The sequence below is a fragment of the Rhodococcus sp. NPDC079359 genome, assembly GCF_040702585.1.
In the GTDB taxonomy this organism is placed as follows: Bacteria; Actinomycetota; Actinomycetes; order Mycobacteriales; family Mycobacteriaceae; genus Rhodococcoides.
The window spans coordinates 865,071-922,741 of sequence record NZ_JBFBLH010000001.1 but is presented as its reverse complement, the minus strand read 5'-3'; the positions used below and the strand labels follow the sequence as shown (position 1 = coordinate 922,741).

Sequence of the window (57,671 nt, the reverse complement as noted above, 5' to 3'; positions counted from 1 at the left end):
CCCGGTGATGTAGCGCGATTCATCCGAGGCCAGAAAGAGCATGAGGTTGGAGATGTCCACCGGCTCGACGTACGGGATCGGCATCGCTTGGAAGGTGGTGAAGGCAGGCTCCACGTCTTCCCGAGTCGGGTTCTCGAGATCGGGACGGAACATGCTGTACAGGCCGTCGTTGTGCAGAAGATGGGTGTTGACGTTGGTGGGATGGACACAGTTGACGCGAATGTACCTGGGTGCCAAATGCAATGCCATCTGCTCTACGTAGCTCATCAACGTTTTCTTCGCCCAGCCGTACCCTGCACTGCCCGGGCCCATTGCGGGGTTGTCCGTGGTGCCGGGGAGCATTGCCGCGGTGGAACCGGTGACCACGATGGAGCTGTGGTCCGGCAGGTGCGGAAGTGCAACCGCCACAGCGTTCATGACGCCGAGGAGATCGACATCGGTTGCGTCGACGAAGTCCATCGGATCGGGATCGCCCATAGCCATCGGGAGAATGCCGGCGTTCGCGAGCACGATGTCGAGACGGCCGAGCTCTGCGACTCCGGCACCGAGCGCGTCGCGCAGCTGACTGCGTTCGCGGACATCGGCCTTCGCCGTCACGATGCGTCGATCGAGGCTCTCGACGAGACGTTTGGTCTCGTCCAGATCTTCCCGTGTCGCAAGCGGATACGGGTTGGACTCGATCTGTTCGCAGATGTCGACGGCGATGATGTCTGCGCCCTCCTGCGCGAGACGTACCGCGTGGCTTCGACCCTGTCCACGGGCGGCACCGGTGATGAATGCTACTTTTCCTTCGAGACGTCCTGCCATGAGAACTCCTGTTCGCGCCGGGGGATGTGGGCCGACGGTGGTGGTGCGCCACATCGCATCGTGCCCGCATCCGACGCTAGACCATGTGCGGGGCGAATATTCAGGAATCCCGATACTGCTGCACTACCGCAAATACGATGGCGGAGTTGATCATCGGCCCAGAAGTCGGATGGCACTCATCGGGCAGGCGGACGCGCCGGATTCGGCGTCCGAGATCAGGTTGTCGGGAACGTCCAGGTCGGCCTTCGCCGCGAATCCGTCGTCGTCGAGGTCGTACAGATCCGGTGCTGTAGCCGCGCACAGGCCGTGTCCCTCGCACTGGTCCAGTTCGATGTGTACTCGCATTGAGATAGCCCTCCGTTGTCATTCGATGAGTCTCGCGCGCAATCGGGCGAGGTCGAGTTCGCGGGTGCCGTGATCGAGGAGCCATCCCCCGGCACCACCGCGCCAATCGGTCAGCCGGTCCACCACCGATGCAATGGCGGATTCCGGAGCCGTCAACCACTGTGGCGGCAAGGTGCGCCCGCCGGATGCTCTGTTGGCCTTGGCTTTCCACCGAAGACCCAGTGCTGGCATGTGCGCCTGAGTCTGCAGATAGTCTCCGACCACCTCGTCCGGTGTCACATCCGCAGCAAGGAGTAGCGCCGCGACTGCGACGCCGGTTCGATCCTTCCCCGCTGCGCAGTGCAGCAGCGTCGGCCCGGAAGCGTCGGCGACAATGGACACCAACTCGGCGACACGGTCGGCGGCGGAATCGAGTATCTGCTCGTACAGCCCCGCCAGTTCCGGAGGAAGTGCCTCGGTGGGGGCCGCCCCGTCGTGCAGTGGACGGTGATGGCGGATCGTGTCCCCGCCCCAGTCGAACGGATTGCGCTCTGCTTCGGCGAGGGACCGTAGGTCGACGACCACCGCGGGCGGCCAGACCGGGATAGCCACGGGGCGGGAATCGCCCTGATACGGAGCATCACTGCGGTACAGAACGCCGTATCGAGTCACCCGTCCGTCGACGGTGTGCAACCCGCCGACGTCGCGCAGGTTGGCCAGCGTGTCTGTGTCCGGCGCACCCGTTTCTCGGGCCAGGGAGTCGTTCATCGCGGCGGAGGAGGATTCTCGGAAGCGAGCGCGCGCAACCGATTTCGATCGACCTTGTTCATTGCGGTCACTGGCAACGCGTCGACGATCACGAGGTGGTCGGGGGACTTGTAGTCGGCGAGTCGGTCGGCGGTCCACCGTCGAAGTTCGGTAGACGTCGGCGGCGACGAAGCATCGGACGGTACGACGAACGCGACCCCGATCTCGCCGATGACGGGCATCGGATACCCCACTACTGCTGCCTCTTTCACCCCGGGATGCTCGGCGAGGACGTGATCGACCTCTACCGGATGCACGTTGAAGCCGCCGCGGATGTACATGTCTCCGACGCGTCCCGCCAGTACGAGGTCGCCCTCGTCGGTCATTCTGCCGAGGTCTCCGCTGACGAACCAGCCGTCGTCGTCGAATGCGTCGGCGGTTCGCTCGTTGTCGTTCCAGTATCCGCGCATCACGCAGGCGCCGCGAACGCGCACTCGTCCCACTCTGCCGGTCGGCACCTCGGTGCCGTCCTCGTCGGTGATGCGAACGTCCATGCCGGTCTGCGGCTTTCCGACGGTGCGGAACGCCACGTCCGGTCGGTCGTCTATCGCCGTGCCGCACACGCTCGGTGACTCGGTCATCGCATAGCGAACCACCAACGGCACGCCGATCAGCTCGGCGGTGCGCTTGACGAGCTCCGGCGACGCGGGGGCGGTGGCGACGACGCCGAGCCGGAGGTCGGGAAACGAATCACGTCGTACATCGGGGAGGTCGAGCAGTTTGGTCCATTGGGTCGGGACGCCGCCCGCCATCGTGATGCGCTCACGGACGAGGATGTCTCGCATCTTCGCAGCCGACCACGGGACGGGGGAGACCACGAGGGTGATACCCCAGACGAGCTGGTCCCACAGCTTCGCCATGTATCCGGCGTGCGGGAACGGCGTGGACGAGAGGCGTCGGTCGTAGGGGGCGCTCATCACACCGGCCGAATGGGCTGCGGCAGCCATGTTCTCGCCGTCGAACCAGGCACCCTTCGGCAGGCCGGTCGTTCCGCTCGTGAAGATGATCGTCACCGGTGCATCGAGCCCCGTTGTTGCAGAGACGAAGTCGGTGACGTCCGCGCGGAACACGGCACCCAGTTCGGTACGTGCCATCACCGGTAGCGCGGCGTCGATCTCGGGGAGATCGGCATCGGCGTCGCGGATCACCAGTGCAGGCTGTGCCTGCGTGAGGATCGACTCCACCTCCCGCGGGCCCAGTCGCGTGTTGATCCCGGTCGTCACGGCACCGAGCAGCGCGATCGCCGTGTAACAGATCGCGTAGTCGATTCCCGAGGGGAGCATGAGAGCGACGACGTCGCCGCGGTCGATTCCCCGGCCACGGAGACGAGCGGCCAGCGCACGCGAGCGCTGGTACCACTCGTCGAAACCGAGTCGGGTGCCGTCCTGTTCCACGTAGGCGTCGCGTGCGCCGTACTCGGCCGCCGCCGCTGCCATCAACTGTCCGGTACTGGTGAACCGACCGGGAAGTGGGGGGCGGACCGACGGCAGCACAGTCGTCACGGTTGTTCCGAGCCCAGCAGCACTGTGCCGCTCGAGCAGAACCATCCCCCGGTACCGCTGACGCAGGCGATCTTCGCGTTCGGAGTCTGTCGTACACCGGACTCACCGCGCAGCTGGCGAGCCGCTTCGACGATGAGGAAGAGTCCCCGCTGACCTGGGTGACATGCGGACAGGCCGCCGCCGTCGGTGTTGGTCGGCAGTTCTCCGCCCAAGCGAAGTGCGCCGGATTCGACGAACTTGCCGCCTTCGCCCTTCTCACAGAAGCCGAGGTCTTCCATCGTGAGGAGCAGCATGTAGCTGAAGGCGTCGTAGATCTCGGCGACATCGACGTCCGACGGCTTCAGTCCGGCGCGCGCGAACGCGAGCGGTCCCGTCACCGATGCAGGGCCGACCGTCATGTCGTCCCACTGGCTCGTCAGCATGTGCGACGTTGCCTCACCCGATCCCAGTACCCATACCGGGTCGGACGCGAGATCTTTCACTCGATCCTCGGAGACAAGCACCACTGCAGCGCCGCCGTCCGAGCGAATGCAGCAGTGCAGCTTGGTGAACGGGTCGGCGATCATGGGTCCCGACAGCACGTCCTCGATCGTGATGGGATCGCGGTACATCGCTTCGGGGTTGTCTGCGGCGTTGAATCGGGCCGACACAGCGACCTCGGCGAGCTGCTCGATGGTGGTGCCGTACTGATACATATGCCGACGCGCAGCCATCGCGTACTTGGAGATGAGTGTGTGCCCGTAGGGCGCGTCCCACTGGAGCGGTCCGCGCGAGCCCCAGTTGATATTGGCTCCGCGCAATCCCTTTCGAATGTCGGCGCGGGCGGTCGACCCGTAGGTCAGCAGCACGACGTCGGCATGACCGGCGGCGATGGCGTCGGTGGCGTGCGCGAGCATGACCTCCCACGACGCGCCCCCGACGGACGTCGAGTCGATCCAGCGCGGTTTGAGGCCCAGATATTCACCGACGTCGGTGGGCGGCAACGTTCCCTGGCCCGTGGAGCCGAGTCCGTCGACGTCGGCGGGGGTGAGACCGGCCTCGGCGAGCGCGCGACGACTCGCCTGTGCCATCAACTCGTACGCGTTCTTGTCGTCTACCTTGCCGACGTCGGACAGTGCGACGCCTGCGATGGCAACCTTGCGCGTCACTGGGCTGCACCCTGCTGGAGGAGCTGAGCGAGCACCTCGGTCGGTTCGCCGAACAGATGCGAGTAAACGTGGGCCCGTTTGAGCACGAGATGCGCGTTGTGTTCGTAGGTGTAGCCCATGCCGCCGTGGACCTGGATGCTGTGGGCGGCGTTGTCGATCGCGGCTCTGGAGGCTACCGATTTGGCGGACAGGATCTGGAACTCGATGTCGTCTCGGCCCGATTGGAGTGCGATCGCGGCGAACAGTGTCTGTGAGACCGACGCGTCGGCGGACACTGCCATGTCGGCGCACATGTGTTTGACCGCCTGGTTCACCCCGATGGGTTTGCCGAATTGGATTCGAGTGGCGGCATGTTCGGTCGCCATGTTCTTTGCGGCCGTGGCCAGTCCGGCCAGTGTCGCCGCCGCGAGAACCTGCGCCCTGGAGAAGATCGGATCGGTCGAGGCCGGCACCCAGTGTTCGACGCGGCCGGAGATCACGGTCGACGTCGACAGGCGGACGGCAGGATCGATGGACGGTACGGGCGTGATGTCCGGGAACTCGTCGATTGCGACGAGAGCGGCACCGTGCTGGGCCACCAGCAGAACGTGCGTGCCACCCACACAGTCGAGCAGATCGAACGAACCCTTGAACCCGTCCGCGCCGAACGCTCCGTCGCCGCGCAGTTCGCCGAGTCCGACCAAAGCCTTACCGCTCCCGATGAGCTCGGTCAGTTCGACGTCGCCGCTGTGCGCAGCGACCCGCGCGGCGAGGGTCGACGCCAGGAACGGACCGGGCGCAAGTCGCGTCGCGAGCGCGGCGAACACGAGTACCTCGTCGTCGAGCGGGCGGCCCGAGCCACCAAACGATTCGTCGAGACCGAGTGTCAGCAGTCCGAGTTCGCCGCCTTCGCGCCACCGCGCGGAGTCCACCGCACTCGGCAGTTCCGCGCGGTCGCGGATATCGGAGATCGGCAATCGTGATTCGATGAATTCGGTTGCGGCAGAGACGATGTCGAGCTGTTCCTCAGAGGGGAGTAGGTTCATGTTCGTTTCTCTCTTCTCACCGTGGGAGACCGAGGACGCGTTCCCCGATGATGTTTCGCTGGATTTCCGAGGTCCCGCCTCCGATGGACTGCGAGAACGAGTACAGGTAGTTGCCCACCCACCCGTTCTTGTCCCACCGTGACGAATCGCGAAGCGCGTCGACCCCGACGATGTCCATCGCGAGTGCGGCCACCTCTTTGCACAGATCCGCGTAGTGGAGCTTGAGCATCGACCCGCGCGGACCGGGGGTGTCGGACTTCATGTTCTCGCAGATGCCGACGTAGGTCATCGCTCGCAGCGACGCCACCGATGCGCGCGCACGGGCAAGTCGGCGGGAGATCTCGTCGTCCTCGATCGCCGCTCGTCGACCGTCGGGCCCGACATGGTCACGAGCGAAATCGATCAGGTCCTCGACCACCTTGGCCAGGCGAACCTGGTTGGCGGTGAATGCAGTTCCGCGCTCGAACGACAGAGTCGACATGGCCACGCTCCAGCCGGAGCCGATCTCACCGACCACATTGCTCAACGGAATCCGGACGTCGTCGTAGAAGACCTCGCAGAATTCCTCACCACCCTCGATGGTGCGGATCGGACGAGCCTCGATCCCGGGAGTGCTCATGTCGCATATGACCCAGGTGATGCCCTTGTGCTTGGTGCCGGAGTTGTCGGTGCGCACCAGCAACTCTTGGTAGTGGGCATGCATCGCGAAACTGGTCCAGATCTTTTGCCCGTTGACCACGAGGGAGTCGCCGTCGACGACGGCCTTCATCTTGAGAGAAGCCAGATCCGAACCGGCCTCGGGCTCGGAGAATCCCTGGCACCAGATCGCTTCACCCTTGAGGATCTTGGGGAGGTGGAGCGTTTTCTGCTCTTCGCTCGCCCTGGTGATCAGCGTGGGTCCGGCATGGCTGAGGCCGACGAAGTTCGCGTCGATACCCGGGAATCCTTGAGCCGCGTACTCCTCGTACCAGATCAGTTGCTGCAGCAGTGTCAGTCCGCGGCCGCCGTACTCGGTCGGCCAGGCGATACCGGCCCAGCCGCCTTTCCACTGCGTCTGCTGCCAGGCCATGTCGTAGTCGCGGATCCCCTCGTTGTCGCGCGGGCGTACCTCGCGCGGCTTGTTCTCGACCAACCAGGTACGTACCTGGTCGCGGAACTCCACCTGTTCCTTCGTGAAGTCCAAATCCATCTTTGGGGGCCTTCCGTAGCGGCGAATCGTTCTCGATCCGCGGTCCGACTACTGCCGAGTGTAAGTGACAACACCGTCAGATTAAAGAGGTTTCAGGAATTCCGATCGCTGACGACGTACCGCCGCGCGAGGTCGTCGCTTCCGCGTGCGAGTATTGCGACGTCGGCGCCGACCAGCACGAACCGAGCCCCGGCCGCGATGTATCGACGAGCGAGCGTCTCATCGAACGCATTGACTCCCGCCACCGTTCCGCACGCGGTGATGTCCGAAATTGCTTGTTCTACAGCCTTGACCACCACTGGATCCTGCGGGCGTCCCAGGTATCCCATGGAGGCCGCCAGATCCGCCGGACCGATGAAGACGGCATCGATACCCGGCGTCGACGCGATTGCTTTCAATTCCGCGAGTCCGGCGGTCGATTCGACCTGCACGGTGAGCGAGATTCCTTCGTCTGCGGTGATGAGATAGTCAGAAGTACGGTTCCAGCGCGAGGCGCGCGCCAGGGCACTACCGACGCCGCGAATGCCGTTCGGCGGGTAGCGAGTGGCTGCGACCAGGGCCGCGGCCTCATCGGCCGACTCGACCATCGGCACGATCAGGTTTGTCACGCCGATGTCTAGGAGCTGCTTGATGACCACGGCGTCCCCCGACGCCGGACGAACGAGTACCTCGATCGGGTACGGGGCCACCGCCTGCAGCTGAGCCAGAGTGGAGCGGAGGTCGTTGGGGACGTGCTCTTGGTCGAGCATCAACCAGTCCAGCCCGGACCCTGCGCAGATCTCGGCCGTGTAGCTGTTTCCCGACGCAATCCACATGCCGAACTGCGTCGTGCCAGTGGACAGAAGGTCGCGCCAACTGTTGCTCGTCACGGTCGGTCCAGTGGTTCGAAGTACACCGACACCGTGCCGAGCGGACCGTAGTCGGCGACGAACGTGTCACCGGGTTCGGCGAACACCGGCTTGGTGAACGAACCGGCCAGGATGATCTCACCCGCCTGCAGGGCGACATCGTGTGGCGCAAGACGGTTGGCCAACCACGCGACCCCGTTCGCGGGATGCCCCAACACGGCTGCCGCAAGCCCCGACTCCTCGATGGACGCGTTGCGCAACAGCAAGGCGCCGACCCAGCGAAGATCGACGTCGTGTGGGCGGACGACGTTGCCGCCGAGCACGATTCCGGCGTCGGCAGCATTGTCGGAGATGGTGTCGACGATCGTCCGCTGGTGCCCGGTATCGGGGTCGCTCATCTGGACGCGGGCATCGAGGATCTCGAGTGCAGGCGTCACGTACTCGCTCGCGCGCAGCACGTCGTACAGCGTCACACCCGGCCCTTTCAAGGTCTCGCCGAGAACGAACGCGAGCTCCACCTCGACACGTGGCCGGATGAAGCGGTTCGCCGGCACCGTGCCGCCATCGTCGAAGAACATGTCGTCGAACAACGCACCGTAATCGGGTTCCGAGATGGACACCGCGCGCTGCATCACCTTGGACGTGAGTCCTATCTTGCGGCCGCGCACGGCCGCGCCGTCGGCGATCTTCAGGTCCACGAGGGCGCGCTGCACCGCGTACGCGTCGTCGATCGTCATGTCCGGATACTGAAGCGAGAGTTGACGAATCGGTGTTCGGGACTTCTCGGCTTCGTAGAGGCGGGCAGCGGCGTCGGCGATGGTGCCCGCGTCCAACGTCTCACTCATCGACGGCGTCCCTGTCGGAAGTGTGACCGCTGGCGGACATACCTCTACCGAGGAATTCGAGAGCTGCCGGGTTGAAGCTTGCAGGATCCTCGAAATGCGGCCAGTGGCGCACGTCCGCCATCTCGAAGATCTCCGATTCGGGAATCAGCCGAGCGACCGTGCGTGCGGTGCTCTGGTACTCGCCGTGGTCCTTGCCGGAGGCGACGATCATCGTCGGAGCGGTGATCGTCGCCCACTTTTCCTCGGGAATCAGATTGCGGTCGCGGGCATCGGCGTCCTGCAGGATCAGCAGGTGTTCGATCGAGGTGCGGGTGTCTTCGCGCTGGTAGATCGCCTGGCGAAGGGCGATCAGATCCGGGAGGCGACGCGCTTCGTCCGCGATGAGGTGCTCGAACACCTTGTGGATCGATTCCCAGGTGGGGTTCTCGACGGCGGCCGTCCGCTCGGCGCGGATACGAGCCATGTTCGACGCCGTGGCGACGAGACCGGCAGGCGACATAAGGATCAGCTTGTCGACGCGGGAGGGGTGCTCGACCGCCACCGCGGCGGACACCCACGCGCCAAGAGACATTCCGATGAAGTGGGACTTCGCGATACCGAACAGGTCGAGCACGGCCAGGACCTGGCGTACGTAGACGGCGATCTCGTAGTCGTAGTCCGGCTTGTCGGAGAATCCGTTGCCGATGAGATCGACTGCGATGCAATGGTAGTGCTCACTGAGCGCGGACAGGTTCGAAGCGAAAGTCTCCCAGTGTCCACCGGTGCCGTGCAGCATGATCACGTGTGGCTTGTTCGAGGAACCGGCCTCGGCGTAGCGGGTTCGGACACCGTCGACGTCCAGAAAACCCTGGCGGAATTCAAGCTCGCGCAGATAGCCCCAAATGCTCTGGTAATTCTCGTCCTTCACCTCGGTGCCGGGTGTCGTCGGAGAGTCGATCGTGGTCTCTGTCATCGGGAGCCTTCCGTGTTGCCGAGTTCGCCGTCGGTGATGACGGTAATCTGACGCTCTGTACCTGTTCAGTGCAATCTATTCATAGTGTGCATCTTTGTGCGACGTCAATCCATAGCTTTGAACAGGGAATTATTGGATCGGTTCGACCCAGTTCGGTCGATCCTCTCCATTGTTTCTGACACTCGCATACGATATGACTATGAGAGTAGCTGGTCCGATCGGTTCGCCGTTCCATCGAGTACGTCGACCACCAGTGGGTCAGAGAAAGAGTTGAGGTCAATGTCTGACGAAGTAGCTGATCGACGCACTCCCAAGAGGCGGGAGGTGGCTCACCTGTCCAACGAATTCGCGGTCGTGCGCATCTCGGTCGACGACACGGGCAACGGTCCGCGTCTGCTGGTCGAGGACGCCGAGACCGGGGACCACATCTTCTTGTCGCCGCTCGAACTGGCCAGCCTGTGCCTCGCGACGCCGGAAGATCGACAGGAGTGGATCAGGGTGGGCAACTACCGCGACGAGCGCAGGGATCGCTCGCTCGGCCCCGTCAGGAGCAACACGCCATGACCGGTGCTTCCTCGACAACCCCTGCCATCGTGGGACTCGGCATGACCGAGATGTCACTGCGGCCAGGGGCGTCGCCGCTCCAGCTCGCGGGTGAGGCCACACGTGCTGCGGTCGCGGATGCCGGACTGGAACTGCACGACGTCGACGGACTCCTCGTCGGCTCTTCGCAGGGAATTCGGCCGGATCGACTCGGTGTCGCGTTCGCGGCACAGGGCGGATTCGGTGATCTGCGACTGCTCGAGCACATTGAGATCAAGGGTGCGACGACCATCGCGATGATCCAGCACGCGCGTGCGGCGGTGGCGTCGTCCGCCGCACGCGCGGTCGTGTGTGTGTTCGCCGACGCTCCTCTCGTGGCGGGCAGGGCCGCCGGATCGACCTACGCGCAGAGTGGTGGACAGAGTGGCACTCGTGGTCTCGAACGCGCGTCGGGTGTCCTCGGCTCGGTGCCGACCTATGCGTTGTTGACAAACCGGTGGATGCACACCAACGGCGGAACGCCGGACGATCTTCGTGTCGTCGCTACGTCCACTCGCGCGTGGGCGCAGCGCAACCCGGACGCGGTCGTGCGGACTCCGCTCGACAGCGACGGGTACTACGCGAGTCCGATGATCTCCGACCCGCTTCGCCGACTCGACTGCGCGCGCCCGGTCAACGGTGCCGTTGCGGTCGTGGTCACCGCAGACCCCGGCGTCGGAACGGGCCCGAGAGTCGCGATTCGCGGTGCCGGTCGCGAGCATCCGGTTCGTCATCGGCGAGCCGGCCGTGAGTCGTGGTTCGGCGGCGGCGCCCGCGCTGTCGACGACGCGCTGACAGAAGCCGGGATGACCCGCGACGACCTCGACACCGCACAGCTCTACGACCCCTTCTCGATCGTGACGCTGATGCTGCTCGAGGAGTACGGACTCACCCGCGGTGCTCGTGCCGGCGATTTCGTCCGCTCCGGAGACACCGGTCTCGGTGGCGTGTTGCCGACCAACACCGGCGGCGGCCAGCTGTCCGGGTTCTACCTCCAGGGCATGACACCGTTGGCCGAAGCTCTCGTCCAACTGCGAGGAACGGGCGGTGATCGTCAGGTGGACGGCGCCCGAACGGCACTCGTCGGCGGAATCGGTGGTCGCGTCGACCACCATGCGGCACTCGTTCTCGAGCGTGCGGCATGACAGTGATCACCGACGGTCGAACCGACTGGCTGCTCGACCCTGCCTTGGCCCCGACGGTCGACGGCGATCCGCTGCGGCCGCTGTACGACGGTGCCGCGCGGGGCGAACTCGTGCTGCCGTTCTGCTCGCGGTGCGACGCCCCGGTCGATCTCGACCAGCAGGTGTGTGACCGGTGCGGATCGCCCGAAACGGACTGGCGTGCAACCGATCTGCATGGAACCGTGCACTCGGCCACGCTCATGCGTCGGCTCGAACCCGGACTGGTCGCGACCACCGCGCCCTATCCGATCGTGGACGTCGAACTGCGCGGCGGCCACCGCCTGATCATGACGACCGTCGACGTCGCCCCGGCCGTACCTCGCATCGGGGACAACGTCCGCGTGGGATTCCGGCACCTGGGCGGGGTGGCATTACCCGCCGCATACATCGAATCCGACTCTGCAGCAACCGAACCCGCATCGGACGGCTCGGCACGAACAGAACCCGCATCATTCGATCTCGCTTCATCGGACACGGAGGCCCTCTCATGACCACACTCGAACCCGCGGTGGCCCACACGGTGCCACACGACAGCCCGGACGCGTTCGACGTCGCCGACGTCGTTCAGGGCGACCGCGTACACGGCTCGGTGTACACCTCGCCCGAGATCTTCAAGCGTGAGATGGACACCATCTTCCGCGCCGGCTGGGTATACGTCGCACACGAGAGCGAGGTGAGCGAGGAGGGGGACTACCTCACTCGGGTGATCGGTCACGATCCCATCGTCGTCGTGCGTGGCAAGGACGACATCGTGCGCGTCCTGCTCAACCGTTGCTCGCACCGCGCCAACAAGCTCTGCAACGCGGAGTCCGGCAACGCCAGCAACTTTCGCTGCCCTTACCACGGCTGGACGTTCTCGAACGACGGTTCGCTCGCCGCGGTGCCGATGCGTAACGGCTATGGCGACGCTTTCAAGAAGGTGAGCTCCGAGCTCGGCATGGCCGAGGCCCCCCGCGTCGACAGTTACGGCGGATTCATCTTCGCGTCGTTGTCGGCGGACGGAGTCTCGCTGAAGGAGCATCTCGGCGGCGCGACGCGTGCCATCGACAGGCTGCTCGATTTGTCGCCCACCGGCACGATCGATCTTCGCTCGAACTGGATGAAGCATCTGCATCACGCGAACTGGAAGATGGTGGTGGAGAACAATGTGGACGGCTATCATGCGCTGTTCACCCACGCCTCGGTGTACGACGCCATCAAGCCCGCGAAGGTCTCGCACATTCCGTCCAAGGTCGAGGTCGTCGTCCGCGACATCGGTGACGGACATTCGGAGATCGACTACTCCGCCGAATATCGGAAGCTCGACGAGGAATTCGTCTGGTACGGCCGCACCCCACGGGAGAAGCTGCCCGAGTACGTTGCGGCGCTGGAGAAGGCGCATGGGGTCGAGAAGGCCCACGATGCACTCGTCGTCGGTCCGGCTCACACGCTGATCTGGCCCAACCTCTTCCTTGCCGAGATGAACGTGATGTACGTCGAACCGATCGGCGTCGATCGCACCATCGCCTACACCACCGCAGTGATGATCCCCGGTCAGGGCAAGCTCAACGAACGCACGCTGCGCCGTTCCGAAGGTGCAATGGGCCCGGCCGGATTCCTCATCGCCGACGACGGTGAAATCGGTATGCGCAACCAGGCGGGATTGGCAGCGCAGGACCCCGAGTGGCTCCGCCTTTCGCGCGGACTCGAAACAGATGTGACGGACGAAACCGGAATCGTCAACTACGACAAGAGCGCGGAAACGCCGCAGCGCGGGTTCTACCGCCAGTGGGCATCCGTTGTGGGACAGGAGAAGTGACCATGACGACCACCGAGGATAACGACGGTGCGGCAGATGTGGCGAGCACGTTGATTCCGTTGCCTGCACCGGAGGCCGACGTTGCCGGATTCCTGTATCTGGAATCACGACTGGCCGATGAGGGCAGGTACTCCGAGTGGGAGCTGCTGTGGGCCGACGATGCTCTGTACTGGGTACCCATGCACCCGGACACCGATCCGAAGACCCAGCTGTCGTACATCTACGACAACCGGCGACGCATCAGGTCGCGCGTGGCCCAGCTCAACACTGGAAATCGGCACTCGCAGACGCCGCCTTCGGTGATGCGCCGGATGTTGAGCAACATGGAAGTGGTGAGCTCTACCGCCGACACCGTGACGGTGGAATCCAACTTCGCCGTGTTCGAGTACCGCTACACCCAGCGCATCTGGGCCGGCCGAGTGATGCACACGGTGCGCCGCACCGAACGAGGATTCGAACTCGTAGCCAAGACAGTGCATCTCGTGGGTGCAGGCGGTCCCCTGGACACGCTCGCCTTCCTGATCTGAGAACGACGTGTTGCGCCCGATACGCGAAGGTGTGAACCTTCCCGAGAACATTTGCGAGGAACTGTGCTGGTAGGCGACATCTCACGGAACAATGCGCGGAGATACCCCGACAAGACTGCCGTGGTCGAAGGCGGCACCACCCACACCTGGTCGGCGGTGGACACCAGGGCCGGTCGGCTGGCTCGCTACCTGCTGAGTGCGGGATTGAACAAGGGCGACCGTGTACTGGTGATCGCGCGCAACTGCGTCGAGTGGCCGGAAGCGACGTTTGCCCTCGCCAAGGCGGGACTGGTGGCGGTGCCCGTCAACATTCGCCTCGCACCGGACGAATTGGCGCACGTGCGTGACGATTCGGGGGCCCGCGCGGCCATCGTGCACACCGAGCAGCTCGAGCGGTTCGGCGGCGAGCTCGTAGATCTCGACGTCCTGGTTCGCATCGGATCGGGCGACGACACGACAGTGGGCGTCGAGTACGAGTCCGCGCTCGATCAGGGGCAGTCGACGGCGCTGCCGACCATCGAACCGGACGACGTACTCTTTATCCTGTACACAAGCGGCACCACCGGGCGTTCGAAAGGTGTTGTCAACACGCACCGTTCGTTGCTCGCGCAGGCGGTCGACACCAACCTGGTGACCGAGGGAAACCGGTCGGACGTCTTCCTGGCCACCACACCGTTCTTCACAGCGGGTGGCATGGTGCGCACGGTGTCGTGGACCTATCTCGGCCAGACGATGGTGATCCACAGAAAGTTCGATCCGCAGGCCGTCATCGACGAGATCGAGCGAAGCGGCGTCACCTTCACCACGTTCATCCCGACGATGCTGCAACGCACGCTGCGCATCCTCGAAGACGGCCCTGCGCGAGACATGTCGAGTCTTCGCCGGATCAGCTACGGCTCGTCACCGGTGCCCCCCGGTTTGGCACGCAAGGCGATGGATCTGCTCGGTTGCGACCTGCAGCAGCGGTACGGGCTGACCGAATGTGGTGGTCAAGCAACAATTCTCACGCCACAGGATCACCGCGACATGGTCGACGGCAAGACATCGATTCAGACCTCGTGTGGCCAGGAGACACCGATGGTGTCCATCCGCATCGTCGACGCGGACGGTGCCGAGCTGCCTGCGGGCGAGATCGGCGAGATCGTCATCGAGTCCGACGCCAACGCCACCGGATACTGGAATCGCGCCGAACAGACGGCGGAAGCGTTCCGCCCCAGCGGACTGTGGTCGGGTGACCTCGGATTTCTCGACGAGGAGCGGTATCTGCACATCACCGGCCGCAAGACCGACATGATCATCTCGGGTGGGTTCAACGTCTACCCGGCAGAGATCGAGCGAGTGATCGGTCATCACAGCGCTGTGGAGATGGTTGCCGTTGTCGGCGTGACGGATCCCGAGTGGGGTGAGACGCCGATCGCCGTCGTGGTCCCGCGCGGCGAGATCGACACCGATGCAGTCACGGCCGAACTGACTGCCCTGTGCCGTGCCGAATTGGCCGGCTACAAGCAGCCGCGACGTTTCGTGTTCCGTACCGAATTGCCACTGGGCCCGGCAGGCAAGATCCTCAAGCGGGTCATCGCCGACGACCTTCGCGCAGTGGCGGCGGAATAGTCGCGCCATGACCGAACTGACCGACAGCGTGGTTGGACGTTCACGCACTGAGATCTTGGATGCGACGACGGTATGGCAGTTGGTCGCCGACCGAGCCGAGCTCGCCCCCGACGCGGAGTTCGCAGTGGACGAGCACTGTGCGCGTTTCACGTTCGGGGCCTTCCGCGAGTTGTCGGACCGGATCGCCGCCACCCTGTACGAGCGCGGTGTGCGGGCGGGCGACGTCGTGTCGTGGCAGATGCCGAGCACCGTCCAGACCATGGCGATGGCGGTGGCTCTCTCGCGTCTCGGCGCAGTCCAGAACCCCGTCATCCCGATGTTGCGTGATGCCGACGTCGAGTTCATCACCACTCAGGTGGGTGCGTCACTGCTCGTCGTTCCGCGTGAGTATCGCGGCTACGACCACGGTGCCATGGCCGAGCGGGTCAAGGGCTCGGTCCCGAATCTGGATGTGCTCGTGATCGAACAGGACTTCCCGCTCGGTGACCCAGCGACTCTGCCTGCTCCGCTCGATCGCGGCGTGGAGTCGATCGACTGGATCTTCTACACCTCCGGCACGACGGCAGCGCCCAAGGGCGTCAAGCACACCGACCGTGGGCTGATCGCTGCGGCAAAGACATTCGTCGCCAACCTGGAGGTGACCTCCGACGATCGATGCGCGGCCTTCGTGCCGATTGCGCACGTGGGCGGCATCGCACATGTGCTGCACGCGTTTCTGGTCGGGCATTCGCTCATCGTCAGCGCCGTGTTCGATCCCGAGCGCAACGCGGATCAGCTCATCGAAGAGCGGGCCACCCTCGTCGGTTCGGGTCTGCCGTTCACCAACGAGTACCTACGTCTGTCGCGAGAACGCGGTGTGACCCCGCTCTTCCCGCATTCGCGCGCTACGCTCGGCGGTGGATCGGGCAGACCCGCATCGTTGAGCGCCGATGCTCGCGACCGGCTCGGCGGCGTCGGGATCATCTCGGGATACGGCATGACCGAGTGCCCGTACATCACGTGGGGAACCCCGAACGACACCGACGTTCAGCGCGCAGAATGCGAGGGCATCCCGGGAGCGGGCGGCGAGGTACGCATCGTCTGCGACGGCGAACGCGAAGCCGACACCGGTGAGATCGGTGAGATCCGTGTGCGAGGTCCGCAGCTGTTCCGCGGATACGTCGACGACACTCTCGATGCAGGCGCGCTCGATACTCGTGGATTCTTCCGCAGCGGCGACCTCGGTTACCTCGATGCAGACGGACGACTCGCAGTCACGGGCCGTATCAAGGACATCATCGTGCGCAAGATGGAGAACATCTCGGCGCGTGAAGTGGAAGAGGCGCTGATCGGCGATCCGACGATTGCCGACCTCACCGTCATCGGATTGCCCGACGCCGTCTCGGGGGAGCGGGTGTGCGCTGTGGTGGTCCCTGCCGATGCGGGCACTCCGCCCACCCTCGACTCGGTACAGAAATATCTGCGCACCACGACGCTGAACATCCGCAAGTTCCCCGAACAGGTGGAAGTGCTGGATGCCATTCCGCGTAACCCGCTGGGGAAGATCTCCAAACCCGCTCTGCAACAGCGGTACACCGATCCACAGAACGAGAAGAAGGTGGCTGCCGTGGCGTCCGAGAATGGCTCAGCAGAGGGAGACGGCTCCGCGGAAAGCGCCGTGTTCACGACGATCGAGTTCGAGGTGGCCGATCACATCGCGACGATCACACTCGACCGGCCGGATCGGTTGAACTGCTTCAACGAGGCCATGGCGAGCGAGATGGTGCGTGTGTGGGAGCGGGTGCGTGACGACGACGACATCCACGTTGCAGTACTGCGTGCCAACGGTGAGCGCGCCTTCTGCACCGGAGTGGATCTGAGCGCAGGACCATGGTGGTCTCACCTGAACCGGTGGAATCAGGAGGACCCGGGAACATCACTGGGACCTCGGGCCCACAAGGTGTGGAAGCCGGTGATCTGCGCCGTTCAAGGCATGGCCGCGGGCGGCGCGATGTACTTCATCAACGAGTGCGACATCGTGATCTGCTCGGAAGACGCGACGTTCTTCGATCCACACGCCAACGGGGGCATCGTCTCGTCACTCGAACCCATCGGGATGCTGGCTCGCGGAGTCGCGTTCGGTGAGGTCATGCGCTGGGCTCTGTTGGGCAGTGACGAACGGATGACCGCAGACACCGCATTGCGTGCGGGGATCGTCACGGAGGTGACGGCGACGGGCGAATTGCGAGCCCGCGCTCATCAACTCGCGACCGAGATCGCCGCACGTAGACCGGATGCCATTCAGGGCACCGTGCGCGCGATCTGGGAGTCCATCGACATGACACCGTCCATGGCGATGCGAAACGGGTTGTCGTACACCCAGATCGGCAATCAGGGTGAGGGTAGGACGGACTCCCGCAAGAACAAGCGCACACCGCGGTTCAGATGACATCGACAGTGATTGTGTCAATCGAGGAGGATCTACGTGACAAGCAGTAGCGGAACGGACACCGCAGTCCCCACCGAGAACGATCTCGCACGGTTCTCGCTGTTGATCGGCGGGGCCGATGTGGAATCGGAATCCGGCCGCACCTACGACAGCACCGACCCGTATTCGGCGTCGGCGTGGGCTCGAGTGTCCGACGGAACCGCCGCCGACATCGATCGCGCCGTGACCGCGGCGCGCGCCGCGCTGGAGGGCCCGTGGGGGCAACTGACGGCAACGGCGCGCGGCAAGCTGCTGTGGAAACTCGGCGACATCATCGCCCGCGAGGCAGACAATCTGGCCGAGCTCGAGGTTCGTGACGGCGGAAAGCTGTTGCGCGAGATGGCCGGTCAGATGAAGAGCCTGCCCGACTACTACTACTATTACGCGGGCATGGCCGACAAGCTCGAGGGCGCTGTCGTTCCCACCGACAAGCCCAACTACTTGGTCTACACCAAACACGAGCCCGTCGGTGTCGTGGGCGCCATCACGCCGTGGAACTCGCCGCTGCTGCTGCTCAGCTGGAAGCTGGCGGCCGGTCTCGCTGCCGGGTGCACGTTCGTGGTCAAGCCGAGCGACTACACGCCTGCCTCGACGGTAGCGTTCGCGAAACTGTTCGCCGAGGCCGGTTTTCCGCCCGGAGTCATCAACGTCGTCACCGGATGGGGACCGGAGACCGGTGCTGCGCTCGCCGGCCATCCCGGCGTGAACAAGATCGCCTTCACCGGGTCCACCGGCACGGGCATCAAGGTGGGGCAGGCAGCGCTCGAGAACATGACCCGCTTCACGCTCGAACTCGGCGGCAAGTCCGCCCAGGTGGTCTTCCCTGACGCCGATCTCGATGCCGCTTCCAACGGCGTGATTTCCGGGATCTTCGCGGCAACCGGGCAGACATGCCTGGCAGGGTCTCGGCTTCTGGTGCACGAATCCGTCGCCGAGGAGTTGGTCGCCAAGATCGTGGCTCGGGCGTCGACGATCGTTCTCGGCGACCCCAAGGACCCGAGGACCGAGATGGGCCCGGTGTCCAACGATCCGCAGTATCGAAAGGTGCTGTCGCACTTCGAGTCCGCGAAGGATCAGGGTGCCACGATCGCCTACGGCGGCCGGGCGTCGGAGGAGCTCGGCGGCTACTTCGTCGAACCGACCGTATTGACGGACGTCACCTCGGACATGCGGGCCGTGGTGGAAGAGATCTTCGGTCCCGTCCTGGTGGTCTCGACATTCACCGACGAGGAAGAAGCGATCGAGGCAGCCAACGGCACCGAGTTCGGTCTCGCCGGCTCGGTGTGGACCAAGGACGTCCACCGGGCCCACCGTGTGGCGGGGCGTCTTCGCGCCGGAACCATCTGGGTCAATGCCTATCGTGCGGTGTCACCCAGTGTGCCGTTCGGCGGCGTGGGATCGAGCGGAATCGGCAGAGAGAACGGTATCGACGCCGTGAAGGACTTCACCGAAACCAAGGCCATCTGGGTGGAACTGACCGGCGCTACGCGCGATCCGTTCACACTCGGTTGATTACAGACATCTTCGAAGGGTATTTGCTCATGACAAACAAGATCGACGCCGTCATCGTCGCCGGAGCGCGTACAGCGATCGGTACCGCGTTCAAAGGCACCCTGCGCGATACCAGCGCAATGGAACTCGCCGAAGTGGTGGTCGACGCCGTGCAGAAGCGATCAGGCCTCGACGTCTCCCAGGTGGACGACATCATCCTCGCCGAGTCCAACTACGGCGGCGGGGACATGGCGCGCCATGCCGCGGTGGTACTCGGGATGCTGCAGGTGCCCGGCCAAGCCATCAACCGGCACTGTGCCGGTGGCCTCACCGCGATCGGCAACGCCGCGGGTCAGGTCATCTCGGGTGCCGAGCGCGCCATCATCGCCGGTGGCGTGCAGTCCATTTCGACGAGTCCGATCCAGAAGTGGCGCACTCCGGGGACCGTCGACCAGTTCACCGAGAAGTGGATGCCGCCGACCCACCCGAACACGGCGGAAGCGCCCAACATGGACATGTCCATCACGGTCGGGTGGAACACGGCCAAGGAGGTCGACCTCACGCGAGAAGAGATGGACGCGTGGGCATTCCGCTCGCATCAGCGTGCCGTCGCAGCAATCGATGCCGGAACCTTCGATGCCGAAATCGTCCCCGTGCAGGCACTGCAGTCCGACGGCACCCGTAAGGAGTTCGCCGTCGACGAGCACCCCCGGCGTGACTCGAGCCTCGAGAAGCTTGCGAGCCTCAAGGTGCTGCATCCGGAGATCGAAGGTTTCTCGATCACCGCAGGCAACGCCAGCGGCATGAACGACGCGGCCGCCGCCGTCATGGTGGTCGGCAGCGACCTCGCCGCCGAGCAGGGTCTGCCCGTGCTCGCGACGGTCAAGGCCTGGGCCGCCACGGCGATCGACCCCGCACTCATGGGTCTGGCCGTCCTCGACGTCATTCCGAAGGTGCTCGACCGTGCCGGGATCACCGTGGCCGACGTCGGGCTGTGGGAGATCAACGAGGCATTCGCGTCGGTCCCCGTAGCGGCGTGCAAGAAGCTCGGAATCGACGATTCCATCGTCAACGTCTCCGGCAGCGGTTGCAGTCTCGGACATCCGGTTGCCGCCTCCGGTGCTCGCATGGTGATCAGTCTGATCAACGAATTGGGCCGTCGAGGTGGCGGATACGCGGTCGCAGCGATGTGTGCGGGTGGCGGTCAGGCCGGAGCCGTGGTTCTGGAAGTTCCCGACGCCACCAAGTGAGCGACTCGGCCGCCGAATGTGCAGTGGGAAGGTGAATCGATGACCGTGGATCCGGGCACTGTCGAAATCGAGGGAGCAGGGCTTTCTCTCCGTGGAGATCGGTGGGAGCCCACACCCGCCGTCGTCCCGGCCCGCGGCATCGTGATCCTTCTTCACGGCGGTGGTCAGACGCGGCACTCGTGGCGGCGCACCGGTGAACGTCTCGGCCGCGCGGGGTGGATCGCGTATGCGATCGATCTGCGCGGGCACGGCGAGAGCGACTGGGATTCGGACGGCGACTACGGCATGTCGGTCATGACCGAGGACGTGCGCAACATGATCCAGTTCGTGCGTGCACGCGACCCGGGCCTCGGTATCGCCGTGGTCGGTGCGTCTCTCGGCGGCAAGGTGGCGCTCATCGCGATGGGGGAGGACCCCGATTTGGCCCAGGCGCTGGTTCTCGTCGACATCGCCGTGCGGGTCGAGGTCACCGGCGGACGCCGAGTGCGCGACTTCATGCGCAGCGCCCCTGACGGATTTGCCTCGCTCGAGGAAGCCTCCGAGGTGATCTCGGCGTACAACCCGCACCGGCCGCGTCCGAAGAATCTGGACGGGCTCAAGAAGAATCTTCGCCTACTTGACGGCAGGTGGCATTGGCACTGGGATCCACGGGTCATGTTCCCCGGTGACGCCGAGACACATCCGGACACTCCTATCAGCTCGGTGATCTACGAGCGCTCGAAGATCGCTGCGCGCAACATATCTGCGCCGGTGCTGCTCGTCCGGGGCAAGGAATCTGACGTGGTGTCCGACGAGGGTGTCGCAGAGATGCGCGAGCTCATTCCTCACGCCGAGGTGGTCGACGTGCGAGAGGCAGGCCACATGGTGGCAGGCGACGACAACGACGTGTTCACCGCAAACTTGCTCGACTATCTTCAGCGATCCATCGAATCCCACTCCTAGAAAAGAGAATTCGCATGTCCTACGACCCCGAGGTGGCCAACCGCGTGCTGGCCGGCCTGCGTCCGTTCCCCGTTGCCATCACCACCGTCGACGGCGGATTCGCCAACGGGCTGATGTCGTTGTCGGCCGGTTCCGCCAGTATCATCCCCGAAGCGCCACGCGCGACTATCAGCCTGACGAAGTACAACAAGACGCATGACATGGTCGTCAACTCCGGCATCTTCGTCATGCACATGCTCAGCGCGGAGGCAGACCGACTCGACAAGTCGCTCGAGATCCTCATGACGCTCGGGGGAAGGTCGGGTCGCGACGGTGACAAGATCGGCACGCTGCGTACCAAGACCGGCGAGACCGGTGCGCCGATCCTGCTCGACGCGCACAGCTACGTCGAGGCCAGGGTGATCGGCACCCTCGACGTCGAGGAGAGCTCGATCTTCGTCGGCGACGTGGTCGCTTCGGAGATTCTGAACGGCGGGCAGCGCCTGCGTATCGGCGAGGCCTGGGGCAAGTTGCCTGCCGACTGGATCGCGCAGTACGACGCCAACCATCATCCGCAGCTCGAGAACGCACGCGCCCGTCGCTTCGGCGCGAAGGCGTAGGTACCGCGTCGATGACGACCATCGAACAGGCGTCGATCACCGGCACCTGGGAGCTTCCCGAAGAATTCGTCATGCTGCGGGACACCGTGCGCCGATTCATGAATACCGAGGTGCGCCCGGTCGAGGACACGCTGGGCCACGACATCGCAGGACTGCCGAGAGAACGCCTGCTCCCGCTGCAGGCCAAGGCCCGTGGCCTCGGGTTGTGGGCACTGCAGACTCCAGAGGAGTACGGCGGTGCCGGACTCAGTGTGCTCGGCCAGGTCGTCGTCGCCGAGGAGGCGGCGAAATGCCGTATGGGAGCGTTTTTTCCGGCTCTCGGTGCATTCGGCGGCAATCCGCCGAACATCATGTTCAAGGCATCGCCGGAGCAGTTCGCGAAGTTTGCCCAGCCGATCATCGACGGAACGATGACCAAGGCGTACACGTCCATCAGTGAAGCCTCTGGCGGTTCGGATCCGGCGCGGGCCATCAAACTCAAGGCCGTCCGCGAGGGCGACGACTACGTGCTGAACGGCAGCAAGATGTGGACGTCGCACGCCGAGAACGCCGACTGGGGCGTCGTGTACGCCCGTACCGGTGAAGGCAGGGGCGGCATCTCGTGCTTCATCGTCGAAAAGGGGACGCCGGGCCTGACGTTCAACCGCATCGGCGTCGTGGCCTCCTTCTCGCCGTACGAACTGCACTTCGACGACGTGCGCATCCCGGCGGCCAACCTCGTCGGCGACGAGGGTCGCGGGTTCTCGCTCGCCAGCGACTTTCTCGTGCACAGTCGAATCATTTATCCGGCAGGCCCGATCGGTATCGCTCAACAGGCCTTGGACATGGCGTGCCGCTGGGCGAAGGACCGCGACGTGTTCGGTGGGAAGCTGGCCGACAAGCAGGGAATCCAGTGGATGCTCGTCGAATCCGAAGTGGAACTGCGCGCAGCACGGCTGCTGATGTACCAGGCCGCATGGAACGCCGACCTCGGCAAGGACGTCAAGGTCGATGCGTCCATCGCCAAGATGTACGGGACCGAGAAGGCGTACGACGTCATCGACCGGTGCATCCAGATTCACGGCGCTCTCGGCCTGTCGGAGGAACTTCCGCTCGAGCGATGGTTCCGTGACCTACGAGTCAAGCGGCTCGGTGAAGGTGCCACCGAGGTTCAACGCGTCGTCGTCGCCCGAGAGTTGCTGAAATGAAGGGGTCTTCGAAATGACGGGGCCGATGAAATTCAATCTCATTTTCCCGATGCGTGCGGTGAAGCACTATCGGACGTGGATCGGCGACAGCAGCCTGGGTGAGGTCGCGAGGCTCGTCGAGGATGCCGGATTCGACGGGCTCGCGATGAGCGAGCACCCCTACCCGGACCGTGACTGGCTGTCCAACGGAGGTCATCACGCCTTCGACCCCTTCGTCTCGCTCAGCATGGCCGCCGAGGCGACGTCGCGTATCCGGTTGATCACGTACATCATGGTTGCCGGATATCGCAGTCCCTACCTGGGCGCGAAGGCCGCGGCGAGTCTCGATCTGCTCTCCGGTGGACGGTTGACCCTCGGCATGGGGGCCGGTTACCTGAAGACGGAGTTCCAGGCCTTGGGTGCCGATTTCTGTCGTCGCGGAAAGCTTCTCGACGAATCGATCGCCGCCATGCGTGCGACATGGTCGGGCGTGGAACACGACGGGCCGGAATTCGGCGTCAGCAATCATGTGTCGTTGCCGTTGCCCGTCACCGAGGGTGGTCCCCCCATCTGGATCGGTGGCAACAGCAAGGCTGCTCGCAGGCGCGTCACACAGCTCGCCGACGGCTGGATGCCGATCGGGCAGTCCGCAGAGATGGCGGCCATCACCAAGACGCCGCCCCTCGAGAGCATCGAGTCGCTCGCTCAGCAGATCGGTGAATTGAACAAGAACCGGGCAGACCTCGGTAAGAATGCAATCGACGTCTCGTTCGTACCGTTCGAGAAGGATCTGCTCACGAGCGGCAACGCGACAGATTTCTGCGCTGCGGTGGCACCCGAGCTCGACGCGTACAGCGAGGCCGGGGTGACCTGGATCAGTGTCGAACCGGCGAGCCGGAGTATCGACGACTTCCGTAAGGATGTGGAACTTTTGTCCGAGAAGCTGATTCGACGATGAGCGAAACGGTACCCGAAACCGGCTACGTGCCCCAGCCGTCGCCGCCCGAGTACGCAGAGCTCGTCGACGCCTTTCGTGAGATGCATGCGGCGCTGGCCGCGTCGGCCCCGACCCTCGATCTCGCCACATCGCTCACCGAGCAGTTCCGAACCGCAGCTGCGCACTTGACGGCGCAGCGAGCGGACGAGAAGCAACGCCTCGCGCGCAGGCCCGACCGGTCGGGACGCGGTGGTCATCCGTCGCTGATTCCCTACCGCGTCGACTCCTCCGACGACACGACGCTCACCGCGACAGTGACGTTCAGCGACGCGCACCTCGGCGGCAACGGTGCCGTGCACGGAGGGATCATTCCGTTGCTGTTCGACGACGTTCTCGGGATCTTCGTCAGTTCGGTCGCGCAACCCGGTTCGCGGACGGCGTTCCTGAAAGTGAACTACCGCAAGATCACGCCGATCGGCCGGCCTCTGACGGTGACGGTCTCCATCGACGGCATCGAGGGACGCAAGACCTGGATCACCGGACGCCTGCACGACGGAGACGAACTGCTCGCGGACGCCGAAGCACTGTTCCTACGGCTTCTGCCGGGGCAGCCATGACGACTACAGAGCAGGGGCATCGATGAAGATCGTCATCGTGGGAGCAGGCCTGGCGGGCATTCGTACTGCCGAACATTGCCGCCGCGCGGGTTTCGACGGCGAGCTCGTTCTCATCGGAGACGAGCCGCACCTGCCGTACGACCGCCCACCGCTGTCGAAAAAGGTACTGCGCGGTGACGCGTTGGATTCGACGCTCGAACCAGAGCAGTTCTTCGCCGACAATCGGATAGACCTCCGTCTCGGAACTTCCGTTTCCGGGCTCGATACCGAGACGAGAACGATCACCCTGCAGGACGGTTCGTCGATCGGCTACGACAACCTCGTCATCGCGACCGGGCTTCGGCCACGTCGGCTGCGCGGACTGGCGGATCTCGCAGGAGTCCACGTACTGCGGTCGATGGACGATTGTGTGGGCATTCGTGCCGAATTGAACGATGCCCGTGCGGCGCTCGTCGTCGGCGGCGGATTCATCGGGTGCGAGGTGGCCGCGAGCCTGCGCGATCTAGGGCACGACGTGACCCTCGTCGAACCGCAGAACACGGTGCTCGAATCCGTACTGGGCACTGTGATCGGCGGTCTGGTGCAGCGACTGCACACCGAGCGCGGTGTGAAAGTACTGACCGGAGTCGGCGTGGACTCGTGGATCGGCGGCGACCGAGTGCAGGGAGCAGTTCTGTCGGACGAATCATCGGTGACAGCGGACATCGTCGTCGTCGGCATCGGGTCCACACCCGCGACCGACTGGCTCCGCGGGTCGGGTCTGACCGTGTCCGACGGAATCGAGGCCGATGGCACCGGCCGCACGAGTAGCCCGCACGTCTGGGCAGTCGGCGACGTCGCATCCTGGGATCTGCCAGGCGTCTCACACCGTGCCGAGCACTGGAGCAACGTTCTCGATCAGGTGAAGCTGATGGTGCCCTCGCTGCTCGGCGCAGAGGTCGCCGCGGGAACGCCTGGTGTGCCGTACTTCTGGAGCGACCAGTACGACATGAAGATTCAAGCGCTCGGTACGCCGTCGGCACTCGATCGAGTAACCGTGGTGGAGGACGACGGGCGCAAGTTCCTCGCGTACTACGACCGAGGCGGCAGGTTGACCGCTGTAGTCGGTGCCGGGATGGGCGGCAAGGTCATGAAGATGCGCGCCGCGGTGGCGTCGGGAGCATCGATGGACGAATTGGGCGCGGTAGCCCGGTAGCGTCGAAACAAGAGAGGGGCCGGGCGACATCGCCCGGCCCCTCTTTTGATTCGTGTCAGTTGAGTTCTGCCAGAATCGATTCCGGAGTCACGAACTTGACACGCGGACGCTTGCGGGCCTTACCGGCCGCCCTCTCGGCCTTGTCGATCGTGGTCCACCCGGCAAAGTCCACCATGTTCGGCTGGCGCTGCGAGACGAGCTCGGCGATGGAATCCGGGCCTTCGCTCGGCGCGGGCAGCGCACCGGCGAGGTAGTCCTGCAACAGCAGGTCGACGGTGTCGGTCGCGCATTTCTTGTTGGTTCCGATGACCCCGGACGGACCGCGCTTGATCCACCCGGTGACGTACACGCCGGGAACGGTATCTCTGCTCGACTGATCCACCACTCTTCCGCCGACATTGGGGATGACGCCCCGCGCGGCGTCGAACGGCAGATCGGGTACTGCGACACCGTGGTACCCGACGGCGCGTAGGACGAGGCCGGTGGCGATGGACTCGGTGACGTCGGTCGCGACAGCCATGACGGCGCCGTCGCTCTCCTGCTCGAGGCGGTTACGGGTCACCGTCACCGATTCGACGCGATCTGCGCCGAGGATCTCAGTGGGGGATGCCAAGTAGCGCAACACCAGTCGCTTGCGGTGCCCTTCGGGGGACTGGCTCGCCACGTCCTGGGCGAACGCGACCTTGGATCGCATCGACGCTTCGGTGTCGTCCGCATCGAGGATGGACTGCGTGAGCTCGTCGGTCGAGACCTCGTCACCGTCGATGATCAGGTCAACGTCGGGGAGATGGCGAAGCGCGATCATCTCAGGATTGGTGTATCCCGCCTGGGCGACGCCGCGGCGGCCGAGCACCACGACCTCGCGAACCTTGCTGTCCCGCAATGCTTCCAGAGCATGGTCGGCGATGTCGGTTCGGTCGAGCTCGTCGGGGTCGGTGAGCAGGATTCGGGCGACGTCGAGGGCGACGTTGCCGTTGCCGACCACGACGACGCGCTCGGTCGACAGGTCGAACGTACGGTCTGCGTAATCGGGATGGCCGTTGTACCACGCGACGAACTCGGTTGCCGTGTGGCTGCCGGGCAGATCTTCGCCGCCGATACCGAGTTTGCGGTCCGAGGAAGCGCCGACGGCGTAGATCACTGCATGATGACGCTCGAGCAGTTCGTCGTGCGTGATGTGAGTGCCGATCTCGACACCGAGGTTGAGCGAGAACGTGGTTCGGCGTGCCAGCGTCTTGAAAACATCGGTGACCGCCTTGGTGCCCGGGTGATCAGGAGCCACACCGAATCTCACGAGCCCATAGGGCGTGAGCAGTCGGTCGAACATGGTTACGCTCGCGCCCTTGGTAGCTACGATCTCCAGCGCCGCGTAGAAAGCTGCGGGGCCCGATCCGACGATTGCCACGCGCATGCCGGTGAAATCGGCCTTGCGCCACACCGGCTTCACCGGGTCGAGCTCGCCGGTGACCATGGGATGCAAGTCGAAGTATTCGGAATTGAGATCCAGGTAGACCTCCTCGTCGTCTTCCAGGTCGTCCTCGGACTTGATGGCATCCACGGGGCACGCGTCCACACACGCGCCGCAGTCGATGCACGTCTGAGGGTCGATGTGCAGCATCTCGGTCCGCATGAACGGAGCCTCCTCCGGGGTCGGATGGATGCAGTCCACCGGGCACACATCGACACACGACGCGTCGTTGCAGCAGGGCTGCAAGATCACAAAGGTCATGAAGTCCTTGCCTTTCACACGCTATCTGACACTTATGTCTAATATCGGCCGAACCAGGGGTCGTTGTCAACCACCGCGCCACCGCCGGGCCAGGTCGAGAAAATCTAGAGCGCCTCGTGGAGGAATGCGCCCAGTGCTGCGGCTTCGCGGGCTCCCTGCACACGTCCGGCCTGGGCCGAGGGTGCACGCGAGGCGGGGTCGAGCGGATTGGGCCCGTAAGCCGACACCGAAGCGTCGTCGGCGAACACCGTGTACACCGACGAATCGGTCGCGGCGGCCGCCTCGTCCGCGACCGTGCCACCCAGGAGGAAGTTCCCTGGGTCGGCAGTCGGGGCCAACACCACCACGTGCCGGTGTGCGCGAGCGACCTGGATGTTGGTGGAACTTGCCACACCGCCGTCCATGAATCGCCTACCGTCCACGGAGACGACGGGCCAGACTCCCGGTACCGCGCAGCTCGCGGCGACGGCGTCGACCAGTCCGACGGAACCGCTACGGTCGAACACCGTGAGTTCACCGGACTCCGCGTCCAGCGCCGTGATCTTCAGTTGTCGTTCCGGCCACTCGTGCGCGGGCAGTCTGGCGGCGATCACGGCACGCCGAACCGAGGCGTCGACGGTCCTGGCGTCGATCGCCAGCGAGCCGATGGCCCGCACCCGGTCGATCATGGTGAGGTCGGGATTCTGGAGTGCTCGCACGAAAGTGGCCCCGAGTTCTTCCACGTCGATCTCGGGGTTCATCTCGTCGGTCGTCGTCGAGAGTTGGCGCTCGAACAGTTCGTCCAACGAAAGCCCGCTGGTGATCTGTGCTGCCACCGTGGATCCGGCCGACGTTCCTACGATCAGGTCGGACCCGAGCAGGGCACGCGCCAGATCGGGCGAGTTGTCCTGGACGCCCAGTAGAAATCCGAGTTCCCAGGCGATCCCGGCTACACCGCCGCCTCCCAGAACCAGCGCCTGTTCGGCCATTACGCACTCCTCCTCGTGGAGATGTTCACGGGACCAGAACGGCGAAGCGCCAGTCCAGTACTGCAGTCGGCTCGGCACCTGTGTGCGAATGCACGATCGAGCGCAGGTGCAGCACGCGGCCGCCGTCAGTCGGAGCGATGCGCTCGACCGTCAACTCGCTGGTGAGCGTGTCACCCTCGTGAACCGGTCCGGTGTGATCGCAGGACTCCCAACCGAGCACCGTGACGATGTCCGGCAGCGCCCGGGTGGCCTGCGCGAATGCGAGTCCGATCGTGTGGCCGCCGTATACGAGGCGTCCGTTGCCCCCCACCCGCTCGTCGTGATGGGTGGCCGCGATGTTCAGGCTCAACCGTGCCAGTTCCGGCGCGCTGGAGACGACGTCGCCGCTGCTGACGAACACGTCCCCTGCCTCGACCGGCTGAGATGGGCGGTCCCGGAGGTCCGTCAGATCCCATCCGGTCGGCACGGCGTAGGGCTGTGATTCGACTGGGCCGATCGTCGTGAGATCGTCGGTGTGGACGGTTCTGTTCGGATCCGGACCGTCACCGAGCGGCAGCATCGCGCAGCGGTAGAAGTCGAGGACGGTTCGGCCGTCCTGATCGGTCGTCAACATGCGCAGCGCTGCGAGACCTGTCGGGTGCCGACCGGGTTTCGCCGAGTTCTCCCGCAGTCCGACCACTTCGGTGCGGGTGTGCAGGGTGTCGCCGATGTGGGGGTACCGCAGGAACCGCAGGCCTCGGTAGAACAGGTTGGCCTTGACGTGGTGGGTCACGACGGTCGACTGACCGATCGCGAGATCGCACACCAGGCCCGGATTGGCAAGAGCTGCAGCGTGTCCGGTCACGGCGATGGACAGTGGCGTGCTCAGTGGAAGCCGAAGCCGGTCGCCGATGATGGACTGGCGAACCGCGGACAGCCCCTCCGTGACGGTGATGTCGGGAGCCGCGTCGAACACCTGGCCCACGGTCAGTTCGTCGAAGTAGGGTCCGCCGACCCGGCGATCCGTCATGCCGAGACTCCGATCCTGTCGAGAACGCGACGGGCCGCGACCGCGACCGCCTCGTCGAGCATGCGGCCGTCGAGTTGGGCCGCTCCGTTGCCGAGTGTCTCTGCCTCGGCCAGTGCCGCGAGTACGCGTCGTGCGTCGGCCACGTCGGCGTCGGTCGGGGTGAATTCTGCTGTCGCGAAGTCCAATTGCGACGGATGGATGACCCACTTGCCGTCGAACCCCTGCTCGCGTGCCCACCGCGCGCTGTGCTGGAATTCTTCGTCCGGGCGGGTTCCGAGGTGCGGCCCGTCGATCACCGCCCGGCCGGTGGACCTCGCGGCCACCAGGATGCGATCCTGGATTGCGATCCACCGCTGTGGCGGTGATCCCGGTGCGCGTCCGAGGGCAGCGCCGAGGTCGGCGTACCCGATGATCACCGTGGCCAGGCGATCCGTCGCGGCGCAGATCTCATCGATATTCCCGACGCCGCGCGGAGTCTCGATGAGCGCCTGAAGCGTCACCGATGGATCGCGCAGCGACTCCGCTACGTGCACGAGTTCCGCCGCGCCGTTCACCTTGGGAACAACGATGCTCCCGATGGCGTCGCCACACTCGGCAAGCGCGCGGAGGTCCTCGGCCGCCCATTCGGTGTCCACTGCGTTGATCCGAACCGCCACAGCGGTTTCCGGCCGCAGTGTCGACGCGGCGAGAATCGCCGCGACAGCGGTCCGAGCCTCGACCTTACGGGTGGGAGCGACGGCGTCCTCCAGGTCGATGACCACCTCGTCGGCACCCGACGCGAGCGCCTTGCGGATCATCTTCTCGTTGGATCCCGGAACGACGAGAACGCCCCGCCTGCGGTGGGTCGACGGAGACTGGGTCGGCGCATGCTGGGTCGTTGGGGCCGGGGGAGGAGCGGTCACTGGATGGGAGGTCCTCTCGGTGCGGTGCGACGGCGGCTCGAATGTACGGCCAACCCGTTCAGGTGATGCAACAGTGTCAGATGATCGGAATGCGCTGCTCTACTGGGTCGATGCTGGCAGCGCTCTCTGGCAGTGTCAACCCTGGTCTTGACAATTGGGCGGCTGACAACAAATATGGCCGTACAAATATATATACCGTCAGAAACTGGAAGTGTGGCCCTATGAGCAGCTCGCTGAACGACGAAGAGTCATTCCTGGTCCAGACCGTCAGGAAGTTCGTCGACCGTGACGTCAAGCCGACCGTGCAGGAGGTGGAGCACGCGAACGAGTACCCGGAGAAGTGGATCGAGCAGATGAAGCAGATCGGCATCTACGGCCTCGCGGTACCCGAGGAATACGGTGGATCGCCGGTCTCCATGCCGTGCTACGTCCAAGTGACCGAGGAGCTGGCCCGTGGGTGGATGAGTCTCGCAGGCGCAATGGGCGGACATACCGTTGTCGCCAAGCTGATCACGCTGTTCGGTACCGAGGAACAGAAGCAGAACTACCTGCCGCGCATGGCGACGGGTGAACTGCGCGCAACAATGGCTCTCACCGAGCCCTCCGGTGGATCCGACCTGCAGGCGCTGACCACGAGTGCCAAACGTGACGGAGATGATCTCGTCATCAACGGTGCCAAGACGTGGATCAGCAATGCCCGCCGCTCGGGAGTCATTGCGCTGCTGTGCAAGACCGATCCCAAGGCCACGCCTCGCCACGCCGGTATCTCGATCGTTCTCGTCGAACACGGGCCGGGACTGGTCGTCTCGCGCGATCTTCCCAAACTGGGGTACAAGGGTGTCGAAAGCTGCGAGATCTCCTTCGACGACTACCGGATCTCGGCGTCGGCGATCCTGGGCGACGTTCCGGGCAAGGGCTTCTCGCAGATGATGAAGGGCCTCGAAACCGGACGCATGCAAGTTGCTGCTCGCGCCCTCGGTGTCGCAACCGCGGCACTCGAGGATTCGCTGGCCTACTCGCAGCAGCGGGAGAGTTTCGGAAAGCCGATCTGGAAGCACCAGTCCATCGGAAACTACCTCGCGAACATGGCGACCAAACTGACGGCTGCCCGCCAGCTCACGCGCTATGCCGCGGACAAGTTCGACAGCGGTGAGCGGTGCGACATGGAAGCCGGCATGGCCAAGTTGTACGCGTCGGAGATCGCTATGGAGATCGCACTCGACGCCGTCCGCATTCACGGCGGTTACGGCTACTCCACGGAATACGACGTCGAGCGGTACTTCCGTGATGCGCCCCTGATGATCGTCGGCGAGGGTACCAACGAGATCCAGCGCAACGTCATTGCGGCACAGTTGGTCGGACGCGGCGGACTCTGAGTTCGATCGGCGGTCGAGGCGCGAGATGAACGGGGCACAGCGGGAACCCGCGGGACCTGCGTACCAGGTGGTGTCGAGCGAGCTACGCGCCGACATCGTCGCGGGCAAGTACAGCGGAGGGGTGCGTCTGCCCACCGAAGCCGATCTGTCCGACCGCTACTCGGTGAGCAGGCAGACCGTGCGGCGAGCGTTCCTCGATCTGGTTGCGGAGGGCATCGTCTACCGAGTGGCCGGACGCGGTACCTTCGTCAACGAAAGCGGCGGCAGGTATCTACGGCAGCTCGGTTCGATCGAAGACCTCATGAATCTCTCGTCGGACACCACGGTGGACGTGGTTTCGGGGTTGGCGCGGCGTACGGACATCGATTCCGCGAGTCGGTTGCGGCAGACTACTGACGCGGTGCACACCGTCGTGTTTCGCCGGCTGCACGAAGGAATACCGTTCGTGCTCACCACCGTTCACCTGCCCGAGGACATCGGGCGTCATCTGCTCGGTGCACCCGAGCTCGCAACAGGTGCCGTGGGAACGCACACGGTCATCGCTCTGCTCGAACGCCATCTGAGCAGCCCCATCGAAGAGGCGGCTCAATCGATCACGGCTCAGCCGGCCACCGACGAGGTCGCCGCGCTCCTTGGCTGTGCAGCGGGGCACCCGATGTTGCGGGTCGATCGGCTCTACTCCGATGGCGAAGGTCGCCCGGTGGAACTGGCCGTCAGCTACTTTCTCCCCGAGCACTACACGTACCGTGTGACTCTGCGGCGTCAACGATCGAGGTTGCCGCCGTGACCTACGAAACGAGGTACGCACCGTGATGCCCGGTGCCGTGTCGATTCACGACCTGGCCGTGGGCGCTGTGGCCCCGGTGGCACCCGACGATGTCTTGACGTTGGTGGACGTCGACAGCGATCCGGAGTCGGTGGAATCTGCGACCGCGCATGCGCGTCGATCGCACCGGATACTGATCGGAATCGGCACTCCCACGAGCGAGAACTCGACTCTGGTCGATGCGTTGACGTTCACGCTGACCGAGAGCGGCGACGATCGGCGGACGGTGAAGGTCGAGCGGATCGGCGACGCCGTCCAGCAGCTCTGCGAAGCTCTCGAGAAGAATCCGATCGCCGGCGCGACGGTGACGGGATTGCTCAGGACGGCCGAATTCCTCGGTGTGCACAACGCGCTCATCGCCGAGTCCATGGCCTACTCCACGCTGCAGGGTGGACCGGAGTACGCACGGTGGCTGTCCGCGAGCAACTTTCGGCCGAAATTCGAGACCGGTGATCCGGTGGTCATCGATCGAGTCGACGACCGACTGATCATCGAGCTCGACCGGCCCGAACGGCACAACGCGCTCGATGCCGGGATGCGCGACGCGTTGGTGGAGGCGTTGTCCGTCGCCCAACTCGATGATTCGGTGACCTCGGTATCACTGCTCGGTCGGGGTCGATCCTTTTGCAGCGGCGGCGATCTCACCGAGTTCGGTACCTCGTCCGATCCCGCGTCGGCGCACCTGATTCGGACTCAGCACCGGCCCGGTGAGCAGATCCACGAACTCTCGATACGGCTGGGACGGAACTTCGAAGCGCGAGTCCACGGTGCGGTGATGGGCGGCGGGCTCGAGCTCGCGGCGTTCGCGGGCCACATCGTCGCCGATCCTGATTCGGCGTTCCTTCTCCCGGAAATGTCGATGGGACTGCTACCGGGCGCGGGCGGCACGGTGAGCGTGTCCCGGCGAATCGGACGGTGGCGGACCGCGTGGGTAGTGGTGTCGGGGATGACGTTCGGTGCAGCTCAGGCGTTGGAGTGGGGACTCGTGGACGAGGTGCGACCGGTCGGAGCCTGATCAGGGCAGAGTCAGGCGTACGGCGTCCGCACTGGGATTGCGCAGCACCTCGATGAGGGGTGTGTGCAGAAGTACAAGATCCGCAGGCCCGCCTACGCGAACGGTGCGGGCAGGACCGCCAGGGTGGTGCACAGGCGTCAGATAGCGCTCGAAAGCTTGCTCTGCAGACAGAGTTTCGCCTGGACCCACGACCGCGCCGGAAACCGTGCTTCGGTACATCGCCGAACGCATATCGGCCCAGGGATCGAGTGGACCGTACGGAGCATCGCTCGACAACGCAAGCGGCACGGCTGCATCGACCAGCGACCGACAGCGGTAGAGATCGCCGACGTCACGCGGATCGACGTCACGCAGATAATCGTCACCTCGATCGGCCAGAAACCCTGGCTGTGTCACCACGGTGAGTCCGTGGCGTCGAACCTCGGCGATGGAATCGGCCGGTATCAACGCCCCGTGTTCCACCCGGTCACCGGTAAGCGCACCGACCTGGTCGAGCGCGGCGAGCAGTATCACAAAGTTTTCACGGGAAACGCAGTGTGCGGCAAAGGGTCTGCCCACCCGATGCAGTTGGTCGATCAGGTGAGCCAGCTCGTCGAGGTTCGGCGGGTCGGAATCGGCGAGCACGATCTTGTACGGACCGACCGTCACGCGTTCGGATGTCGGTCCGTCGCGTGGGCTACCGAGCAGGTGCACTCGCTGCGGCAGTGCACCGGTGTCGACGGCGTCGAGGATCGCGCGCTGGGAGGACGGTGCCAGATCCGGTGTTGCGTCCGTGACGGCGGTGATGCCGTACCCGAGCAGGAGGCGTCCGACGTCGGTGAGATCCGGAGGACCGTTGTCGGGCAGGCGTTCTCGAAGCCAGTCGTCCGCCCGCCACAACCGACCCGTAGGCGTGCCGTCCGGGGAACGATCGATGCCGGGATGATCGGCCGACGACAGCCCGACGGCCTCTGCAGCACGAGAATTGAGCATCCACATCGCTCCGCTGCGGTGCTGGATGCGAACCGGCCGCGCACCGTGTATCCGGTCGAGACCGCGCGAATCGAGTTCACCGGCCACGGTTTCGATGTATCCGACTCCGCGCAGCCATCCATCGGCGTCGGAGTCCGCCCGTCCCAGCGCGACACCGAGATCGGACTCGGAATGGACCGAGGGCGGGCCGCAGCAGATCGACGCCGCCTGCGCGGCCATCGCATGCAGATGCAGGTGATGATCCGTCAACCCGGGGACGAGTGCCCCACCCCGGGCGTCGATCACCTCAACGCCTGCCCTGTTCAGATCGTGTCCGATCTCGGCGATCGTCCCGCCCTGGATCATCACATCGGCCTCGACACCCGTGCCAAGGTCCGCACGCCGAATCAGCAGTGTGCTCATGGTAATTCGATTCCGAGACCACGCAGGACGAGTTCGGTGTCCGCGCCGGAGGCCGGAGCATCGCCGATTGTTGTGCGTCGACGCGGCTGCGCGGGAGCCTCGGACGGTGTGCAGGCACGGGACGGAGAGCCGTCGAGCGTCGACGCGACCACCGCCGACATCGACAGATCCCACAGGTATCCGCCTCCTGTCGGTGATACCGACGACGCCATCGCAGCAGCCGTGAGACCGGCCAGTGGATCGGCCAATGCGTCGCCCACGAACAATGGTGTGCCGCCGCAATCGGAGGCGACGAGTCCGCTGGACGCGGCGATGTCGTCACCGAAACCGACTCGGTCGGAATCGCGTCCATGTGCTGTGATGGAGATCCACGTCGTTCCGCCCGCGGCCGACGCCTCGGCGTCCAATCCGAAGCTTGCCAGAGCGCGCGGACGAGAGGCCTCGATGACGACGTCGGCGGCGTCGACGAGACGTTCCAGCGCCTGTCTCCCCGCGGATGTCGATGGGTCGAGAACGACGGATCGGTGGCCGGCGTGCAGCAGTCGATAGAACTGTCGATCTCCCGATCGAGCGCCGTCGGGTCGAGTGGGCGTTTCCACTTTGACGACGCGGGCACCGGCAAGACCCAGCAGGTGCGCGCACAGCGGTCCGGCCCACAGCGCACTGAAATCGACGACGAGCATGCCCTCGACGGACCGGGGGACCAACGGCGTCGGCAGGGGGTCCGGTAGCGACGCGTGCGCGGCCTCGGCGTCCACAGCTCCGCCGGCGATACCGAGAAGCGTGGCACGCTCGGTGAATTCCGCGCCGGAATGTTCACCCACCCAGGCGGTCAGGCTCGGCCAGATATCGCCTGAGACGTCCGCGGAGATCAACGCAGCCAGGAGGGAAGCGTCGTCCTCACGGGCACAGGACACCGCGACCCAGCCGTCGACGCTGCGGAGTAATCTGCACGCACCACCGACGGAGATGGACCCCTGGCGCTTTCCGGACGTGAATGCGGCGCGTTCGCCGAGTAGTTCCGGGCCGTCCAGCGCTACATGGTGACGCGTGTGGGCCGTGGCATCGGAAAGGTATTCGGTAAGCGTGCGTGCATAGGTCGCAGCCGAACCCGGCGGTACGAGCGGACGACCGTCACGGCGCCCAGTCAGCTGTACTACGCCACTGGCGAGCCAGTCGGATGATCGAGAACGTGAACCGTTCACCTTTTCCTCTATGCGCGGTATCGCAGATGTCTTGTCTCTGCCGAATCTAGCAGTGCGCTCCGGCTCGATTGCATCGACGCGAATTCAGCTGTAGAGAGGCCTCGGGTGTGCGGTCGTTCGTTGTTGCGAGGGGCTTCTCGTCGACGAAGACGCCGATCTGACGGAAGTAGTTGTTGGATGCGGTCGCGGTACCGACTTCGGTGATCGGGAAAGAATTCTGCACTACGAGTACGAGGATCTGCATGCTCATGCCGAGTCCGACACCCATCACAGCCAGGTAGGCGCAGATGATCCATACCGGCATGCCCGCTGTCATGGTCGATAACAGGAACAGTGAGACGAAGACGATGTCCGAGCCCAGGATGGTAGGTATTTGTATCATCCGGTCTTGCTCACGAGTTGCCCTGAGACGATCGAGGTCACCAGGAGGCGGGCTTGGGTTGCCCCTGCGCCGGTGACCATCTGAAGGTAGGTGGGCAGATGGCCAGTGCGCCGAACCTGGAGACTCCGATGATGAGTCCGGCGATGATGGTGAAGTTGAAGTTGTGGTCTTCGAAAAGGTGTAGCGGCATGATCGGTTCCGCGGCTGATGTTTCTACACGGACAAGACCGAGGGCCGCGGCGACGGTTGCGATGATCAGGGCGATGTTCGTGGGGGTTCCAGGTGTATGTTGTTCCGCCCCATGTGGTTAGCACGATAATATCGGTCGAGGCGAGCGCGAGCAGTACCATTCCCGTGACGTCGAGTTTCGGCTTGTCGTGGTCGATCTTGGGTAGTCGTAAGAAGAACACTGCCGACGTGATTGCGAGGACCCCAGTGGGATGTTCATCCAGAACGCCCATCGCCATCCGATCCCCTCGGTGAAGAATCCGCCGAGTAGGGGACCTGCGACCGAAGAGAGGGCGAAGACTCCGCCCGTGATGCCCCGTGTACTTGCCGCGCTGGCGGGCGGGCAAGACGTCGGCGATGATCGCCTGCGCGAGGATCATCAGGCCACCGCCGCCGAGTCCCTGAATTGTCCGTCCGGTGATGAGCCATGGCATGACGAGCAGATCTCCTTCTCTTCAACTCACCCGTCGTGCTTCATCCCCGCCGACGTCCAACAGTTGGGCGAACCTGATCCTGCACGCAGACTCGGACGCAGGTTCCACCCCCGAGCATCACGTGGTTTTACTCCGCAGCAGCGTTGACACCTCGTCGCACATCCAGGTCACCAGAGCGGATCGAACCGCCCTGCTCTCGTCGGCGTCCATCGTGCGTGGGTCTGGCCCGAAGATGCCCCAGAGAGGGTGAGTCCGGTTGTGCCGTTGATTTCCCATCGAGTCGCCGTCTCGGTCTATCGCGGGGCGTTCCGCGATGGACGGCAGGCGCTCCAGATGCACCAGATCCGGCCGCAACGCAAACAGCAAACTGGTCTCGAACAGTCCGGCGTGATCCGGCGGCACCGGTGAGCTCGAGCATCGATTGACGGCGGTCGCGAGGACCGACAGCGAATGCTCGGCATCGGCATTCCACACCAGCGCAATGTCGTCGATCATCGCGAGTTGTTCGTCGGCGAAGTGTCCGGTGAACACGACAGCCACACGCACGCCGAATGATTCCAGTTTGACGAGTGTCTGCTCGAGGTGAGACCGGATCGAATCCGGGGAGTTCATCATGACCGTCCACGGATAGTTCGAGTGTCCGCCGCCGGTGCCCTGGTACACCGGCGGAAGGACGATGCCACCCACCTTGTACGCCGCACCGACACATACCCCGTGCGCGGTCAGCGCGTCGAGGCCGATCGGTAGGTGAGCGCTGTGGAACTCGAGGGTGCCCAGCGGCAGATACGCCACCGGTACCGCCTCTACAGCCGCGTCCAGTTCGGCCGGTGACATCAGTTCTGCCTGCACGGTGGCGACTGTGTCGGTCGAAGTCATTGCAGCACTCGCTTCACTTGTAGTAGTTCCGCGGCCAGTTGTGTTCGGCCAACTTCGCCCGCAGTTCCTCCGGAAAGGGCTTGCCGTCGGAGTAGGTGACGTTGCGCGCGACGTTGCTGCGGGTGCTCATTCCGGCGATGACGGTGGAGACTTCGGGGGCGCTCAGCGCGTAGCGCATTGCCGCCTCGGCGAGGGTGGGGAAATACGGCGCACACAGTTCCTTGAGTGCCTCGACGCGAGCGAGGGTTTCACCGAAGCGTTCGCCGCGGAACATCTCGTGCTGCTGCGATCCTGGTTCCCACGAGTCGTAGGTATCGGCAGTCCACTGGCCGCCGAGCGAACCCGAATCCAGGGCGACGCGGTCGATGAAGGCGGTCCCGGTCCTGCCGCCTGCGGGGAACAGTGCATCCACCGGTCGCTGCTCGAACATGTTGAAGATGACCTGGATGGAGTCGACGAGGCCGAGCGCAGCGATGTCCACACCCTCCTCGGGGCGGTAGTCGCGAATGGAGACACCGATCTTGTCGATCTTCCCCTCGATGCGCAGCGCGTTGAGGGTTTCGAGCCAGTCGAGGTTGCGGGTGCCATCGGCGATCCAGCCGTGCAGCTGGAGCAGGTCGAGACGCTCGACGCCCAGGCGGCTCAACGCCAGTTCGACACCGCTGCGTAGGTGCCACTCGGGGTACCGTCCGGACATCAGCGGGTTGTCCTCGTCCGCACTCGGCCAGACGACGGGCTGGATCTTGGTGGCGACATAGATCCGCTCACCGGTCCAGCGGCGCAGGGACTGCCCGACGACCGTCTCGCTGTGGCCAGCTCCGTAGAGTTCTGCCGTATCGACGAAGTTGATGCCCTGCTCGTAGGCGTGCACAAGGGTGCCGATCGATTCCTCGTCGTCGACTGTGCCCCACGCTCCTCCGAGCTGCCATGCGCCGAAGGAGATTTCGCTGATGTCCCAGCCGGTGCGGCCGAAGCTGCGGTACTGCATTGGTGAACCTCGTTGTTTCGCGTGAAGGGATCGTGGACGGGGTCAGGATGCGACGAAGACGGTGCGCAACCATGCGAGTGCATCGTCGTTGGGCAGCGAGCCGTCGCTCGCGTCGTGGCGACCGTATTCACCGACTCGCTCGGCACCGAGGGCGCGCAGTTTCTCGTCGATGATCTCGCTGCCGTGGCTGTAGGTCTCGTAGCTGCTGTCGCCGAGGCCGAACACCGAGAAGCGAATCCCGGTCAGGTCGGGCTCGTCGGCTTCGAGTGCCTCGAAGAACGGGGCTGCGCCACTGGGCAATTCACCGTCACCGTGCGTCGAGCAGACCACGATGTAGCTGTTCTCGGTGGTGAACTCGGAGATGTCGAAGTCCGTCATGTCGATGGCTTCGGCGTGGTGATCGCCGTCGAGCTCGTCGACCATATCCTCGGCGACCATCTCTGCGTTGCCGGATTCGGTGCCGAAAAGAATGACAGTTCTGCTCATGGTGTACTCCTCGATCAGATGGCGGCGGAATGGGTGTCGATGTTCAGTGCGCTGTAGCCCGGTTTGGGCATGGCCGCATCGCGAACGAGATGATCGGCGATGATGGTGTCGGCGACCATGCGTGCGTCGGTGCGGTTTTCGGGGATGGTGCCGCGCGGTCCACGGCGGAGCCAACCGACGCAGTAGAGACTGTCGCCGAGGATGCCGCGCTCGAGATCGACGTGCTCGGCGGAGGTGTGATCGGCGCGCAATAGAGGCGCGCTCTCGTTCTCCGCGAATCCTATTGCAGTGCACACCGAATCGGCATCGAGGCGCATAGTCCGACCGGTCGAGTTCAGCGCCTGCAGCGTGATGGACGACACGGTTCCCGCGCCGTCCAGTTCCACGGGCTCGAAACCGAAATGAAAGCGCGCCACGCGCTGCGCCGACGGCTCGGAACCGTCGATCAGCATTTGGACCGCGTCGTGTCGGGACGCATCCTCGTCCTCGGCGGGGGCGACGAGGTCGGCTTCGAATCGGACGTTCGGCAGCTTGGCCAGTTCCTTGATCATCGCGAGGTCGAACTTCGCCTGCGAGGGCATCGACCGGCCGACGATGTCGATCTCACTCACCGGACCGGCGGAGATCGCATCGACCACGTCCTGCGCGATCCCGAGCTCACGTAGCTGTTCAGGCGCGGTCAGAAACAGGCGCAGAAGGTCGATGGCGACGTTGCCGTGGCCGACAATGACGACGCGTCGACCCAGCTCGAGTCCGTCGACGGTCTCGTCCGGGTGGCCGTTGATCAGTCTTGTCAAATGGCCAGCACCGTAGACGCCGTGGAGGTCGGTCGTCACCGACAGTGCGCGGTCGGCGTGCAGGCCGGTGGCGAGGACGACGATGTCGAACGCGGTTCGTATCTTGTCGAGCGTCATGTGTCCTGCGCCCTCGACGGATCCGACGACGGTGGATCCGACGAAGGTGACGTTGTCTCGGGCGAAGAGCCGGTCAAACTGTTTCGAAACCGCTCTGGTGCCCGGATGATCCGGTGCAACGCCGTAGCGGACGAGGCCGTACGGGGTGTCGAGACGGTCGAAGATGACGATCTCGGACTCGCGCCACTGTTTGCGTAAAAACTGTGCGAGGTAGCACCCGGACGGCCCACTGCCGATGATCGCCACCGACGGCTGCGAGTCGGTGCTGTGAGTGGTGTCCATGAAGGCTGCCCCTGACGATGATCGATTCCGAAGGTGTGACGAGGACGATAACACCGCAACGAATGAAGAAAAACGGCATTCGGCGAATTTATGTCTATTGATTTCGAGAATTCGAGAATGCTGTATTCCACCGAATACAGATAGCTGTCGATGTTGTATCGAACGTGATACCAAGTTGTATCTACTCGAATACAAATCACCGCCGAGCGTCGCCTATCCGACCTCCATCAACCACCGTATTTTCGGTCCGTAAAGTAGGTTCGGTCGCGTACTCGCTGGTCTCGACGGGTAAGCACTGGTGATCGGAGCTGCGGAAACCCGGAATAGGATATGTAATCAATACAAATCCTGGGTGGCGGTGGAGTGAAATAAACTCAACTCAATATTGCTGAAGATAGTGACGCGGACCACGTCCATGCCCTACTATTCGAGATCGAACAACTCGCGCCATGACCGACTCTTTCGGTCGAGCGAATTACGCAAAGGAGCGTAGGAGACGTGTCTCATGGATCTCTCACAACCAATTCGGTGAAACTGGATTTGCCGCCTCTCGGCGACGGCGCTTACAACAAGCGAATCGGTCTCGTGGCCGTCGTCGCCACTTTCGGTGGCCTGCTCTTCGGTTACGACACCGGCGTGCTCAACGGAGCACTGTCGTTCATGGTCGAACCGGGCGGGCTCTCGGCGACCGGCCTGTCCTCGGTCCAGGAGGGGCTGATCACCTTCACCCTCCTCATCGGAGCAGCGGCCGGCGCGTTCTTCGGTGGTCGCCTGTCCGATGCGATGGGACGTCGACGCAACATCATCCTGCTCGCTATCCTCTTCTTCGTCGGAGCCGTCGGCTGCGTCATCGCACCCGGTTACGGAACCTTCCTGGTGTTCCGTTTCGTCCTCGGTCTCGCTGTCGGCGGCGCATCGGTGACCGTTCCGGTGTACCTCGCCGAGGTGGCACCGTTCGAGAAACGCGGCAGCATCGTCTCGCGTAACGAGCTGATGATCGTGACCGGGCAGTTCCTCGCCTTCGCGATCAATGCACTGATCGCAAACCTCTTCGGCGGACACGACAACGTCTGGCGCTACATGCTCGCCGTGGCAGTCGTGCCTGCGGTGTTCTTGTTCTTCGGAATGCTGCGTATGCCAGAGAGCCCACGCTGGCTCATCGCGAACGGCCGCGACGACGAGGCGTTGGCGGTCCTGATGACCGTGCGCTCGAAGGAACGTGCGATCGCGGAGATGGCGGAGGTCCGTCAGCTCGCAGAGATCGAAAAGGTCGAGAAGGCAGGAACCTACTCCGAGATCTTCCGCACCCCGTGGATCCGGCACCTGCTCTTCGTCGGTATCGGTTTGGCCATGTACCAGCAGCTCACCGGAATCAACTCGATGATGTACTACGGCACCCAGGTGCTCGACGAAGCCGGATTCGGCTCCAGCGCAATCACGTTCAATGTCTTCACCGGTGTCATCGCAGTCGGCGCGATGTTGCTCGCCCTGACCTTCATCAACAAGTTCAACCGTCGCACGCTGCTGATCTTCGGTTTCGCCGGAACCACCATCGGACACATTTTCGTCGGCACCATCGGACTTGCGCTTCCCGAGGGGAACGCGCTGCGTCCGTGGCTGCTGCTCATCGGAATCCTCGCCTTCGTCGCCATCGTCCAGGGCACCATCGGGCCGGTCGTCTGGCTCATGATCGCCGAGATCTTCCCGCTCAAGTGGCGGGGACGCATGATCGGCCTGGCGGTGCTCGCACTCTGGGGCATCAACGCGATCATCTCGCTGGCGTTCCCGATCATGGTCGAGGCACTGCACTTCGGAACGTTCCTGCTGTTCGCCGTGGTCTGCTTCCTCGGCACGCTGTTCATGATCACTTCCGCTCCGGAGACCCGTGGCCGCACCCTCGAAGAACTCGAGGAGCAGTTCAAGGAGAAGTACCGCTCGCTGTAGGTCTCGAACGCCTCTGCGGTGGACGTGTCGATACCCGACGCGTCCACCGCGGACGCAACGAACTGTCCAGGCGCGCATGCGCGCCGCACACGCCCGAAGTGAGGTTCGAAGTACATGTCATCCACCGCTGGTACGCAGGCACCGCTCGCCCACGGCTGCCCGGTCGCGCATCATCCGATCCCCACCGCCCCGGTTCCCGAGGTGGACAGCGCAGCGAAACTCCCCGCGCCGGCGGACCTGACCGTGTACTACGACCCGCTGTCCTACTCGTCGTACGACCATCCCTACGACACGTACAAGCGCCTCCGTGACGCGGCACCGGTCTACTACAACCCCGACCGCGACATCTACGTCGTCTCTCGGTACGACGACGTGCGCGCCGGACTGGCCAATCATCAGCAGCTCGTCAACGGTCTCGGCAACGACGTCGACGGCACTCACGACTCCTACGGCGAGGGAATTCTGGTCGCTCAGGATCCGCCGCGGCACACCGCGCTCCGACAGGCCGTCCGCCGGACGTTCGCCGCTCGCGAGATCCTGGCGCGCGAGGAGGGGACCCGCGAATTCGCGCGAAAGTTGTTGGCGGACATGCATGCCACCGGTAGCGGCGACTTCGCGAGTGACTTCGCACTGCCGATGTCCATCGGTATGGGCATCTCGTTGCTCGGCTCGCCGAGTGAGGACAACGCCGTCATCGTCGAGCACCTCTGGCGCGCGATGGAACGCACCGTCGGAAAGTTCGGTGTTCCGGCCGATGCTGCCGCGGCGAACCAGGAGACCGAGATTCTGCTCGCCGAGCGGTTCGCTGCTCGACGCGCCGAGATCGAGGACGGGGCCGACACCTCCGGCTCGGATGCGTACACGCAGATCCTGCTCGCGCAACGCAAGGGCAAAGTATTCGAGGCCGAGATGGACGGCTTGGCACACCTGGTGTTGTCCGCGGCCAGCGACGCTCCGGCTGCACTGCTCACCAACATCGTCTACGTATTCGACAAGTTCCCCCGCCTGCAGGGCTACCTGCGGGAGAACCCGGACATGATCAAGCAGTTCGTGGAGGAGACGCTTCGGTACGAAACTCCGGGCCAGAACCTGTCGCGTCAGACCACGGCGGACATCGTCATCGCGGGAGTGACCATTCCGGCGGACTCGCGGGTGATGTTCCTGCAGGGATCGGCGAACCGCGACGAACGCGTCTACGCGGACCCGGACACCTTCGACATCAACCGGGAGTTCAACCCGAAGAACCGCAGCATGTCCTTCGGCGAGGGCATCCACGCATGCATGGGCGCTCCGTTCGCGAGACTCGCCGCCAAGATCACCGTCGAGGAGCTGTTGGCGGGTCCGGACGTGCGAATCGTCGGCAGGCCCGAGCGGTGGGTCAAGCAGATGGTTCGCGGGTTCTCGCGTCTGCCGGTCGAGTTCTCCGAGCCCGGATCTGCCGTCGCCCGTGCCACCTATTCTCTGAACCCATGATCGACACTCGGCCGCTACGAGCGGGCCGAGTTGCTCATGGGTCACAATGAACGGGTGGCCGCGTTCGTCGTAGAGCATGATTCACCCCTGACCGCGTGGGGGCAGATCCGTCGTGATCTGCGTCGCCGCGTCGACGAGGGTGAGTTCGTCTCCGGTGCACGTATCCCCACCGAGGCAGCATTGATGGAGCAGTACGGCGTCAGTAGGGTCACCATCCGCCGCACCATCGCCGCCATGGTCGAGGACGGTTACGTCGAGAGCCGCCGTGGATCCGGAACGTACGTCACCGGGCGGGCACTGACCGGCCGCTACGACCTGGATCTGTACAAGCCGTGGCGCGAACAGCTCATCGCCCAGGGACACGACGCGCGATCGCGAATGGACTACCCGACAGCTGTTCCGGTCCCGCCGGAGTTGGAACGTTCGTTCAGGGAGCACGCGTCGTCGAGACCGCTCGTCTTCGCTCGCGAATTGCATCTGGTCGACGACATCCCGCTCGCGATCACCGAGTCGTGGTCACCGGTGGATGCCGCGAAAGCGGCAGCGTTGTACTCGGACCAGGAAGTCGCGGCCGAATGCTTCGCCGAGATCGGTTTCGCGACCACTGTGCAGGCCGAACTGCTTCGGTCCTATCTCGATATCCCGCTCATCGTCGTGCACGCTCGCTCGCGCTTGGCGGCGACGGGTGAACTCGTGGAACTCTCGCGGACATCGTGGCTCGGGAGCCGGGTGAGGTTGTCCTACGGTCGCACTCTGTTGCTCTCCGATATCGACAGCATGCAGTTGCTGCTCGGTCGCACCGGAGCCGATCGATTCGGTGCCGATACGGACGACTTTCCCTGAGAACCGAGCCTCCGCGGTGAGCCTCGGTCGATCGATACCCGCGAATCTGATCCTGACAGCACCGCCTCTATTCGCCGAGGCCGACCCACCGTCCCGAGGCCACTGATTCCGACATGGCATCGAGTACCCCGGCACTGCGGACGGCGTCTCGTAGTGTTGCGCCGCAGGGCTTTCCATCCCCGATGGACTTGAAGAAGCGCATTGCCTCGATGACTTTGAGGTCGTCGTAACCCATGGAGGACGCCGAACCGGGTTGGAATGCGCCGTATTCCCCGTGCGAAGGTCCGACGTAGACAGTGGATGCAGGTTGATCCTGGTATCGGTCACCCGTGCTGACGGAGAGTTCGCCCAGCCGGCGGAAGTCCCACGACACAGCACCTTTCGTGCCGTGAATCTCGAATCCGTAAGCGTTCTGATCGCCGACGGCCACGCGACTGGCCTCGAGTACGACGCGAGCTCCGCTGTGCAGGCGGAGTTGGCTGCTGACGAAGTCCTCGTTCTCGACGGCCCCGGGTTCACCTCCGACGGCGAGGGCGTGCCCGGTGGCGGACCCGCTCGGCTTCGTTCGCTGGGGGACGAAGATGGCAGTGTCTGCCACCAGGGACTCGATTTCGCCCAGCAGGTAGTAGACCAGATCGGCTCCGTGTGAGGCGAGATCGCCGAGTACGCCGTTACCGCCGCGGGCCCGCTCGAAGCGCCAGCTCAGCGCTCCGTCAGGATGTGCCGCGTAGTCGCTGAAGAATCGGAATCTGGCATGGGTGATCGTCCCGAGTTCGCCGGACTCGACGAGGGCCTTGGCTTCTTCGACCGCCGGGGCATTGCGGTAATTGAATCCGACGGCCGTCTGCACGCCCGCCTTCTCCGCCGCGAGTGCGACAGCGCGCGCATCGTCGGCGGTCAGGCCGACCGGCTTCTCGATCCAGATGTGCTTTCCCGCTTCGACCATCGCGGTGCCGATGGAACGATGCAGGAAGTTGGGCGCGGTGATCGAGACGGCCTCGATCGTCGGGTCGGATTCGATCTCGTGCCAATCGGTGGTCGCCGCCGCGAAGCCGAACTGATCGGCAGCGTCGTCCGCTCGGCCTTCGAGCTCGTCCGCGACCATCGCCAACTCCGGGCGCAGGCCCAGGTCTGGATAGTGTTGCGTCAGGCGCGAATACGCCTGGGTGTGCACCCGTCCCATCCACCCGAAACCCGCTACTCCGACACGAACAGACCGAGTCGATCGCACAACGAAACTCCTTTTCGAAAGATGTGCGGGCCGGTCCTGTCGGACCGGCCCGATACAGCATGTGAGTAACGGACCCGACTTACCGCCGAAGTTCGTGGGTGAGGGTGTCGAGTTCGTCGCCGCCCGCCATTTCCTTCGTGAGGTCGTCGAGGGAGATGTCCTCGTAGCTGCAGTCGAGCTTCTGACGTCCACGGTTGAGGAGGACGAAGTGATCGCCGACCATGTATGCGTGGTGGGGATTGTGGGTGATGAAGACGACGCCGAAGCCCTGTTCCTTGGCTGCGGAGATGTAGCGCAACACCATTCCCGACTGCTTGACGCCGAGGGCTGCGGTCGGCTCGTCGAGGATCAGAACACGCGCACCGAAGAAGATGGCGCGGGCGATGGCAACACACTGACGCTGACCACCCGAGAGGGAGCCGATGGGTGCGTCGACGTCGGGTAGATCGATGCCCATCTTGTGCAATTCCTCGATGGTCGTCGCGCGCATGGCATTGGTGTCGAGTGACTTGAACACGGTGCCTTTGCGGAGCTCCTGACCGAGAAAGAAGTTGCGCCACACCGGCATGAGCGCGACAACGGCAAGGTCCTGGTAGACCGTCGCGATGCCTTGGTTCAGCGCGTCCTTGGGGGAGTCGAACGTGGTCGGTTTGCCGTCGACGAGCAGTTCTCCCTCGCTCTGTTGATGCAGTCCGGCCATGATCTTGATCAAGGTGGACTTGCCGGCTCCGTTGTCGCCGAGGACTCCGGTGACTTCACCGGCACCCACACGTAGGTTGATGCCCTGCAGAGCGATGATGTTGCCGTAGCTCTTGCCCACGTTCTTCAGTTCGATGAGGGGCGTTTTGCCCCCGCCCGCGGGTTCGGATTCGATGGGTGTGTCGGCGTGAATGGTCATGATCTACCTTTTCGCAGCGTAGGTACGGAACGAGTTGTTGGCGATGACGGCGAACAGCAACATCGCGCCGAGGAAGAACTTGAACCAGTCGGGGTTCCAGCCGGCGTAGACGATGCCCTGGTTCGCCATTCCGAAGATGAACGCACCGATAAATGCGCCGATGGCAGTTCCGAACCCGCCGGTGAGCAGGCACCCGCCGATAACGGCGGCGATGATGTAGAGGAACTCGTTGCCGACGCCTTGGCCGGACTGGACCGTGTTGAACGCGAACAGCAGGTGCATGCCGACGAACCACGCGCAGAACCCGACGAACATGAACAAACCGATCTTGACCTTGGTGACCGGGACGCCGATGGCGCGGGCCGAGTCTTGATTACCGCCGACGGCGAAGATCCAGTTGCCGATGCGCGTCTTCATCAACACCCACGTCGCGGCGAGAGTGAACACGATCCACCACACGACGGTGATACGGATGGACACTCCGAACAGCGAGAACGAAGACGAGAACACCGCTTTGGCGGAATCGAATCCGTCCATGTCCGAAATCGACTGTGTTGCTACCTGCCCGGTCACCAACTTTGTGACGGCGAGGTTGATCCCGGTGAGCATCAAGAAGCTTGCGAGTGTGATCAGGAACGACGGAATTTTGGTCTTCATCACCAGGTACCCGTTGAGGAACCCCACCGCCAATGCGAGCACCAACGCCAACGCAGATCCGATCCACACGTTCAAGTGCAGATTGTAGGCAATCATCGACGCCATGATGGACGAGAAGGTGACCGCGACTCCGGTCGACAGATCGAACTCGCCGCCGATCATCAGCAACGAGACCCCGATGGCCATTATGCCGATCGTCGACGACGCGTAGAGGACGGTGGCGAGCGCTTCGGGGGAGCGGAACGGTGGTGCGACGATGCAGAAGAACACGAAGATGATGATCGCTCCGAAGAGAGCTCCGATCTCCGGGCGAATCAACAAACGCTGCAACGGCTTCTGCTTCTTCACCCGCTCATCGACGATGACAGTGTGTTTGGACAGATCCAGGTCGGCCTGCGTGGACATGGTATTCCTTCCATGCTGGTGCGACGCTCACCGGCAGCGACGATCGGGTGCCGGTGAGCGTCGAGTTCAGCGAGTACCGTTTGCGGCGTACTCGGCGATGGCGTCGATATTGGTCGAGTCGATGAACGCGGGCCCGGTCAGAACCGGGGTGCCGCCGCCGATGGTGTTGCCGTTGTTGAGGTAGAGCCACAGCGAGTCGATGGCCAGGTAACCCTGCAGGTACGGCTGCTGATCGATCGCCCACGCCACGTCGCCGGACTTGATCGCATCGACCAACGCGGCATTGGTGTCGAACGTGGCGACGGTGGCGTTGCTTCCGGCGTTGGCCTTGGACTGCACGGCCGTCAACGCGATCGGGGCTCCGAGTGCGACGATGTGGTCGATGGAGGGATCCTGCTGCAATTTGGCTGTGATGGTGGCCTCTACCGAGGGCATGTCCTTGCTGTTGACGTTGAGAATTTCGGTGCTACCACCGGTGAAGCCAGATGTGACTCCGGCGCAGCGGGATTCGAGAGCAACCTGGCCCTGCTCCTGGATGATGCAGAGGGTCTTCTTCGCGCCGTCCGCGGTCAGGCGGGCACCTGCGGCCTGACCGGCGATGGTCTCGTCCTGGCCGAAGTACTGGCCGACTCCCATGTCCTTCCAGGAGTCGTATCCGGAGTTGAACGCAACCACCGGAATTCCTGCCGCTTCCGCGGCCTCGACCGAAGGGGCCATGGCGTCGGGCTTGGCCAGCGTCACCGCGATGCCGTCGACTTTCGAGTCGATCGCGCTCTGGACGAGGTTGGCCTGGTTCGGTGCCTCGGGATCTGCGGAGTAGCGCAGTTCGATGTTGTCTTTCGCTGCCGCTGCCTCGGCACCCTTGCGAATCAGATCCCAGAACGTGTCACCGGGTACCTCGTGGGTGATCATCGCGATTGTTGCTTTCGGGGTATCGGCCGTTCCTGCGTTGCTTCCGGAGTCGGACTCCTCGGGCGCGCCGCCCGAGGACGAACACGCGGCGACCGATGCCGCCAGCGCGACCCCCATCGCCATTGCGATGGTTTTGCGCCCCAGGTTCTTTGGGGACCTGTCCGCTACCGAACCCAAACGAGACGTCATTTTTCAAACATCCTCTCGATGACCAGACGACCCGCTGATGTCGGGCCGGGCGTACTGCCTACGAAGATGTAATACCGGTCACACCCGAAAGTCAATTGTTTGTCCAGACATTAGGACTGCAAAGCCCCTCGGCGAGCGGGACTCAGAGAGGGAAATCGATCCCCAGCAGGCGTCGCAACTCGTCGAGGGTCTCGAGGGTGGAGATGGTGTCGCTCATTGTGTGGCAGGGACTTTCGAGCTCTCCGCTGGCGATCCGTCGGGCCGCCTCCGCAGCTTCGTACGCAAGTCCGGCGGGGTAACCGCTGACGTCGTCGACGAACCGAGCGGATCGTCCGTCCCGTAAGGACACGGTGAAATCTCCCGGCCGGTAGAAGACGCCCGCCGTTCGAAGCATGCCCGCCGTGCCACACACGGCACCGAGGTTCGGCGTGTCGGCCAGGATGGTGGTGTTGAGAACGGCGTGAGCACCTGTCGGTGAGGTCAGGGTCGCCGAGATCTGACCGTTCAGCTCCGAGTTCGCCTGCTGTCCCACCGCCGTGACACCGGCAGGCCGGCCCAGCGCTTTCTGGGCGAAGTAGACGACGTAGGTCCCCAGATCCAGGAGGGGCCCACCGGCGAGTGCGGGGTCGTAGATCCGATGGTCGGTGTCGAAGTGCTCGCCGTGGTCGGCCAGGACGGTACTGATCTCACCGAGCATTCCCTGCGCCAAGATCTGGTCGATGACGTCGAACATCGGCAGGAATGCAGACCACATGGCCTCCATTGCGAACAATCCCGTGGATCGGGCGAGCTCGGCGATAGCACGAGCCTGGTGGGCGTCGAGGGCGAGGGGCTTCTCCACTACGACGTGTTTACCTGCCTCGAGTGCGAGCGCTGCGTGCTCGAAATGGAGGGTGTGCGGGGTGGCGATGTACACGACGTCGACATCGGAACGTGCGACGAGGTCGTCGTAGTTGCCGTGGACGGTCGGGATTCCCCAGTCCGCCGCGAAGGCCGATCCTCGCAGCGCGTTTCTCGAGGCGACGGCCGTGATCTTCTGAGAAGTGTGGTGGCGCAGTGCCTCTGCGAATCGCGCGGCGATCCATCCCGGACCCAGGATGCCCCATCGAAGTGCAGGGGCATTCATGGGCGGTGCGATGCGTGAGGGTGGAAGTACTAGTTCGCTGGTCGACGTCATGCCACGCACCCTAGTATCACGTGCTGTACATATGTCCGGACATTCGATGTTTTTCATCGAGATCGTTAGTGAGGCCCCATGAGCGTGCGCGTAGGAGTCATCGGAGCCGGAGTGATGGGGGCCGACCACATCAGGAATCTGCATTCGGTGGTGTCGGGTGCGACTGTCACGGCCGTGGCCGACGTCGACGCCACCCGCGCCTTTGGTCTGGCTGCTGAGGTCGGTGCGGATGGCGTCACCGACCCGTACGGTTTGATTTCGCGGACGGACGTCGACGCCGTTGTCGTCGCCTCCCACGACTCCACCCACGCCGATCTGGTGCTCGCCTGTATCGAGGCCCGCAAGCCGGTCCTGTGTGAGAAGCCGCTCGCAGCGACCGTCGAGGAATGCTCAACGGTGGTTCGAGCCCACGAGGCTGCGATCTCGGGCGAAATTCCCTTGCTCACTGTGGGTTTCATGCGCCGATTCGACCCGGGATACGTCGAGTTGAAGCACACTGTGTCCTCGGGCGCAGTGGGAGATCCGTTGATCGTGCACTGCTCGAGTCGCACGGTCACCTCCGGGCCGGGCGGCGATTCGGAGGCAAGTATCACCGGTTCTGCGATACACGAACTCGATACGGTGCCGTGGATGCTCGACTCCCCGGTGGTCGAGGTCAGCTGGCATGTCACTCGTGCGAGCAAGCGGATAGAGCATCGCCGCGATCCGCAGTTCATGCTGTTGCGAACCGAGAACGGTGTTCTGGCGACCGTGGAATTGTTCCTCAATGCCGGCTACGGGTACGACATCCGCTGTGAGGTGGTCGGCGAACACGGCGCGAGTCGTCTGGCGGAGCCGGTTCGGACGCTGACCGATCATGCTCTGCAGCACAGCTATTCGTACTCGAAGGACTGGGTCCCTCGCTTTGCCGACGCGTATCGACTACAGCTGGGCGAGTGGATCGATTCGATCACCGAAGGGCGCACATCCACCCTGGCATCGGCGCGTGAAGGGCTGCAGGCGAGCGTGGTGGCACAGGCGTTGATCACCTCGATGCACAATGGCGGTGGAACCGTCGCGGTCGAGAGTCCTCTCTGACGACGCGGTTACCGATGTCCGGTGTGGATCGGTCCTTCAGCGATCGACCAGGGTGGTGTCGAAGTAGTACCGGGACGCCCGGTACACGTGCGCTCCGAACTCGACGACGCTCCCCGAATCGTCGAAAGCGGTGCGGTGCATGGTCAGTAGCGGTGCCTTGTACTTTTCGTCGAGCAGGGTTGCCTCCTCGCGGTCGGCCGCTCGGGCGCCGATGCGCTGGCGGGCGAGCCTGATGTGTACCCCCCGCGTACGCAACGAGGAGTACAGGCCCTGGGTCTCGAGCTCGTCCGGCTCCGGGGCGAGTTCGCTCGGCAGATAATTGACCATGACCGCGAGCGGCTCACCGTTGGTGCTTCGGAGCCTGCGAATGGTGACGACGTCCGTCGTGTCGGAAATGTTCAGTTCCTGTGCGACGTCGGGTGTCGGCGGACCGGCCTGGTAGTCGAGGAGTCGGGTCGTCGGATTCTGCCCAGCGCGGGCGAGGTCGTCGAACAGGCTGGTGAGCTCGACCGGTCGGTGAACCGGACTCTGAACCACCTGTGTGCCGACGCCCCGCTTACGTACCAGCAGCCCTTTGTCGACGAGTTCTTGTATCGCGCGGCGGGTGGTGGGACGAGACAGGCTCAGTCGTTTGGCAAGTGCCAGTTCGTTCTCGAAGCGTTCTCCCGGCGCGAGGACGCCCTGCAGGATGGCGGACTCGATTGCCTGGGCCAGTTGAAAGTACAGCGGCACCGGACTCGACCGGTTGAGCTCGACGGGAAGTTGGGCCGCCTCGGTTCCAGCCGCCGCTGTGTTCGACGTGGTCACTGGTCTCTCCCGTCTGTCGGTGGGCGCTGTGGGGCACCGGCTTGTACGAAGTGTAGGGGATGGATAACATCACTTGACCGGAAGTAAGAATGTCAGGACAAAGTATTGACATTTGCGTGTGAGCTCACGCACAGTGGACGCACCGAAGAAACGTGCGGAAGCCCTCACCGAAACGAACACCTCACACCAATGGAGTCGATCGTGACCACCTCAGCCGACGCGAACACCGCGGCCTTCGACGTCCTCGCCATCGGGCGAAGTGGTGTCGATATCTATCCTCTGCAGACCGGCGTCGGTCTCGAGGAGGTCGACACCTTCGGAAAGTTCCTGGGCGGTAGCGCCGCGAACGTCACCGTCGCCGCCGCGAGACTGGGCTGCCGCTCTGCGTTGATCTCCGGCGTCGGCAACGACCCCTTCGGTCGATACGTGGCCGCGGAACTGGCTCGGCTGGGCGTAGACAACCAATTCGTCGTCACCGACGATCAGTTCGCGACTCCGGTCACGTTCTGCGAGATCTTCCCGCCCGACGACTTTCCGCTGTACTTCTATCGGAAGCCGTCGGCACCCGACCTCCAGATCCGTCCGGAGAACATCGATGTCGATGCTGTCCGCAACGCGCGTCTCTACTGGTCGACAGTTACCGGCTTGTCCGAAGAGCCAAGTCGTAGTGCTCATTTCGCTGCGTGGGAGGCCCGAGATCGAGCGCCGTTGACCGTGCTGGATCTGGACTACCGGCCGATGTTCTGGGATTCGCCTGCCGCCGCGACGGAGCAGGTGCGCCGGGCGCTCGCGCAGGTCACCGTTGCCGTCGGAAACAAGGAAGAGTGCCAGATCGCAGTCGGCGAAACCGACCCGCACAAGGCGGCCGATGCGCTCCTCGATCTCGGGGTCTCGCTTGCCATCGTCAAGATGGGCCCGAAAGGTGTCCTCGGCAAGACTAAGACTCAGACCGTCACGGTGGCACCGAACTTCGTCTACGTGGTCAACGGCCTCGGGGCGGGGGACAGCTTCGGCGGTTCGCTGTGCCACGGCTTGCTCGCCGGTTGGCCCCTGGAGAAGATCCTGCGTTACGGCAATGCCGCCGGAGCGATCGTGGCATCGCGCCTCGAATGTTCGACGGCAATGCCCACCGCCACCGAAGTCGCTCTACTCGCCGAACAAACCGCCACGGAGGCTGTCAATGTCTGAGACCACCTTGAGTCCCGCACCCGCGGCCACCACTTACGCCGAGGTCACCGCGATTCGCGCCACCGACCCGCAGGCCATCGAACGTGCGTGGGCCACTCGGGTCACCCGCCCCACGATCCGCGGCAACGGCCGGCTGATGATCGTTGCTGCCGACCATCCGGCACGGGGTGCGCTGTCGGTCGGCTCGAACATGACCGCCATGAACAGCCGCACCGAGCTGCTGGACCGGTTGCGCACTGCGCTCGCCAATCCCGGCGTCGACGGTGTGCTCGGGTCCGCCGACATCCTGGACGACCTCGTGCTGCTCGGTGCGCTCGAGGACAAGGTGGTCTTCTCGTCGATGAATCGCGGCGGCTTGGCCGGCGCGTCGTTCGAGTTGGACGATCGAATGACCGGTGCCACAGCTGCTTCCACGGCAAAGGCGCGCATGAACGGTGCGAAGATGCTCACTCGGATTGCGCTCGACGATCCGGGCACTCTGGCGACGATGACCGCCTGCGCGCAGGCAATCGACGAACTGGCCGCGGCGAACCTCATCGCCATGGTCGAGCCGTTCCTCTCACGCAGAGTCGAAGGTCGCGTCAAGAACGACTTGAGTACCGACGCGGTCATCAAATCGATTCACATCACGCAAGGCCTCGGATCCAGCTCGGCCCACACGTGGATGAAGCTTCCCGTCGTGCCCGAGATGGAACGCGTCATGGATGCCACGACGTTCCCGACTCTGCTCCTCGGCGGCGACCCGCAGACTGCTCCGGAGGAGACGTACGCCAGTTGGGCGCGCGCACTGGAGATTCCCGCGGTCCGGGGCCTGATCGTCGGTCGCACGTTGCTCTACCCGCCGGACGGAAACGTCGAAGCTGCTGTCGGTACCGCCGTCGACATGGTGAGGTGAAACATGAACTCCGAGTACTACATCGCTGCCGGTACAGGTAGCACGAACGGTTTCGACGTCGCCGTCACACCCGACAGCGCGGGGTGGACCGAATCGAGTCTGTGGACTTTCACGCTCTCGGCCGGTCAGTCGGTGGACCTGAATTCGGGTCCGGACGAGATCATGGTTCTCCCGTTGGCGGGATCGGCATCGGTGACCAGTGCCGGCACCACGTTCGAGCTCGCCGGCCGTGCATCGGTGTTCGACGGCCCGTCCGACTTCGCCTACGTCGGCAAAGATTCGGCGTACTCGGTGGCCAGCGCAGCCGGTGGCCGATTCGCCCTGTGCGGCGCACGGGCGAAGAACGATCTCCCGTTCCGCTACGTGCCCGCTTCGGATATCTCGGTCGAACTGCGCGGCGCGGGCAATTGCAGTCGGCAGGTCCACAATTTCGGCACCGCGGACACGTTCGAGGCCGACTCGCTCATCGCCTGCGAGGTCATCACCCCCGGCGGCAACTGGTCCTCCTACCCGGGACACAAGCACGACGAGAACACCGCGAACGAATCGGCGCTCGAGGAGATCTACTACTTCGAGATCGCCGACGGGCCCCAGGGCGCCGCAGGTTTCGGCTACCACCGGGTCTACGGCACACCGCAGCGACCGATCCAGGTGCTCGAAGAAGTGCGAACCGGAGATGTTGTCCTCGTGCCGCACGGCTACCACGGCCCGTCCGTTGCCGCCCCCGGCTATCACATGTATTACCTGAACGTCATGGCCGGACCGGGTGTCGAGCGCGCCTGGAACATCGTCGACGATCCCGAACACACCTGGATTCGCGGCAGCTGGGCCGATCAGCCGGTCGATCCTCGCCTTCCCCTCCACACCGCATCGACAGGAGCATGACTGTGGTGTCCACAGCGCCGATCTCGGCAAGCAAGAACGACAACGCCGAACCGACAGTGCATCTGACCGTCTCGCAGGCCGTCGTGAAGTTTCTGGCCAACCAGTTCGTCGAGCGCGACGGCGTCCGCACCAAGTTCTTCGCGGGAGCCTTCGGCATCTTCGGTCACGGAAACGTCGCCGGCCTCGGCCAGGCACTGCTCCAGGCCGAGATCGACGCCGTCGAAGCCGGCACCGAACCGGAATTGCCGTACGTGCTCGGACGCAACGAACAAGCCATGGTGCACAGCGCCGTTGCCTATACGCGCCAGAAAGACCGTCTGCAGGCCTGGGCAGTGACGGCCAGCGTCGGGCCGGGCTCGACCAACATGCTGACCGGCGCAGCTCTGGCCACGATCAACCGCCTTCCCGTATTACTCCTTCCCGCAGACACTTTCGCGACTCGCGCCAGCGCGCCGGTACTGCAGGAGCTCGAGCTTCCGTCGAGCGGCGACGTCACGGTCAACGATGCATTCAAGCCCCTGTCGCGTTACTTCGACCGGGTGTGGCGCCCCGAGCAGCTGCCGAGCGCTCTGCTCGGTGCGATGCGCGTCCTCACCGATCCGGTCGAGACGGGCGCGGCCACCGTCGCCATCCCGCAGGACGTGCAGGCCGAAGCATTCGACTGGCCGGAATCGTTGTTTGCTCCCCGCACGTGGCACATGGCCCGTCCCGTCCCGGAGAAGTCCGCCGTCGAGCGGGCGGCCGAGGTTATTCGCAGCGCGCGGAAGCCGCTGATCGTGGCAGGCGGCGGCGTGATCTATTCGCGTGCAACCGATGCACTTGCCTCGTTCTGCGCAGCGACGGGTATCCCCGTCGGTCAGAGCCAGGCGGGCAAAGGATCGTTGCCGTACGACCACCCGCAATCGGTTGGTGCCGTCGGCTCCACCGGAACGACGGCCGCCAATGCGCTCGCCACCGAAGCCGATGTCGTGATCGGAATCGGTACGCGTTACAGCGATTTCACCACTGCGTCGCGGACCGCGTTCACCAACACCGACGTGAAGTTCGTCAACATCAACGTGGCCTCGATCGACTCGGTCAAGCAGGGTGGTGTCTCCGTCGTCGCCGACGCCCGCGAAACGCTCGACGCGCTGGCCGAGACCCTCGGGGACTTCACGGTGTCGGACGACTATCGCAGCAGAGTTGCCGAGCTCGCTCAGGCATGGGACGACACGGTGACGTCGGTATACGCCATCGAGGATTCGTCCGCACCGCTGAATCAGAACCAGGTCATCGGTCTCGCGAATACCCTGTCCGATCCCCGCGACGTCGTGGTGTGTGCTGCCGGATCCATGCCCGGCGATCTGCACAAGCTCTGGCGCACAAGGGATGCGAAGGGATATCACGTCGAGTACGGCTTCTCGTGCATGGGCTACGAGGTAGCGGGCGGTATCGGTGCGAAGATGGCCGAGCCGGACCGTGACGTGTTCATCATGGTGGGCGACGGCTCGTACCTCATGATGGCGACCGAACTGGTCACCGCCGTACAGGAAGGCGTCAAGGTCATCATGATCTTGGTGCAGAACCACGGGTTCGCGTCCATCGGTTCGCTGTCGGAGTCACTCGGATCGCAAAGGTTCGGCACCGATTACCGCTACCGCAGCGAGGACGGTCGTTTGGACGGTGGCATCCTGCCCGTCGACCTCGCCGCGAATGCGGCAAGCCTCGGCGTCCACGTCGTCCGCGTGAACAACGGAAGCGAGTTCACGGACGCGGTGAAGGCGGCCAAGGCGAGCGAGACGAGCACGGTCATCCACGTCGAAACCGACCCACTCATCGCTGCCCCGGATTCCGAATCCTGGTGGGATGTGCCGGTCAGTGCCACCTCGACCCTCGAGTCGACGCGGACCGCGTACGAGACATATCAGAAGTGGAAGAAGATCCAGCGGCCGTTCCTGCGTCCGTCCGGCCAGTAGTCACCCCACAACATTCGGCACATTCAGAGAGGATTTATCTTATGAGCGTTATTCGCGTTGGATCGGCACCCGATTCCTGGGGCGTCTGGTTCCCGGAGGACCCGCAGCAGACCCCCTACGGCCGGTTCCTCGACGAGGTGTCCGCATCGGGCTACGAGTGGATCGAGCTCGGGCCGTTCGGATACCTTCCGACCGATCCGCAGAAGCTGTCCGACGAGCTCGCTGCGCACAACCTGAAGCTTTCTGCCGGAACCGTTTTCGAGCACCTGCACCAGGACGCTTCCTGGGATGCAGTGTGGACCCAGATCGAAGATGTTGCGAAACTGAC

At 64.1% G+C, this 57,671-nt stretch carries 55 protein-coding genes and 1 pseudogene (2 of these 56 cut by a window edge); 28 read left to right on the top strand and 28 right to left on the bottom strand.

What is annotated here, in order from left to right; all coding sequences use genetic code 11:
* From AB0362_RS04155 to AB0362_RS04110, 10 genes are all read right to left on the bottom strand, one after another.
* Positions 1-807, bottom strand: partial view of a mycofactocin-coupled SDR family oxidoreductase gene (locus tag AB0362_RS04155; protein WP_335742141.1) — the 5' portion only. The gene continues 57 nt to the left of window position 1, outside the view; 807 of the gene's 864 nt are visible here — the first part of the coding sequence; its start codon is at positions 805-807; the stop codon falls past the left edge of the window.
* Between the two features lie 150 nt (positions 808-957).
* Positions 958-1,152 (bottom strand): ferredoxin, encoded by a 195-nt coding sequence (locus tag AB0362_RS04150; protein WP_335742142.1) that lies wholly within the window; start codon positions 1,150-1,152, stop codon positions 958-960.
* Between the two features lie 18 nt (positions 1,153-1,170).
* Positions 1,171-1,899 (bottom strand): tyrosine-protein phosphatase, encoded by a 729-nt coding sequence (locus AB0362_RS04145; protein WP_366234889.1) that lies wholly within the window; start codon positions 1,897-1,899, stop codon positions 1,171-1,173.
* Positions 1,896-3,374 carry a class I adenylate-forming enzyme family protein gene (locus tag AB0362_RS04140; protein WP_366234986.1) on the bottom strand — a complete coding sequence of 493 codons (1,479 nt, stop codon included), beginning with the start codon at positions 3,372-3,374 and terminating at the stop codon, positions 1,896-1,898. Before AB0362_RS04140 ends, AB0362_RS04145 begins: the two co-directional genes overlap by 4 nt.
* Positions 3,375-3,436: 62 nt before the next feature.
* A complete protein-coding gene (locus AB0362_RS04135) occupies positions 3,437-4,588 on the bottom strand; it encodes an acetyl-CoA acetyltransferase (RefSeq protein WP_335742144.1) in 1,152 nt (383 codons plus the stop codon).
* Positions 4,585-5,613: an acyl-CoA dehydrogenase gene (locus AB0362_RS04130; RefSeq protein WP_366234887.1), complete on the bottom strand. Its 1,029-nt coding sequence runs from the start codon at positions 5,611-5,613 to the stop codon at positions 4,585-4,587. Before AB0362_RS04130 ends, AB0362_RS04135 begins: the two co-directional genes overlap by 4 nt.
* A 16-nt stretch (positions 5,614-5,629) precedes the next feature.
* Entirely contained in the window at positions 5,630-6,802 is a 1,173-nt protein-coding gene (locus AB0362_RS04125; RefSeq protein ID WP_366234886.1) for an acyl-CoA dehydrogenase family protein, read from the bottom strand.
* 92 nt (positions 6,803-6,894) lie between these two features.
* A complete protein-coding gene (locus tag AB0362_RS04120) occupies positions 6,895-7,617 on the bottom strand; it encodes an aldolase/citrate lyase family protein (protein ID WP_366234985.1) in 723 nt (240 codons plus the stop codon).
* Between the two features lie 50 nt (positions 7,618-7,667).
* Positions 7,668-8,495: a 2-oxo-hept-4-ene-1,7-dioate hydratase gene (gene hpaH, locus AB0362_RS04115; protein ID WP_366234885.1), complete on the bottom strand. Its 828-nt coding sequence runs from the start codon at positions 8,493-8,495 to the stop codon at positions 7,668-7,670.
* Positions 8,488-9,447, bottom strand: a complete 960-nt coding sequence (locus AB0362_RS04110; RefSeq protein ID WP_366234884.1) for an alpha/beta hydrolase — start codon at positions 9,445-9,447, stop codon at positions 8,488-8,490. The genes hpaH and AB0362_RS04110 overlap by 8 nt, the downstream gene beginning before the upstream one ends.
* Positions 9,448-9,726: 279 nt before the next feature.
* Here AB0362_RS04110 and AB0362_RS04105 point away from each other — a divergent pair, with 279 nt between their 5' ends.
* The 16 genes and pseudogenes from AB0362_RS04105 (at position 9,727) to AB0362_RS04030 (ending at position 25,813) form a co-directional block, all read left to right on the top strand.
* Entirely contained in the window at positions 9,727-10,011 is a 285-nt protein-coding gene (locus tag AB0362_RS04105; protein ID WP_366234883.1) for a hypothetical protein, read from the top strand.
* Positions 10,008-11,174 carry a thiolase family protein gene (locus AB0362_RS04100; protein ID WP_366234882.1) on the top strand — a complete coding sequence of 389 codons (1,167 nt, stop codon included), beginning with the start codon at positions 10,008-10,010 and terminating at the stop codon, positions 11,172-11,174. The genes AB0362_RS04105 and AB0362_RS04100 overlap by 4 nt, the downstream gene beginning before the upstream one ends.
* Positions 11,171-11,704, top strand: coding sequence for an OB-fold domain-containing protein (locus AB0362_RS04095; RefSeq protein WP_366234880.1), 534 nt, complete (start codon positions 11,171-11,173; stop codon positions 11,702-11,704). The genes AB0362_RS04100 and AB0362_RS04095 overlap by 4 nt, the downstream gene beginning before the upstream one ends.
* Complete coding sequence (locus tag AB0362_RS04090; protein WP_366234879.1) at positions 11,701-13,011, top strand: Rieske 2Fe-2S domain-containing protein; 1,311 nt, start codon at positions 11,701-11,703, stop codon at positions 13,009-13,011. Before AB0362_RS04095 ends, AB0362_RS04090 begins: the two co-directional genes overlap by 4 nt.
* A gap of 2 nt (positions 13,012-13,013) precedes the next feature.
* Complete coding sequence (locus AB0362_RS04085; RefSeq protein ID WP_366234878.1) at positions 13,014-13,538, top strand: aromatic-ring-hydroxylating dioxygenase subunit beta; 525 nt, start codon at positions 13,014-13,016, stop codon at positions 13,536-13,538.
* A 63-nt stretch (positions 13,539-13,601) separates the two neighbouring features.
* The gene (locus tag AB0362_RS04080) at positions 13,602-15,149 is read left to right on the top strand and encodes an AMP-binding protein (RefSeq protein ID WP_366234877.1); all 1,548 of its coding nucleotides are present in this window, start codon (positions 13,602-13,604) and stop codon (positions 15,147-15,149) included.
* Positions 15,150-15,156: 7 nt separating this feature from the next.
* Positions 15,157-16,680: pseudogene (locus AB0362_RS04075) on the top strand (AMP-binding protein); the annotation flags it as partial.
* Positions 16,681-16,806: 126 nt separating this feature from the next.
* Complete coding sequence (locus AB0362_RS04070) at positions 16,807-17,577, top strand: enoyl-CoA hydratase/isomerase family protein (RefSeq protein WP_366234984.1); 771 nt, start codon at positions 16,807-16,809, stop codon at positions 17,575-17,577.
* A 36-nt stretch (positions 17,578-17,613) separates the two neighbouring features.
* Positions 17,614-19,128 (top strand): aldehyde dehydrogenase, encoded by a 1,515-nt coding sequence (locus AB0362_RS04065; protein ID WP_366234876.1) that lies wholly within the window; start codon positions 17,614-17,616, stop codon positions 19,126-19,128.
* A gap of 23 nt (positions 19,129-19,151) precedes the next feature.
* Positions 19,152-20,357, top strand: a complete 1,206-nt coding sequence (locus AB0362_RS04060) for a thiolase family protein (RefSeq protein ID WP_366234874.1) — start codon at positions 19,152-19,154, stop codon at positions 20,355-20,357.
* 39 nt (positions 20,358-20,396) lie between these two features.
* A complete protein-coding gene (locus AB0362_RS04055) occupies positions 20,397-21,299 on the top strand; it encodes an alpha/beta hydrolase (protein ID WP_366234873.1) in 903 nt (300 codons plus the stop codon).
* Positions 21,300-21,313: 14 nt separating this feature from the next.
* Positions 21,314-21,898 (top strand): flavin reductase family protein, encoded by a 585-nt coding sequence (locus tag AB0362_RS04050; RefSeq protein ID WP_366234871.1) that lies wholly within the window; start codon positions 21,314-21,316, stop codon positions 21,896-21,898.
* A gap of 11 nt (positions 21,899-21,909) precedes the next feature.
* Positions 21,910-23,085, top strand: a complete 1,176-nt coding sequence (locus AB0362_RS04045; protein WP_366234870.1) for an acyl-CoA dehydrogenase family protein — start codon at positions 21,910-21,912, stop codon at positions 23,083-23,085.
* Between the two features lie 25 nt (positions 23,086-23,110).
* Complete coding sequence (locus tag AB0362_RS04040; RefSeq protein ID WP_366234869.1) at positions 23,111-24,022, top strand: LLM class F420-dependent oxidoreductase; 912 nt, start codon at positions 23,111-23,113, stop codon at positions 24,020-24,022.
* Positions 24,019-24,618: a PaaI family thioesterase gene (locus AB0362_RS04035; protein ID WP_366234868.1), complete on the top strand. Its 600-nt coding sequence runs from the start codon at positions 24,019-24,021 to the stop codon at positions 24,616-24,618. The genes AB0362_RS04040 and AB0362_RS04035 overlap by 4 nt, the downstream gene beginning before the upstream one ends.
* A gap of 22 nt (positions 24,619-24,640) precedes the next feature.
* The gene (locus AB0362_RS04030) at positions 24,641-25,813 is read left to right on the top strand and encodes an FAD-dependent oxidoreductase (protein ID WP_366234867.1); all 1,173 of its coding nucleotides are present in this window, start codon (positions 24,641-24,643) and stop codon (positions 25,811-25,813) included.
* 55 nt (positions 25,814-25,868) lie between these two features.
* Here the strand turns inward: AB0362_RS04030 and AB0362_RS04025 are convergent, their stop codons facing one another.
* The 4 genes from AB0362_RS04025 to AB0362_RS04010 form a co-directional block, all read right to left on the bottom strand.
* A complete protein-coding gene (locus AB0362_RS04025) occupies positions 25,869-27,542 on the bottom strand; it encodes an FAD-dependent oxidoreductase (RefSeq protein ID WP_366234866.1) in 1,674 nt (557 codons plus the stop codon).
* A gap of 104 nt (positions 27,543-27,646) precedes the next feature.
* The gene (locus AB0362_RS04020) at positions 27,647-28,510 is read right to left on the bottom strand and encodes a patatin-like phospholipase family protein (RefSeq protein ID WP_366234865.1); all 864 of its coding nucleotides are present in this window, start codon (positions 28,508-28,510) and stop codon (positions 27,647-27,649) included.
* Positions 28,511-28,535: 25 nt separating this feature from the next.
* A complete protein-coding gene (locus tag AB0362_RS04015) occupies positions 28,536-29,519 on the bottom strand; it encodes a MaoC family dehydratase (RefSeq protein ID WP_366234864.1) in 984 nt (327 codons plus the stop codon).
* Entirely contained in the window at positions 29,516-30,421 is a 906-nt protein-coding gene (locus AB0362_RS04010) for a CoA ester lyase (protein ID WP_366234862.1), read from the bottom strand. The genes AB0362_RS04015 and AB0362_RS04010 overlap by 4 nt, the downstream gene beginning before the upstream one ends.
* 221 nt (positions 30,422-30,642) lie before the next feature.
* Between AB0362_RS04010 and AB0362_RS04005 the strand changes: the two genes are divergently transcribed.
* Genes AB0362_RS04005 through AB0362_RS03995 form a run of 3 tightly spaced genes read left to right on the top strand, consistent with a single transcriptional unit; the run spans position 30,643 to position 33,638 of the window.
* Positions 30,643-31,797 (top strand): acyl-CoA dehydrogenase family protein, encoded by a 1,155-nt coding sequence (locus AB0362_RS04005; protein ID WP_366234861.1) that lies wholly within the window; start codon positions 30,643-30,645, stop codon positions 31,795-31,797.
* Positions 31,798-31,822: 25 nt separating this feature from the next.
* Positions 31,823-32,584, top strand: coding sequence for a GntR family transcriptional regulator (locus AB0362_RS04000; protein ID WP_366234860.1), 762 nt, complete (start codon positions 31,823-31,825; stop codon positions 32,582-32,584).
* A gap of 25 nt (positions 32,585-32,609) precedes the next feature.
* Positions 32,610-33,638 carry an enoyl-CoA hydratase/isomerase family protein gene (locus tag AB0362_RS03995; RefSeq protein WP_366234859.1) on the top strand — a complete coding sequence of 343 codons (1,029 nt, stop codon included), beginning with the start codon at positions 32,610-32,612 and terminating at the stop codon, positions 33,636-33,638.
* Here AB0362_RS03995 and AB0362_RS03990 read toward each other — a convergent pair whose 3' ends face one another.
* The 8 genes from AB0362_RS03990 to AB0362_RS03955 all read right to left on the bottom strand — a co-directional run bounded on the left by AB0362_RS03990 (position 33,639) and on the right by AB0362_RS03955 (position 40,807).
* Positions 33,639-35,012: an amidohydrolase family protein gene (locus AB0362_RS03990; protein ID WP_366234858.1), complete on the bottom strand. Its 1,374-nt coding sequence runs from the start codon at positions 35,010-35,012 to the stop codon at positions 33,639-33,641.
* Complete coding sequence (locus AB0362_RS03985; RefSeq protein WP_366234857.1) at positions 35,009-36,217, bottom strand: CoA transferase; 1,209 nt, start codon at positions 36,215-36,217, stop codon at positions 35,009-35,011. The genes AB0362_RS03990 and AB0362_RS03985 overlap by 4 nt, the downstream gene beginning before the upstream one ends.
* Positions 36,218-36,263: 46 nt before the next feature.
* Positions 36,264-36,599 carry a hypothetical protein gene (locus AB0362_RS03980; protein ID WP_366234856.1) on the bottom strand — a complete coding sequence of 112 codons (336 nt, stop codon included), beginning with the start codon at positions 36,597-36,599 and terminating at the stop codon, positions 36,264-36,266.
* A gap of 37 nt (positions 36,600-36,636) precedes the next feature.
* Positions 36,637-36,789, bottom strand: a complete 153-nt coding sequence (locus tag AB0362_RS03975; RefSeq protein WP_366234855.1) for a hypothetical protein — start codon at positions 36,787-36,789, stop codon at positions 36,637-36,639.
* 589 nt (positions 36,790-37,378) lie between these two features.
* On the bottom strand, positions 37,379-38,137 hold the full coding sequence (locus tag AB0362_RS03970; protein ID WP_366234854.1) for a creatininase family protein: 759 nt from the start codon (positions 38,135-38,137) through the stop codon (positions 37,379-37,381).
* Positions 38,138-38,150: 13 nt separating this feature from the next.
* Positions 38,151-39,125, bottom strand: a complete 975-nt coding sequence (locus AB0362_RS03965) for an aldo/keto reductase (protein ID WP_366234853.1) — start codon at positions 39,123-39,125, stop codon at positions 38,151-38,153.
* 42 nt (positions 39,126-39,167) lie between these two features.
* Positions 39,168-39,611 (bottom strand): flavodoxin domain-containing protein, encoded by a 444-nt coding sequence (locus AB0362_RS03960; RefSeq protein WP_366234852.1) that lies wholly within the window; start codon positions 39,609-39,611, stop codon positions 39,168-39,170.
* Between the two features lie 14 nt (positions 39,612-39,625).
* Positions 39,626-40,807, bottom strand: a complete 1,182-nt coding sequence (locus tag AB0362_RS03955) for an FAD-dependent oxidoreductase (RefSeq protein WP_366234851.1) — start codon at positions 40,805-40,807, stop codon at positions 39,626-39,628.
* 498 nt (positions 40,808-41,305) lie between these two features.
* On the opposite strand from AB0362_RS03955, the gene AB0362_RS03950 reads away from it, so the two are divergent.
* From AB0362_RS03950 to AB0362_RS03940, 3 genes are all read left to right on the top strand, one after another.
* Positions 41,306-42,751 carry a sugar porter family MFS transporter gene (locus AB0362_RS03950; RefSeq protein ID WP_366234850.1) on the top strand — a complete coding sequence of 482 codons (1,446 nt, stop codon included), beginning with the start codon at positions 41,306-41,308 and terminating at the stop codon, positions 42,749-42,751.
* A gap of 114 nt (positions 42,752-42,865) precedes the next feature.
* Positions 42,866-44,224 (top strand): cytochrome P450, encoded by a 1,359-nt coding sequence (locus tag AB0362_RS03945; protein WP_366234849.1) that lies wholly within the window; start codon positions 42,866-42,868, stop codon positions 44,222-44,224.
* Positions 44,225-44,278: 54 nt separating this feature from the next.
* Entirely contained in the window at positions 44,279-45,067 is a 789-nt protein-coding gene (locus tag AB0362_RS03940; protein WP_366234848.1) for a GntR family transcriptional regulator, read from the top strand.
* Positions 45,068-45,134: 67 nt separating this feature from the next.
* Here AB0362_RS03940 and AB0362_RS03935 read toward each other — a convergent pair whose 3' ends face one another.
* The 5 genes from AB0362_RS03935 to AB0362_RS03915 form a co-directional block, all read right to left on the bottom strand.
* Entirely contained in the window at positions 45,135-46,298 is a 1,164-nt protein-coding gene (locus AB0362_RS03935) for a Gfo/Idh/MocA family oxidoreductase (RefSeq protein ID WP_366234847.1), read from the bottom strand.
* Between the two features lie 79 nt (positions 46,299-46,377).
* Positions 46,378-47,196 (bottom strand): ATP-binding cassette domain-containing protein, encoded by an 819-nt coding sequence (locus AB0362_RS03930; RefSeq protein ID WP_366234846.1) that lies wholly within the window; start codon positions 47,194-47,196, stop codon positions 46,378-46,380.
* Between the two features lie 3 nt (positions 47,197-47,199).
* Positions 47,200-48,258, bottom strand: coding sequence for an ABC transporter permease (locus AB0362_RS03925; RefSeq protein ID WP_366234845.1), 1,059 nt, complete (start codon positions 48,256-48,258; stop codon positions 47,200-47,202).
* A 66-nt stretch (positions 48,259-48,324) separates the two neighbouring features.
* Positions 48,325-49,293, bottom strand: coding sequence for a substrate-binding domain-containing protein (locus AB0362_RS03920; RefSeq protein ID WP_366234983.1), 969 nt, complete (start codon positions 49,291-49,293; stop codon positions 48,325-48,327).
* Between the two features lie 208 nt (positions 49,294-49,501).
* Entirely contained in the window at positions 49,502-50,536 is a 1,035-nt protein-coding gene (locus tag AB0362_RS03915; RefSeq protein ID WP_366234844.1) for a Gfo/Idh/MocA family oxidoreductase, read from the bottom strand.
* A gap of 78 nt (positions 50,537-50,614) precedes the next feature.
* Between AB0362_RS03915 and AB0362_RS03910 the strand changes: the two genes are divergently transcribed.
* A complete protein-coding gene (locus tag AB0362_RS03910; RefSeq protein ID WP_366234843.1) occupies positions 50,615-51,613 on the top strand; it encodes a Gfo/Idh/MocA family oxidoreductase in 999 nt (332 codons plus the stop codon).
* Positions 51,614-51,649: 36 nt separating this feature from the next.
* Here the strand turns inward: AB0362_RS03910 and AB0362_RS03905 are convergent, their stop codons facing one another.
* Positions 51,650-52,420, bottom strand: a complete 771-nt coding sequence (locus AB0362_RS03905; protein WP_366234842.1) for a GntR family transcriptional regulator — start codon at positions 52,418-52,420, stop codon at positions 51,650-51,652.
* 189 nt (positions 52,421-52,609) lie between these two features.
* On the opposite strand from AB0362_RS03905, the gene iolC reads away from it, so the two are divergent.
* The 5 genes in view from iolC to AB0362_RS03880 are tightly spaced (at most 41 nt apart) and all read left to right on the top strand, a layout consistent with a single transcriptional unit that may run on beyond the window.
* Positions 52,610-53,608: a 5-dehydro-2-deoxygluconokinase gene (gene iolC / locus AB0362_RS03900; RefSeq protein ID WP_366234841.1), complete on the top strand. Its 999-nt coding sequence runs from the start codon at positions 52,610-52,612 to the stop codon at positions 53,606-53,608.
* A complete protein-coding gene (locus AB0362_RS03895) occupies positions 53,601-54,503 on the top strand; it encodes an aldolase (protein ID WP_366234840.1) in 903 nt (300 codons plus the stop codon). Before iolC ends, AB0362_RS03895 begins: the two co-directional genes overlap by 8 nt.
* 3 nt (positions 54,504-54,506) lie before the next feature.
* Positions 54,507-55,388 (top strand): 5-deoxy-glucuronate isomerase, encoded by an 882-nt coding sequence (gene iolB / locus AB0362_RS03890; protein ID WP_366234839.1) that lies wholly within the window; start codon positions 54,507-54,509, stop codon positions 55,386-55,388.
* Positions 55,385-57,343 (top strand): 3D-(3,5/4)-trihydroxycyclohexane-1,2-dione acylhydrolase (decyclizing), encoded by a 1,959-nt coding sequence (iolD, locus tag AB0362_RS03885; RefSeq protein WP_366234838.1) that lies wholly within the window; start codon positions 55,385-55,387, stop codon positions 57,341-57,343. The genes iolB and iolD overlap by 4 nt, the downstream gene beginning before the upstream one ends.
* Positions 57,344-57,384: 41 nt before the next feature.
* On the top strand, positions 57,385-57,671 hold the 5' portion of the coding sequence (locus tag AB0362_RS03880) for a sugar phosphate isomerase/epimerase (protein WP_366234837.1). Its footprint extends 637 nt past the window's final position; 287 of the gene's 924 nt are visible here — the first part of the coding sequence; its start codon is at positions 57,385-57,387; the stop codon falls past the right edge of the window.

Excerpts from the sequence above, each read along its gene's own strand:
- AB0362_RS04150 (WP_335742142.1), bottom strand. The coding sequence starts at position 1,152 with ATGCGAGTACACATCGAACTGGACCAGTGCGAGGGACACGGCCTGTGC.
- AB0362_RS04145 (WP_366234889.1), bottom strand. The coding sequence starts at position 1,899 with ATGAACGACTCCCTGGCCCGAGAAACGGGTGCGCCGGACACAGACACG.
- AB0362_RS04140 (WP_366234986.1), bottom strand. The coding sequence starts at position 3,374 with ATGGCAGCGGCGGCGGCCGAGTACGGCGCACGCGACGCCTACGTGGAA.
- AB0362_RS04130 (WP_366234887.1), bottom strand. The coding sequence starts at position 5,613 with ATGAACCTACTCCCCTCTGAGGAACAGCTCGACATCGTCTCTGCCGCA.
- AB0362_RS04125 (WP_366234886.1), bottom strand. The coding sequence starts at position 6,802 with ATGGATTTGGACTTCACGAAGGAACAGGTGGAGTTCCGCGACCAGGTA.
- AB0362_RS04120 (WP_366234985.1), bottom strand. The coding sequence starts at position 7,617 with ATGTGGATTGCGTCGGGAAACAGCTACACGGCCGAGATCTGCGCAGGG.
- hpaH (WP_366234885.1), bottom strand. The coding sequence starts at position 8,495 with ATGAGTGAGACGTTGGACGCGGGCACCATCGCCGACGCCGCTGCCCGC.
- AB0362_RS04110 (WP_366234884.1), bottom strand. The coding sequence starts at position 9,447 with ATGACAGAGACCACGATCGACTCTCCGACGACACCCGGCACCGAGGTG.
- AB0362_RS04105 (WP_366234883.1), top strand. The coding sequence starts at position 9,727 with ATGTCTGACGAAGTAGCTGATCGACGCACTCCCAAGAGGCGGGAGGTG.
- AB0362_RS04100 (WP_366234882.1), top strand. The coding sequence starts at position 10,008 with ATGACCGGTGCTTCCTCGACAACCCCTGCCATCGTGGGACTCGGCATG.
- AB0362_RS04095 (WP_366234880.1), top strand. The coding sequence starts at position 11,171 with ATGACAGTGATCACCGACGGTCGAACCGACTGGCTGCTCGACCCTGCC.
- AB0362_RS04090 (WP_366234879.1), top strand. The coding sequence starts at position 11,701 with ATGACCACACTCGAACCCGCGGTGGCCCACACGGTGCCACACGACAGC.
- AB0362_RS04085 (WP_366234878.1), top strand. The coding sequence starts at position 13,014 with ATGACGACCACCGAGGATAACGACGGTGCGGCAGATGTGGCGAGCACG.
- AB0362_RS04055 (WP_366234873.1), top strand. The coding sequence starts at position 20,397 with ATGACCGTGGATCCGGGCACTGTCGAAATCGAGGGAGCAGGGCTTTCT.
- AB0362_RS04050 (WP_366234871.1), top strand. The coding sequence starts at position 21,314 with ATGTCCTACGACCCCGAGGTGGCCAACCGCGTGCTGGCCGGCCTGCGT.
- AB0362_RS04045 (WP_366234870.1), top strand. The coding sequence starts at position 21,910 with ATGACGACCATCGAACAGGCGTCGATCACCGGCACCTGGGAGCTTCCC.
- AB0362_RS04040 (WP_366234869.1), top strand. The coding sequence starts at position 23,111 with ATGAAATTCAATCTCATTTTCCCGATGCGTGCGGTGAAGCACTATCGG.
- AB0362_RS04035 (WP_366234868.1), top strand. The coding sequence starts at position 24,019 with ATGAGCGAAACGGTACCCGAAACCGGCTACGTGCCCCAGCCGTCGCCG.
- AB0362_RS04030 (WP_366234867.1), top strand. The coding sequence starts at position 24,641 with ATGAAGATCGTCATCGTGGGAGCAGGCCTGGCGGGCATTCGTACTGCC.
- AB0362_RS04025 (WP_366234866.1), bottom strand. The coding sequence starts at position 27,542 with ATGACCTTTGTGATCTTGCAGCCCTGCTGCAACGACGCGTCGTGTGTC.
- AB0362_RS04020 (WP_366234865.1), bottom strand. The coding sequence starts at position 28,510 with ATGGCCGAACAGGCGCTGGTTCTGGGAGGCGGCGGTGTAGCCGGGATC.
- AB0362_RS04015 (WP_366234864.1), bottom strand. The coding sequence starts at position 29,519 with ATGACGGATCGCCGGGTCGGCGGACCCTACTTCGACGAACTGACCGTG.
- AB0362_RS04005 (WP_366234861.1), top strand. The coding sequence starts at position 30,643 with ATGAGCAGCTCGCTGAACGACGAAGAGTCATTCCTGGTCCAGACCGTC.
- AB0362_RS04000 (WP_366234860.1), top strand. The coding sequence starts at position 31,823 with ATGAACGGGGCACAGCGGGAACCCGCGGGACCTGCGTACCAGGTGGTG.
- AB0362_RS03995 (WP_366234859.1), top strand. The coding sequence starts at position 32,610 with ATGCCCGGTGCCGTGTCGATTCACGACCTGGCCGTGGGCGCTGTGGCC.
- AB0362_RS03990 (WP_366234858.1), bottom strand. The coding sequence starts at position 35,012 with ATGAGCACACTGCTGATTCGGCGTGCGGACCTTGGCACGGGTGTCGAG.
- AB0362_RS03980 (WP_366234856.1), bottom strand. The coding sequence starts at position 36,599 with ATGATACAAATACCTACCATCCTGGGCTCGGACATCGTCTTCGTCTCA.
- AB0362_RS03975 (WP_366234855.1), bottom strand. The coding sequence starts at position 36,789 with ATGCCGCTACACCTTTTCGAAGACCACAACTTCAACTTCACCATCATC.
- AB0362_RS03970 (WP_366234854.1), bottom strand. The coding sequence starts at position 38,137 with ATGACTTCGACCGACACAGTCGCCACCGTGCAGGCAGAACTGATGTCA.
- AB0362_RS03965 (WP_366234853.1), bottom strand. The coding sequence starts at position 39,125 with ATGCAGTACCGCAGCTTCGGCCGCACCGGCTGGGACATCAGCGAAATC.
- AB0362_RS03960 (WP_366234852.1), bottom strand. The coding sequence starts at position 39,611 with ATGAGCAGAACTGTCATTCTTTTCGGCACCGAATCCGGCAACGCAGAG.
- AB0362_RS03955 (WP_366234851.1), bottom strand. The coding sequence starts at position 40,807 with ATGGACACCACTCACAGCACCGACTCGCAGCCGTCGGTGGCGATCATC.
- AB0362_RS03945 (WP_366234849.1), top strand. The coding sequence starts at position 42,866 with ATGTCATCCACCGCTGGTACGCAGGCACCGCTCGCCCACGGCTGCCCG.
- AB0362_RS03930 (WP_366234846.1), bottom strand. The coding sequence starts at position 47,196 with ATGACCATTCACGCCGACACACCCATCGAATCCGAACCCGCGGGCGGG.
- AB0362_RS03925 (WP_366234845.1), bottom strand. The coding sequence starts at position 48,258 with ATGTCCACGCAGGCCGACCTGGATCTGTCCAAACACACTGTCATCGTC.
- AB0362_RS03920 (WP_366234983.1), bottom strand. The coding sequence starts at position 49,293 with ATGGCGATGGGGGTCGCGCTGGCGGCATCGGTCGCCGCGTGTTCGTCC.
- AB0362_RS03915 (WP_366234844.1), bottom strand. The coding sequence starts at position 50,536 with ATGACGTCGACCAGCGAACTAGTACTTCCACCCTCACGCATCGCACCG.
- AB0362_RS03910 (WP_366234843.1), top strand. The coding sequence starts at position 50,615 with ATGAGCGTGCGCGTAGGAGTCATCGGAGCCGGAGTGATGGGGGCCGAC.
- iolC (WP_366234841.1), top strand. The coding sequence starts at position 52,610 with ATGGAGTCGATCGTGACCACCTCAGCCGACGCGAACACCGCGGCCTTC.
- AB0362_RS03895 (WP_366234840.1), top strand. The coding sequence starts at position 53,601 with ATGTCTGAGACCACCTTGAGTCCCGCACCCGCGGCCACCACTTACGCC.
- iolB (WP_366234839.1), top strand. The coding sequence starts at position 54,507 with ATGAACTCCGAGTACTACATCGCTGCCGGTACAGGTAGCACGAACGGT.
- iolD (WP_366234838.1), top strand. The coding sequence starts at position 55,385 with ATGACTGTGGTGTCCACAGCGCCGATCTCGGCAAGCAAGAACGACAAC.